This is a genomic window from Variovorax guangxiensis (assembly GCF_003952165.1).
Taxonomy (GTDB): Bacteria; Pseudomonadota; Gammaproteobacteria; order Burkholderiales; family Burkholderiaceae_C; genus Variovorax; species Variovorax guangxiensis.
The window spans coordinates 55,416-111,306 of sequence record NZ_RXFT01000013.1; the positions used below are offsets into that span (position 1 = coordinate 55,416).

Below are 55,891 nucleotides of genomic sequence, written 5' to 3' on the forward strand. Positions count from 1 at the left end.
GTTCCCGGGCATGAAGCTGGACCTGGTCGTCGACCTGAGCAAGTACCACGACGCGCGCATCGAGGAGCAACTGCTGCGCAAGGACCTGCAGGTGGACCTCGCCCATCTGCAGACGCTGCATGACTTCGACGATTGGGCGGCCCGCGGCCTGCTGCTTGCGTACAAGCCCATCGGCTGGGAGCAGATCCCCCCGGCCTACAAGGACCCCCAGGGCCGCTTCACCGGCCTGTTCATGCTGACCTTCGCCAACAGCTACAACAAGAACTACGTCTCGGCCGAGAACGCGCCTCGCGACTACGCGGATTTCCTCAAGCCGGAGTTCAAGAACCGCATCATCATCACGTACCCCAACGACGACGACGCGGTGCTGTATGTGTTCGACAAGATCATCCAGAAGTACGGCATCGGCTTCATCGATCAGCTGAAGGCCAACGGCGTGCAGTGGGTGCGCGGCACGCAGACGCCGCGCGACGCCGTCGAGGCCGGCAAGTACGCCGTCTCCACGGGAACCTCCGGCAGCTTCGTTCCGGTCGAGTCGTCGTCGCTGCGCTTCGTGCTGCCCAGGACCGATCCTTTCCTGACATGGGCTCAGACCGGCGCGATCTTCAAGGACGCCAGGCATCCTGCGGCGGCCAAGCTCTACATGAGCTGGACGCTGTCGCTGCCCGTGGCTTCCAACCCGCGGCAATTCCCGATCCGCAAGGACGTGCAGCCGCTGCCGGGCTTCAAGGGCATCGAGCAGTACAACACCAGCCCCGAGGACTTTCATGCCTTCATGAAAGACCGCGCACGCGTGGAGCGCCTCAAGAGCCTGTTCGAACGCCTGATCGGGCCGGTGCAGGGCATCTCGCCGCTGAAGGACTGACGCAAAGCGTCAGGGCTGGTACTGGAAGAGCGCCTGGCCGTCGCTCTCCAGCAGCTCCAGCGTCCTGCGTACGGCGGGTGAAAGGTAGCCTTCCCTTCGCAGCGCGACACCGAACTCGCGGGGCATGGCGAGCTCGGGCACCTGCAGCGCGACCAGTCCTTCGGGCAGCATGCTGTGCGAGGTGAACACGATCACGTCGTGGAGCCTGGCGATGCCCAGCAGCAATGCCGGCGAGTTGGACTGCATCTGGATGGCTGGCGCGGCCAACTGCAGGTCCTGCAGGCGGCGGTCCCACCACTGGCGGCTCGGGATCTCGCGCGTCGGCATGGCCCAGAGCCACGCCATCAATTCAACGGCGGTCACGGATCCGCGAGCTGCGAGCGGATGGCCTGCACGTACCGCCGGGCCGACCATGTCGTTCGCCAGCGGCACCGTGCGCAGATCGGGGTCCGGCGGCAGCAGGCCGATCAGCAGGTCGATGCGGCCCTCCCGCAGTTCGCGGCGCATGCCCACGTTGGTGCCGAGCAGCACCTGGAGCCGGACGCCGCTTTGCTGCAGCAGCCGCGCGCAGATCTGCGGCAGCACGTGCGCGGCCGTGCTGAGGCCGCTGCCGATGCGCACGTCGCCGATCGCACCGGTCGAGAAGTCGCGCAGTTCCTGCTGCACCTGGCTCGCATGCTGCAGCAGCGGCCGTGCACGCTCCAGCAGCAGCAAGCCGGAGGGCGTCAGCGTCACGCCCTGGCCGTCGCGCTCGATGAGCCGCTCGCCCACCGCGGCTTCGAGGCGGCGGATGCACTTGGTGATGGCTGGCTGGCTGCGCCCGAGGAGCTCGGCGGCGCGGCTCACGTGGCCCAGGGTCGCCACCGTCTCGAAGAATTTGAGGTCGCGGAGGTTGTAGTCCATGAAAAAAGGATATGGCGTCCGCACCATTAGCGATTGGACCTCGCCAGGGCGACGCCGGACGATATCGCCATTTTCAGGAAGGATGGCATTTCATGCTTGTGCAAGACGGAAGGGTTCGGATCGCCTCGATGCGCGACCGCTGTTCGGAAGCGGAATGGCAGGCGAGGGTGGACCTGGCAGCCTGCTATCGCTTGATCGACTTCTACGGCATGGCCGACATGATGGCCAACCACATCTCCATGCGCGTGCCGGGCGAGGAAGCGTTCCTCATCAACCCGTACGGCATGATGTACGAGGAGATCACCGCCTCGTGCCTGATCAAGGTGGACCACGCCGGCACCATCCTGGACAGCCCCGATTTCGGCGCGCTGGGCTATGGCGTCAACAAGGCCGGCTACGTGATCCACAGCGCCGTGCACGAAGCGCGGCCCGAGGTGGCCTGCGTGATCCACACGCACAGCTGGGCTTCGATGGCGGTGTCCGCGCTCGATTGCGGCCTGTTGCCCATCACCCAGACCGCCATGCGCTTCCTGAAGATCGGCTATCACGACTACCAGGGCGTCGTGCTCGATACGAAAGAGCAGGCCTCGCTCATCGAGGACCTCGGCCAGGGTGAGGCCCTGATCCTGCGCAACCACGGTGTGCTGACAGTAGGGCGCACCGTCGGCGAGGCGTTCAACTGGATGCACCGCCTGGAACTGGCCTGCCGGGCGCAGCTCGGCGCGATGGCCTGCAACGTGCCCTTGCGGCCGGTGCCCGCGCAGGTGCTGCAGGACACCTGGAACCAGTACCAGCCCGGCACTCGCCGACCCTACGGCGTGATGGAGTGGCCGGCCCTGCTTCGCAAGCTCGACCGGCTGGACCCCAGCTACGCGCTCTGACGATCCGACCGAACCAGACCGAACCAGAACATATGGAGACATCGATGAACATCCCCAATCCCTCGAGAAGGCGCGCACTGCTGCTGGCGGGCGCCGCGGCGTTCAGCTTCTGCACGGCGGCGACGGCCCAGACCTACCCGTCCAAACCCGTGCGGGTCATCGTGGCGTTCACTGCCGGCGGCACCACCGACATCCTGGCGCGCGCCGTGACGCAGAAGCTCTCGGAGAAGCTCGGCCAGCCCTTCGTCATCGACAACAAGCCGGGCGCCGGCGGCAACATCGGTACCGAGATGGCCGTGCGTGCCGCGCCCGACGGCTACACGCTGATCGTCAACTCGGTAGGTCCCATGGCCGTGAACCAGACGCTCTACAAGAGCTTGCCCTACGACCCGCTGAAGGACCTGGTGCCGATCGTGCAGATCGCCGACGTGCCCAACGTTCTGGTGGTGCACCCCAGCGTCCCGGCGAAGACGCTGGAGCAACTCATCGAGTATGCGAAGGCTCGCCCCGGCAAGCTGTCCTACGGCTCCACCGGCGTCGGCACTTCGTCGCACCTGTCGAGCTACATGCTGGGCCAGCGCAGCGGCATGGACACGGTGCATGTGCCCTACAAGGGCGCCAACGTGCTCAACGACCTGCTGGCGGGGCGGCTTCAGTTCATGTTCGCCACGGTGCCGTCGGTGATCCAGCACATCCGCGCGGGCAAGCTGCGGGCGCTGGCCGTCTCCAGCGAGGGGCCCTCGCGCTCCTTGCCCGGCGTTCCGACGGTCGCCGAGAAAGGCTTCCCGGGCTTTTCCGCCGGTTCATGGTTCGGCTTCTTCGCGCCCAAGGGCACGCCGGCGTCCGTCATCCAGCTGGTGAACAAGACCGTGAACGATGTGCTGCCATCGCTGCAGGAGCAGATGGTGCGGGAAGGTGCCGATCCGGTGGGAGGCACCCCCGAGCAGTTCGGGCAGTTCGCTCAGCGCGAGCACGAGAAGTGGAAGGCGATCGTGCGGGATTCCGGCGCCTCCATCGATTGAGCAGCGCCTTGCCCACGTTCCGCGGGCGCTGTGCTACCTGCCAATTCGATTGCCGGAGACGACTTCATGGGTGCTCGAGGCGCATCGCACCGAGTGCCTACGCGCTCCACACCACCTGTGTGGCCCGCGCGCATTCGTTCATGACCGTCAGTGCCCGCACGACGTTGGCCGTACCCATGACGAAGGGGTTGCGGCCGCTGCCGCCCTGTTGGCGGGCCTGCAGCTTCTTCACCGCCTCGTCGAAGAGGTCGTGATTGGAGATGAACACGTCCACGCCCTGCGCCTCGACCAGGCGGCGCACACGCTCTGTCTGGTCGATGTAGGCCTGCAGCCTCTGCATGCGGTCGGGGCTGCGCTGGAAGTTGAATGCGGTGCCTCCCCACAGCAGCGCACGGTGGCGTTTCGCGCCTTCGCGCACGTCGAAGAGCAGCGAGACCGTGCCCATCGTGTGGCCGGGAGTGAGCAGCACGTCGATGCGGGTATCGCCCCAGCGCAGGGTGTCGCCTTCCTTGAGCACCAGGTCGCGCCTGGGCGGACGGCCCCAGTCGGGGCGGTCGAATTCCAGCTTCGTTTCGGTCATCGTCCAGTCCGCCTCGCTCATGGCGGCCCGGGCCCCGGAAATCGACTTGAGATGACCGAAGCCGCCGTAGTGGTCGCCATGGCCGTGCGTGATCAGCACCGCCCGGATGGTGGCCGGGTCCTGTCCCAGTGTGCGCAGGCCGGCGGCCACCAGGGTGCGGGCTTCGTCGTCGTTGTCCATCGCATCGATCACGACCAGGCCTTCCGAGGTGGGCAGGCCCCACGCGCTCACCCACTTGTTGCCGACGAAGCACAGGTTGTCGAAGGCCCAGCCCGGGGCCGGCGCGGGCAGTGCCATCAGCGCTTCCGGCGACACCGGCGGCGCGCTGGGCGTGGGCGATATGCCGTCGCCCAGGCGCATGTACGCGAGCAGATCGTCGCCGGCGGCTCGCCGGGCCGCGTCCAGGTGGGCCTGGGCCTTGGCCGGAAGAGGTCCGGTGGTCTGCGCACCGGCCAGCGGGAACGCGCAGCACAGGCAGCCTGCGGCCAGCAGGCGCCGGCGGTTGAGCGCCACGCCCTCGGGTGCGGGGGAGGCCCCCGATGGGGTGCGCAGGAACGCGAACAGCGAAGAAGCCATGGTCGATCTCCTCAGGGTTGAACGTATGCAGTCTTGACGGTGGTGTAGAACTCGGCGGCGTAGCGGCCCTGCTCGCGCGGGCCGTGGCTCGAAGCCTTGCGACCGCCGAAGGGCACGTGCGGATCGACGCCGGCCGTCGGCGCATTGACCATCACCATGCCCGCCTGAAGGTGCCGCTTGAAGTGTGCGGCCCATTTCAGCGAGGTGGTGCACACGCCGGAGGAAAGACCGAACTCCGTGTCGTTGGCCACGGCGAGCGCCTCTTCGGCATCGCGCACACGGATCACCGTGGCCACCGGGCCGAAGATCTCCTCGCGGTTGATGCGCATCGTGTTCGTGGTGCCTGTGAGCAGGGCGGGCTGCAGGTAAAAGCCCGGCTTGCCGTCGATGTGCGCCAGGGGCTCGCCGCCGGCCGCAAGGCGGGCGCCTTCTTCGCGGCCGATGCGGATGTAGTCGAGGTCCTGCGCCAGCTGCTTCTCGTCGACCACCGGGCCGATGACAGTGCCGGCCGCGCGCGCATCGCCGACCGTCAGACCGCGCATGCGCTCGATCATGGCCTCCACGAAACGGTCGTGGATGCGCTCGGTGACCACCAGGCGAGAAGAAGCGGTGCAGCGCTGGCCCGTCGAGTAGAAGGCCCCGTTGATGGCGCAGGACACCGCGACGTCCAGGTCGGCGTCGTCGAGCACCACCAGCGGGTTCTTGCCGCCCATTTCGAGCTGGAACTTCGGCATGGCCCCGCGGCGCGAGACGCAAGCCTGCGCGATCTTGCGGCCCGTGGACTCCGAACCCGTGAAGGTGACCGCGTTCACGCGCGGGTCGCCCAGCAGGGTGTCGCCGATCTCCCGGCCACGGCCCATGATCAGGTTGAAGGCGCCCGCGGGCAGGCCGCAGCGGCTCAGGATCTCCGCCAGCGCCCATGCGCTGCCGGGCACCAGCTCCGCCGGCTTGAAGACCACCGCGTTGCCGTAGGCGAGGGCCGGCGCGATCTTCCAGGCCGGAATGGCCAGCGGGAAATTCCAGGGCGTGATGATGCTGACCACTCCCACCGGTTCGCGGGTGATCTCCACGCTCATGCCGGCGCGGGTCGACGGCAGCAGCTCTCCGCCCGAACGCAGCGCCTCGCCGGCGAAGAACTTGAAGATCTGCGCGGCGCGGACCACCTCGCCGAGCGCGTCGGGCAGCGCCTTGCCTTCCTCTCGCGCGAGCAGGTCGGCCAGCTCCGCGCGGCGGGCGTGGATCTCGCTGCCGGCCTGGTCGAGCGCGTCGGCGCGCTGCTGGGGCGACGTGGCGGCCCATGCCGGCTGGGCGGCGTGCGCCGCGGCGATGGCGGCTTCGGCATCGGCCCGGTTGGCGCGCGCGTACATGCCGACCACGTCGCGCGTGTCGGACGGGTTGATGTTGTCGGCGGCATCCTGGCCTTCGGTCCAGTCGCCGCCGATGTAGTTGCGGTAGGGGTTCATGGTCATGCGCTATGCGATTCAGGGTAGAGGCCGTGCACGCGGCCGAAGAGCCGGGCCAGCCCGAGGAGCGCGCCGATGGCCGGAGTGGGCAGGCCCAGGCGCTGGCCGATCTCGTGGGTGGCGCCCACGATGGCGTCGAGTTCGAGCGGCCTGCCCGCCTGGGCGTCCTGCAGCATGGACGTGCGGAAGGCGCCCAGGCGCGCAGTGACCGCGTGGCGCGCTTCGGGCGCTTCGTCGATGGGACAGCCGATCTGCCGGCCGATGAGCGCGGCCTCCTGCATGGCGGCGGAACAGAATCCGCGCACCAGGGGATCGGCGAGGATGCGGTCGACCGTGGCGCCCGTGATCGCGCTGACGGGGTTCATGGTGAGGTTGCCCCAGAGCTTGTACCAGATGGCCGCGCGCACGTTGTCGCTCGGCGTGGCGTCGAAGCCCGCGCGCGCCAGCAGCGCGGCGACGGCGCTGGCGCGTTCGCTGGAGCGGCCATCGGGCTCGCCCAGGATCAGGCCCTGGCCCATGTGGTGCTGGACGAATCCCGGCCGCGGCGTGGAGGCGCTCGCATGCACCACAGCCCCGAGCACGCGCTCGAAGCCGATGGATGCCGCGATGTGGCCGCCGGGATCGACGCTGGCCAGCCCCGTGCCGGCGAATGCGGGAACACCCTGGCAGAACCACCAGGGCACGCCGTTCATGGCCGGAAGCACGATGGTGCGTTCGCCGAGCAGAGGCCCCAGCGTCGGCGCGAGACCGGCAAGCGCCGGGCCCTTCACGGCGACGATGACCAAGTCCTGCGGGCCCAGGTCTTCAGGCCGATCGGACGCGCGGGCAGGGGCCTGCAGCAGCTGGCCGTCGCTGGCCTGCAACTGCCAGCCGTCGCTGCGCAGCGCCTGCAGCGTGGCTCCTCGTGCCAGCGCGCAGACGTCGGCTTGCCCGGAGGCGGCCAGGCGCGTGCCGATCAGCCCTCCGATGGCACCCGCCCCGACGATGCAGACCTTGTCGATCATGTGCCCTTGGCCGCGCGCAGGTTGGCCTTGAAGTGCTCCGGCACCCGTTCGTCGAAGCCGAGCGCCACGCGCCGAACCTCGGGGGTGTCGGTGGGCGCGTGGCCCACGCCGAGCGCCGCGGCCCGCGGTGCCTCGATGCCCACGACCGTGCCTTCGATGCGGCCGATGCCGGTGATCTCGCAGGCGACGACGTTGCCCGGATCCACGCTGCGCGAATGGCAGGGCGTGCCCATGAGGATGACGTCGCCGGGCACGAGCGTGATGTGGCGCGCGATGTCGGCGATCACGTAGTGAGGACCCCAGATGGTTTCGTCGCCGATGTGCGCTTCCTGCACCACGCGGCCGTTGACCAGGGTGCGCAGCGTCTGCTCGAAGAGGTTCACGCCCCGCACGATGCCCGGCCCGATGGGCAGCAGCGTGTCGGCGCCCTTCACGCGCAGCATGCTGCCCTGGTCGGTGTCGCGAAAGTCCTGCAGGCCCATGTCGAGCGCGGGGCAGAAGCCTTCGATGTAGTCCCAGGCCTCGTCCGGCGTCACGTTGCGGCAGGTGCGCCCGATCACCAGGGCGTACTCGCCCTCGTAGTTGAGGTACTTGCAGTCGGCCGGCTTGAGGATCTGGCCCTTGTGGCCGTTCAGCGACGTGGGCGGCTTGGTGAAGTAGGTCGGCGTTTCCGTGGGCTTGGGCTTGTTGCGCGTCTCCACGCTGCGCGAGCTGTAGCTGATGTGCACGGCGATGATCTTGCTGGGCGACACCGGCGGAAGATAGGTCTGCGCATCGGCGTCGAGCAGGCGGCCGTCGTCCAGCCGCAGGCGGCCCGCGTCGGCGCCGTCTTCCACCATCGTGCCCCAGAAGGCGCTGCCGCCCACGAGCACGCGGCGGCGCTCGACGCGGGGTCCCCGCATCACCGCGGGCAAGGTCTGAAAAGGAAATTCGAAGTTCATGTGGGGCCTCGTGTGTAGGGAAGGCAGAGAAGATTTGGAAAGTTCAGCGGCGCGGCGCCGGACTGGGCCGTACGCCCAGTACCACCAGCGCGCCGGCCAGCAGCAGGAAGCCGGCGATCACGTACATGCCGGCGGCGGTGGTTCCCGTGGTGTCCTTCACCCAGCCCACCAGATACGGACTGACGAAGCCCGCCAGGTTGCCGATGGCGTTGATGACCGCGATGCCGGCGGCCGCGGCCACGCCGCCGAGCAGGCCCGTGGGCAGCGTCCAGAACACCGGGGCCAGGCATTGCAGGCCCATGCTCGCGATGGTGAGCGCGACCATGGCGATGGCCGTGTTGTCGCTCCACACCACGGCACCGACCAGCCCGGCGGCGGACACCAGCGCCGACAGGCCGTAGTGCCAGCGGCGCTCGCCCGTGCGGTCGGAATGGCGCCCGACCAGGATCATCGCCACGATGCCGAAGGCATAGGGAATGGCCGACAGCAGCCCGATGTGCAGCGGGCTCGACACGCCGGTGGCCTTGATGATGGAGGGCAGCCAGAAGCCGAAGCCGTACTGCCCCATCGAGCTGCCGAAGTACACCAGCGCCAGCAGCCAGACCAGCGGATGCCGGAAGGCGGAGCCGACGGACACATGCGTCTTCGCCGAAGCTTCGGCCTCGATGCGCTGCTGCAGCAGCGCTTTCTGCGCGGGCGTGAGCCAGCGGGCGCCGGAGATGCCGTCGTCGAGATAGAACAGCACGCAGACGCCCACGATCAGCGAGGGAACGCCTTCCAGCACGAACAGCCACTGCCAGCCGGCCATGCCGTGCACGCCGTTCATGGCTTGCAGGATCCAGCCCGAACCCATGCCGCCGAGCACGCCGGCGATGGGAATGGCCGTCATGAACAGCGCCGTGATGCGGCTGCGGCGATGGGCCGGATACCAGTAGGTCAGGTACAGGATCATGCCCGGGAAGAAACCCGCCTCTGCCGCGCCCAGCAGGAAGCGCACGACGTAGAAGGCCGTCGCGCTCTGCACGAAGGCCATCGCTGCGGTCAGCAGCGCCCAGGTGATCATGATCCGCGCGATCCAGCGCCGCGCGCCCACGCGATGCATGATCAGGTTGCTCGGCACCTCGAACAGGAAGTAGGCGATGAAGAAGATGCCTGCGCCGAGGCCGTAGACGGTCTCGCTGAAGTGCAGGTCCTGCAGCATCTGCAGCTTGGCGAAGCTGACGTTCACGCGATCGAGAAAGGCGATCACGAAGCACAGGCACAGGAACGGGATGATGCGTCGCGTGACCTGGGCGTATGTCGCGTCCTCGAACGCGGGTGAGTCGGCGGCGATGGTGCCCGCGCGCGAAGGCGCGGCACCCGCCGCGGCGCTGGGGTGGCTCATGGCGATGTCTCTGTTGTCGTTGTTCTGCGGTGCGGACCTGGCGCTCAGGGGTTGAACCAGACGTGGATGTTGCCGGTGCCGCGAGCGTTCTCGTAGGCGGAAAGGGCCTCGCCGCGGGCGCGGCACTGCGCGCCGCCCATGGCGCCGAGCATCTGCAGGTAGTGCGCGCCGAAGGCCTCCCAGGGCTTGCGGCGGTACTCCCCGTCCCAGCGCTCGAGGATCAGGTCGTGCCGGCCTTCGGCCATCAGCGCGATCGCCTTCTTGTCGCTCTCGATGTTCTCGGGCGAGGAGACGTTGGTCTCGTGGAAGATGCGCGGGTGGTTGGGCTTCCAGTCGATGCCGTTGAACTTGTGGCTGAGCGCGCCCGAGGCGAGCAGCACCACGCGCAGGCCGCTGCGGCGGATCGCCTCGCCGATGGCTTCGCCCGATTTCAGGAACTGCGGCCATTCGCAGTTCTGGCATGAGCTTGCCGTGACCACGGGCGTGTCCGTCATGTCCAGCCGCAGGTGCTTGACCAGGTTCACCGTCGCATAGTGGCGGCCCAGGTCCGGATGGCGGATGGCGCGGTTGTAGCCGCCCTGTTCACGCGAAACCTCCTCGATGGCCTGGGCCAGGCCCGGGTGGCCGCGGTAGTCATAGGGAACGCCATGCAGGTACCAGGGCATCTCGTCGGAGATGTAGGTGCCGCTATAGCGTTCGCCGCCGTCCACCAGGTGGTAGCCGGTGGTGAACCAGTGTGTATCGAAGATCAGCACCACATCCGGCGTGGCCGCGGCGATGCGCTGGCGCAGCCGGGCGTAGCCGGGGATCAGGTCCGAGTCTTCGCCCGCGCCCTGCAGGCGACGGAATTCCTCGCACTGCATCAGGCCGGGGTGGTGCGACACGATGGCCGCGCCGACGATCTTTCCCATGTCCTACTCCTTTGTTATCTGTGGCTGAAGCTCGCCTTGAACGGCTTCTTGGGGACGACGACGTCCTTGACGTCGCAGAAGAATTCGAAGCTCCAGTCGCCGCCTTCGCGGCCCACGCCCGAGCGCTTGATGCCTCCGAAGGGCGCGGCCAGGTCGCGGATGCCGAAGCTGTTGACCCAGATGAATCCGGTGCGCACCTGCTTGGCCACCTCGGTCGCGTGATCGGTCTCGCCGTAGCACACGCCGCCCAGGCCGTAGTCGGTGCCGTTGGCCAGCGCGATCGCCTCCTCGTCGCTGGCGAAGGTCTGCAGCGTGAGCACCGGGCCGAACACCTCGTTCTGCACGATCTCGTCGTCCTGCTTCACGCCGGTGACCATGGTGGGCTGGAAGTACTGCGCGCCGAAGCCGTGGCGCTCGCCGCCCCACAGCAGCCGGGCGCCGGCCGCCACTGCGCGCTGCACGAAGCCTTCCACGCGTGCCAGCTGGCGCGGATGGATGATCGGGCCCACCTCGGTGGCCTCGTCGCGGGGATCGCCGACGGTCAGCTTCTCCACATGACTGCGCATGGTCGCCACGAAGCGCTCGGCGATCTTCTCGTGAACGAGGAAGCGCGTGCCCGCCAGGCACACCTGGCCGGCATTGCGGTACATGAGCGCACCCGTCGCCGCGGCGCCCTCGAGGTCGGCGTCCTCCAGCACGATGAACGGGCTCTTGCCGCCCAGTTCCAGGCTGCAGGGCACGAGGTTGGCGCCCGCGGCCTGCGCGATCGACTTGGCCGTGGGCACGCTGCCGGTGAAGGACACCCGCGAGACGCGCGCGTCTCCCACCAGCCGCGCACCCGTGGTGGCGCCGGTGCCCTGCACCACGTTGAACACACCCGGCGGCAGGCCGGCCGCATCGGCGCAGTCGGCCAGCAGCGAGCAGGTCAGGGGCGCCCACTCCGGCGGCTTCAGGATGCAGGTGTTGCCGGCCGCCAGGGCCGGGCCCAGCTTCCAGGTGGAGAGCATCAGCGGCGCGTTCCACGGGGTGATGATCACGACCACGCCCGCCGGGTCGTGGCGCACGATGTGGTGCGCCTGCTCGGTGTCGATGGGGCGGTTCTGCAGGTCCAGCGCGTGCTGCGCGAACCAGCGGATGTTGAGCATGGCGCGCGGCACCACGCCGTGACGCATGCGCGAGAGCAGCACGCCTGCGTCGGTGCTCTCCAGACGGCAGAAGTCGTCGGCTCGCTTGCCGATCTCGTCGGCGAAGCGCTCCAGATACGGCAGGCGCTCGGCCGCGCTCATGGCGCTCCAGGCCGGGAAAGCGCGCTGCGCGGCCTGCAGCGCGGCTTCGGTGTGGTCCTCCAGGCCCTCGGCGATGCGGCCCAGGGGCTGCTGGTCGATGGGGCTGAACAGCTCGAAGGTGGTGGCCGACGGCACGCGGCGGCCATCGATGTAGTGGTCGGGCGAGACCTTGACGCCCGCCACGTCCAGCGCGGATGTGGTCATTCGGAAAGCTCCTTGGTGGGTGGCAGCAACTTGCCAGGATTCATGATTCCCTGCGGGTCGAGCGCGGACTTGATGGCGTGCATCAGCCGCAGGTCGACGCTCGACTTGTGGCGGGCGGATTCGTCGCGCCGCAGCACGCCGAGCCCGTGCTCGGCGGAGATCGAACCGCCCAAGGCCGCGACGGTGTCGTGCACGCAGCGGTTGACCGGCTCTTCGAGCGCCTCGAAGGCGGCGCGATGCTCGGGCGCGAGCCGGTCGGCGGCGGGCGAAAGGTTGTAGTGCAGGTTGCCGTCGCCGAGGTGGCCGAAGACGACCAGGCGCTCGTTCGGCCAGCGGCGCGCGATTTCCGCGCCCATGAGCTCGATGAACTCCGCGATGCGCGAGATCGGCAGCGCGATGTCGTGCTTGATGGTGCGGCCTTCGGCGCCCTGCGATTCGGAAATGTCCTCGCGCAGCGCCCACATCGCCCGGAACTGCGCCAGGCTGGCCGAAAGGGCGGCATCGGTGGCGAGCTCCTGCTCCAGCGCGGCCTCGAGCAGGCCCTCGATGGCGGCACTGGCGTGGGCTTCGTCCACGTTGTCGCTGACCTCCAGCAGCACGTACCAGGGCGAGCGCTCGGCCAGGGGCAGCCGGGCGCTGTCGACATGCTTTTCCACCAGCGCGATGCAGACATCGCTCATGAGCTCGAAGGCCGTGAGGCCGGCGCCCAGGCGTGCCTGTGCGAGCTGCAGCAGGGCCAGCGCCGAGGCCGGATCGGGCACGGCGACGAAGGCGGCCACCTGCGCGGCGGGCAGGGGATGGAGCTTGAGCACGGCGGCGGTGATCACGCCCAGCGTGCCTTCGCTGCCGATGAAAAGGTCGCGCAAGTCGTAGCCGGTGTTGTCCTTGCGCAGGCCGCGCAGTCCGTCCCATACCTCGCCGCGCGCCGTGACGGCTTCGAGTCCGAGGCACAGCTCGCGCGCATTGCCGTAGCGCAGCACCTGCACGCCGCCGGCGTTGCTGGCCAGGTTGCCGCCGATGGTGCAGGTGCCTTCGGCCGCAAGGCTCAAGGGGAACAGCCGGCCCGCCTCGAGCGCGGCCTCCTGCACCTGCTGCAGCGTGACGCCGGCTTCGACCGTGATCGTGTTGTTGAGGGTGTCGAGCGCGCGCACCTTGTTCAGCCGCGCGAGCGAGAGCACCAGCGCGCGGCCGGACGCGTCGGGCGTGGCGCCACCCGACAGCCCCGTGTTGCCGCCCTGGGGCACCACGGCGATGCCGTGATCGGCACACCAGCGCACGACGGCGGCCACGTCGGCCGCGCTCTCGGGCTGCGCGACGGCCACGGCCTTGCCAGCCCACTTGCGGCGCCAGTCGGTAAGGAACGGCGCCTTCTCTTCGTCCTCGATCAGCAGCCGGCCCGAGAAGGCGCGGCGCAGTTCTTCGAGCTCCGACTTCATGCTCAGTAGCCCGATGCGTTCGTCGCGGAAGGCGCCGGCGCGTCCTTGAAGCGCCGGGCCAGCGCGCGGCTGGCCTGGGCCAGCAGTGTCGCTTCCACGCCCACGGCCACGAAGCGCGCACCCAGGCCGATGTAATGGCGTGCCAGGGTCTCGTCCACGGCGAGGATGCCCGGCGCCTTGCCCGCGGCGAGGATGCGCGTGAAGGCGTGCTCGATGGCCGCGCGCACTTCGGGGTGGCCGGGCTGCCCGAGCAGGCCCATCGAGGCGGACAGGTCGGAGGGGCCGATGAAGACGCCGTCCACGCCTTCCACCGCCGCGATCTCGTCGATGCGGCCCAGGGCTGCCGTGGTTTCCACCTGCACGAGCAGGCACATGCGGTCGTTGGCGGTGTGCAGGTACTGCGCGTCCGCGCCCCATCGCGAGGAACGGGCCAGGCCGCTTCCGACGCCGCGGATGCCCTGCGGCGGATAGCGCATGGCCTGCACCAGCGCCGTGGCCTGGGCGGCGTCTTCCACCATCGGCACCAGCAGCGTGGTGGCGCCGATCTCGAGCACCTGCTTGACCAGGGCCGCGTCGCCGTGCGGAATGCGCACCACGGGGTGGGCGGGGTAGGGCGCCACCGCCTGCAGCGTCGCCAGCATCGAGCGAAGATCGTTGGGCCCGTGCTCGCCGTCCACCAGCAGCCAGTCGAAGCCGCCGGTGGCGCACAGTTCCGCGGTGTAGGGCTCGGCCAGGCCGAGCCACAGGCCGATCTGCGCGCCGGGTGCCGCCAGGGCGGTCTTGAAATTGTTCACGGTCGAAGTCATTACACGAACCTCAGGGAAATGGAGCCGAGCGGACCGTAGTCCGCGTGGAAGGTGTCGCCGGCGGCGCAGTGCACCGGCCGGGTGAAGGAGCCGCCCAGCACGATCTGGCCTGCCTCCAGGCCGTCGCCATGAAGCGCCAGCTTGTTGGCCAGCCAGGCCACGCCGTTGCCCGGGTGGTTGAGCACCGCCGCACCCAGGCCCGACTCCTCGATGACGCCGTTCTTGAAGAGCAGCGCGCCGGCCCAGCGCCAGTCCACCTGGTCGGCCCGCATGGGACGGCCGCCCATCACGATGCCTGCGCTGGCGGCGTTGTCGGCGATGGTGTCCAGCACCTTGCGCGGCGCCTTCGTCACGCGGTCGAATTGCTCGATGCGCGCATCGATCAGCTCCAGCGCCGGGATCACGTAGTCGGTGGCGTTGAGAACGTCGAACAGCGTCACGCCGGGCCCGCGCAGCGGCCGGGCGAGGATGAAGGCGAACTCCACCTCCAGCCTCGGCACCAGGAAGCGCGCAGCCTCCACCTCGGTGCCGTTGTCGATCACCATGCTCTGCAGCAGCACGCCGTAGTCGGGCTCGGTGATCTGTGAGGAGATCTGCATCGCGCGGGATGTCAGGCCGATCTTGCGCCCGACGATGGTCTCGCCCGCTGCCAGCTTGAGCGCAGTCCATTCGCGCTGGATGGCGTAGCTGTCCGCGATGGTCATGCCTTGCAGGCGTTTGCTGAAATGCTCGACGGGCCGGCGGCTGCGTTCGGCCTCGATGAGTTCATGGGCCAGCGCGAGGTGGCGCTCTCTTGAATCGGTCATGGGTTGTCTCCTGGGGCCGGCCTCTCGTGAAGAAGAGCAGGCGACCGTGTTGATGGCGGGTGAGTTTGCGCAAGACATCCCCCACCAACAAGCAATCGATTCGGGGCAATGATCAAGCAGCGCTTGATAATCGCGGGATGGCCCTCACCCGCTACACCCTGCGCCAGCTCGAAGCCTTCGTTTCCGTCGCCGAGCAGCGCAGCTTCGCGGCTGCTGCGCAGCGCATGGGCCTGACGGCGCAGGCGGTCAGCCAGCTGGTGGCGGAGCTGGAGGCGGTGCTGGGCTTCCAGTTGTTCGAACGCACTACCCGGCGCGTTGGACTGTCCAGTGCGGGACAGTACTTTCTGGGCTCGGCCGAGACGGTGCTGCGCCATGTGCAGGCGGCCGACAGTGCGGCAGCGGACGTGCGCAATCGCGCCGCAGGCATCGTGCGCGTGGGTGCGCCGCAGGTGCTGGCGGGCACGGCCATGCCGGCCGCTATCCGCGCCTATCAAGCCGGGCGGCCGCGCGTGGTGGTGCGGGTGAAGGACCTGCCGGTCGACCTGCTGGTGGACGCCGTGGTGGCCGGCGACGTCGATCTGGCCGTGGGTCCCGATCGACCCACGGGCGAAGGCGTTCAGCGTGTGCCGATGTTCAACAGCCGCTGGGTGCTGTGGTGCGCGCCCACGCACCCGCTGGCGCGCCGCAAAAAGCTTCGCTGGACCGACCTGCGAGGCCACGCCCTCGTGGCGGCGGGACGCGACCACGAGCGAAGCGTCGCCCAGATGCACGTGGATGCGCCGCAGGATGCCCGCGTCGAGCCGGTCGACGTGGTGGACAACGTCTCCACGGCACTGGGCATCGCGGCCCAGGGGCTGGCTGCCACGCTCGCGCCCGCCTACGTGGCCGTGACGGCCCGGCCGCTCGGCCTGGTCATGCGCCGTGTCGTGGACCCGGAGACGGTTCGCGAGGTCTGCCTCTACAGGCCGACTGTGCGAACCCTCTCCCCGGCGGCGGAAGGCTTTGCGGAGCATCTCTCGCAATGGCTGCCGGGATGGCCGATGCAGGACGAGTGAAGCGTGCCCGGCCGCGCTGCGTTGTCGGCATTCGCTTGTTGGCCCTCGAGGAACGTCCGTCCGTGGATCCCGTCGGCCGTCAGGACAGTTCGTTTAGCAATTCCGGCACGGCCGTGAACAGGTCGGCCACCAGGCCGTAGTCGGCCACCGAGAAGATCGGCGCTTCCTCGTCCTTGTTGATCGCCACGATCACCTTCGAGTCCTTCATGCCGGCCAAGTGCTGGATCGCGCCCGAGATGCCCGCTGCGATGTACAGCTGCGGCGCGACGATCTTGCCCGTCTGGCCCACCTGCCAGTCGTTCGGCGCGTAGCCCGCGTCCACCGCCGCGCGGCTGGCGCCGAGGCCGGCGTTCAGCTTGTCGGCCAGGGGTGCCATCACCTCGGTGAACTTCTCGGCGCTGCCGAGGGCACGTCCGCCCGAGACGATGATCTTGGCGGCCGTCAGTTCTGGGCGCTCGCTCTTCGTGACTTCGCGGCCCACGAAGCTGCTCTTGCCGCTGTCTGCCACGCCTGCTGCCGATTCGACGGCGGCGCTGCCACCGGTGGCTGCTGCGGCGTCGAAGCCTGTCGTGCGAACCGTGATCACCTTGGTCGCGTCGCTGCTCTGCACGGTGGCGATGGCGTTGCCGGCGTAGATCGGACGCTCGAAGGTGTCTGCGCTCACCACGGCGGTGATGTCGCTGATCTGCGCCACGTCCAGCTTGGCGGCCACGCGCGGAGCGACGTTCTTGCCGTTGGCGGTCGAGGGGAACAGGATGTGGCTGTAGCTGCCGGCGATCGCGAGCACCTGGGCTGCGACGTTCTCGGCGAGGTTTTCAGCGAGGCTCGGGCTGTCGGCGGCGATGACCTTCGAAACGCCTGCGATCTGTGCCGCTGCCTTGGCGGCTTCGGCGGCATTGGCGCCAGCCACGAGCACGTGGACGTCGCCGCCGCAGGCCAGTGCTGCGGTCACGGTGTTGAGGGTGGCCGGCTTGATGCTGGCGTGGTCGTGTTCGGCAATAACAAGTGCGGTCATGTTCAGATCACCTTCGCTTCGTTCTTCAGTTTCTCGACCAGGGTGGCGACGTCCGGCACCTTGATGCCAGCGCCACGCTTCGGCGGCTCCGCGACCTTCAGGGTCTTCAGGCGCGGCTTCACGTCCACGCCCAGGTCTTCCGGCTTGACCGTGTCGAGCTGCTTCTTCTTGGCCTTCATGATGTTCGGCAGCGTCACGTAGCGCGGCTCGTTCAGGCGCAGGTCGGTGGTGATGACCGCGGGCAGCGTCAGCGCCACGGTCTCCAGGCCGCCGTCGACTTCGCGGGTCACGGTAGCCTTGTCGCCTGCGACCTCGACCTTCGAAGCAAAAGTGGCCTGGGGCAGGTCCGCCAGTGCAGCCAGCATCTGGCCGGTCTGGTTGGCGTCGTCGTCGATGGCCTGCTTGCCGAGGATGATGAGCTGGGGCTGTTCCTTGTCGACCAAGGCCTTCAGCAGCTTGGCGACGGCCAGGGGCTGCAGTTCTTCGGCGGTTTCCACCAGGATGCCGCGGTCGGCGCCGATGGCCATGGCGGTGCGCAGGGTTTCCTGGCTCTTGGCGTCGCCGCAGGAGACGGCGATGACTTCGGTGACCACGCCCTTTTCCTTCAGCCGAACCGCTTCTTCAACGGCGATCTCGTCGAAGGGGTTCATGCTCATCTTGACGTTGGCAATGTCCACTCCGGTGCCGTCGCTCTTCACGCGCACCTTCACGTTGTAATCGACGACCCGTTTGACTGCGACCAGAATCTTCACGTGACCTCTCCAATGAAAAAGAAAAATGGCGCGCACACACGCACGGTTGGCGCGGCATGCGCGGCGATCCATGCCATGCGTGGCTCAGGAATCGGCGGTGAAACCGATGGTGCGCACCACTTGTCCCCAGCGCTCGTGATCCTCGCGCAGGCGCGACGCCAGTTCTGCCGGCGTCGAGGACGCGGCCTCCAGGCCGAACCCGGCCAGCCCGCTGACCACGTCCTGGCTGGCCAGTGCGGGCTTCAGTGCGGCGTGGAGGCGGGTGACGACGGCGGCTTCCGCGCCGGGCGGCAGGAAGATGCCGAACCACTCGGAGAAGACCATGTCCTTCAGTCCCTGTTCCCTGAGCGTGGCCACGGTCGGCGTGAACTTCGTGCGCGTCGAGCCGCTGGTGGCGAGGATGCGGCACTTGCCTGTGGCCAGATGCGGCAGGAAGTCGCCCACGGGGCCGGAGACGGCGGGGATCTGGCCGCCGATCATGTCGAGGATCGCGGGCTGCGTACCGCGGTAGGCGATATGCCGCATGTCCACGTTCGCCGACCGGCCCAGCAGCACGCCGATGAAATGGGGCACCGATCCGGCTGCCGGCGAACCGAAGGCCGCACGAGTCTGGTCCTGCTTCGCCCAGGCCAGGAATTGCGGCACCGTCTTGACGCTGTCCGGCACGCTCGGGCCGACGGCGAAGCCGAAGTCGAAGGTGCAGGCCAGGGACACTGGCGTGACGTCCTTGAGACCGTCGTACCTGAGTTGCTTGTAGATGTGCGGGTAGATGCCGAGCATCGACATGGGGGTCTGCAGGATCCAGCTGCCGTCGGCCGCCAGGCCTTTCAGGGCCTGGATCGCGATCTGCCCGCCGGCACCCGTGCGGTTCTCGACCACCACCGATTTCGCATAGTCACCGGTCAGGCGGACGGCCAGCCGCCGGCACACGGCGTCGGAAGTGCCGCCTGCGGCGAAGCCCGTGATGATGCGGGCCAAGTCCATCGAGGAACCTTGCGCCGAGGCTGGCATGGCGATGCCGAGGCCGGCGCCCAGGCCGAGAAGCCCGGCACCGGAGCCGGCGACCGTGCGGATGAAATTGCGTCGTTTCATGGTTTGTCTCCAGAGTGATGTGTCGAAGTCCGGCGCGGCTGCGCCGATGAGGGAAGAATCGATGTCGCGCGCAGGTCCCTCCGCCTTGCTGGCTGCGTGCTGGAAGCGCCTGCGGGCTAGTCTTCGGCCGGTGTGCTCGATTCGAAGATGCGGCCCGCGTTGAGAATGCCCTTCGGGTCGAGCAGGCCCTTGAGCTGGCGCATCAGCTGCAACTCCGCGCTGCTGCGGCTGTGGTGCAAAAAGGGCCGCTTCACCACGCCGATGCCGTGCTCGGCCGAGATGCTTCCGTGGAAGCGGCCCACCGCGGCATACACCGCGGCTTCGGCATCGACGAGCGCCTGCTCCGATTCGAAGGGCCCGCTGATCAGGTGCAGGTTTCCGTCGCCGAGGTGGCCGAAGAAGAGGTGCGACTGCGTCGGGAACGACGCCTCCAGCCGGGTGCGCAGGTCCTGCACCAGCGCGTCCATGCGCTCGATGGGCACACTGACGTCGAAGGCTGCGCAAGGCTTGCACTGCGAGAGCAGTTCGCTGACGCCTTCGCGGATCGCCCAGAGCTGCTCGGCCTGGGCCTGCGACTGCGCGATGACCGCGTCCTGCACCAGTCCCTCGGAGAGGGCGTGCTCGAGCATGTGCTCGAAGGCAGCCTCGCCCTGTTCCCTGGAGCCTGCAAACGATTCGATCAGGACGTAGAGCGGTGCCGGCTCGGCGAAAGGCGGCGCGGCGTGGATGGCCGCGGTGCCGGCATCGAAGAAATCGCGCCACATCAGTTCGAAGGCGGCCAGCCCGGGCAACCTGGCCTTGGCCGCACGAAGCAGGGCCAGCGCGGCCTGGAAGTCGTCGACGGCGCACAGCGCCGTGCCGGTCCAGCCGGGACGGGGCGCCAGGGCCAGCGACAGCCGCGTGACCACGCCCAGCGTGCCTTCGGAGCCGATGAAGAGTTGCTTGAGGTCGTAGCCCGCGTTGTTCTTGATGACGCGGTCCAGCATCGTCAGCAGCGTGCCGTCGGGCAGGGCCACTTCCAGGCCGAGGATCAGGTTCCTCATCATGCCGAACCGGAGAACCCGATTGCCGCCGGCGTTGGTGGCCGCATTGCCGCCCAGTTGGCAGCTGCCGCGCGCACCCAGGTCCAGAGGGAAATCGAGCGCATGCGCTTCGGCGGCTTCCTTCAGGGCCTGCAAGGTCACGCCGGCCTGGACGATGGCGGTGCCGCCCGCGGCATCGAGCAGCTCGATGCGGTCGAGGCGCGCCATCGACATCACCAGTTCGCCCTTCTGCACATTGGCACCGCCGGCCAGGCCGGTGAGTCCGCCCTGGACGACGACGGGAGCCCCGTGGAGATGGCAGATGCGCAGCACCGTTGCCACATCTTCGGGCGTGCGTGGCAGCACCATGCCGACAGGCTCGTGGCTCGGCGTGCCGCTCCAGTCCTCGCGATGGCGGTCGAGCAACTGCTCGCCGGCCAGGACGGTGTTCGCGCCGAGCGCGTCTGCGAGTGCCTGGAGCACGGGGCTGAAAGTGCCGGGCGGAAGGGAGGAAAGCTGGTTCATGGACTGTGCGGGCGAAGGCAGGCTGCAAGATGACTGCGCCGCGCGTGTACCCGTTGTGTTGTCTCCGGTGGGTTACCCGCAGTGCGGCGCGGCGCGAATTCTGGGCGTTCGGGGCCGGTCCCGGAACGACGTTTTCTTCTCGATTCGTTAGATCGACTGGATAATCGGAACAGCACCCTCGCACCCGCTCCATGCATTTCACGCTTCGCCAGATGCAGGCCTTCGTGGCAGTCGCCAGCACCGGCAGCTTCAGCCGCGCATCGGAGTACCTGTGCCTGTCTTCATCGGCCGTCAGCCAGCTCGTGATCGAACTCGAGGCCGTGCTGGGCTACAAGCTCTTCGAGCGGAGCACGCGCAAGGTGACCCTGTCGCCTGCGGGCAGCACGCTGATCCCGTCGGCGCAGGCGCTGCTGCGGCAGCTCGAGTCGACCAAGCTGGTGGCATCGGACATCCGCGACCAGGCGGCCGGCCTCGTGCGCATCGCGGCGCCATTGGTGATCGCCAGCACGCTGCTGCCGAGAATGCTCGTTCCGTTCCGCCAGCTTCGGCCGAAGACCACCGTCCGGGTGATCGACTGCCCGGTGGAAGAACTGGTCGGCAAGGTCGCCACGCGGCAGGTCGACCTTGCGATAGGGCCCGACCGCCCGACCGGTCCCGATGTGCAGCGCATCCCGCTGTATCCGAGCCCTTGGGTGATCTGGTGTGCGCCGACGCATCGGCTGGCGAAGTTCCGCACCATTCGCTGGAAGGACCTGCCGCGATTCGAGTTGGTCACTGCCGGCCGCGACCATGAGATTCATCTGGCGACCATGACGCGCCACATGTCCGAGAACGAGAAGCTGCCGGCGCCGCAGGTGGTCGACAACATCACCACCGCACTGGGACTGGCCGCGAGCGGCCTTTACTACACGCTGTCGCCGGACTACGTCGAGCCGCTGGCGCTTTCGCTCGGGCTGGTGATGCGCAGGATCGAAGACCCCGTGCTCACTCGCGAGGTGTCGCTGTTCTGCCCTGCGGACCGGGCGCTCTCGCCGGCGGCCAATGCCTTTGCGGAGCACCTGGAAGCCGCTCTTCGGCCAGCGGGATGAAGTAGCGGCCTTCGATGGCGGGCGTGCATCGAAGGCCCCTGGCGCAGCGCTTCGGGCCTGCTCGCGACGCGCTCAGGGCTTCAGAACGATCTTGCCCAGCGTAGCGCCCACGTCCAGGAGCTCATGCACCTTGCGGGCCTCGCCGAGGCGATAGATGCTCGTGGGCGGCGCCTTCACCGCACCCTGGCGCATCAGCTCGATGGCCTTGACCATGAGGCCGCGGCGCTGCTCTCGATCCGCATCGAAGGTGTGGATCGAGAAGGTTCGAACGGCCAGGCTCTTGGTCAGCAGGGCCCGCAGTTCCTGGAACACATCGTTGGAGGGAGGACCCCCGGCGATGTTGTAGGAGACTGCGGTTCCCATCGGCGCAAGCGAGCGAATGCAGGCCACCAGAAGGCGGTCGCCGACGTGGTCGAAGGCCAGGTCGACGCCCCGGCCATCGGTCGCCTCCATCACGCGCTGGGGAAGGCCTTCGGGATCGGGGTCGACCAGGATGCTGACGCCATGCTTGAGCGCATGCGCCTGCTTGGCGGGCGTCGAGGCCGTGCCGATGACAGTGATTCCGTGGAAGGCCGCGAGCTGGGTGAGAGCCGTGGCCACGCCGCCGGCAGCGCCGGGCACGAGAATGGCGCGCAGAGGCTGAACGGCCGGCACGCCGAGCAGCAGGGCCTGTGCCAACTGCACGTTGCCCAGGCTGCAGGCGTCGGCGTCCGGGATCTCGTCGGGCAGCAGGAACGGCGCTTCGGCGGGAACGCTGATGTATTCCGCGTAGCAACCCCCGCGTTCGGGCAGCTCGCGCGAGCTCACGAGCACGCGGCGGCCGAGCAGGCTCGATGCCACGCCTTCCCCCACGGCCTCGATCACGCCGACCATCTCGTTGCCCGGAATGGCGGGAAGCGGAGGCATCCACTTGTAGATGCCCTTGCGAATGAGGACATCGGGTCCGCCCGCGCCGATCGCCGATGCCTTGACGCGCACCTGCCCCGGCCCGCAGGCCGGAATCGCGAGTTCCACCGCCTCCAGCGCATCGGGGCCGCCGGGTGTGCGGACCTGGATCGCTCTCATCGTTTCAGCCATTGCTCGTTCGCTCCTGTCCGTCCAAGGGTTCAGCGTTGCCCGTCATGGACGGAAACCTGCTCGGTCGTCAGTCCGCCGAGGCGCGAATGCACGCGCCCGCCGGTGCCCATGACCAGCGCGAACAGGATCTCGTTGGGCCGCGGCGCGTCCTGGATGCCGATCTCCATGCTGTTGAAGTGGCTGCGCACGTAGCAGGCATGGATGTAGTGCAGCGGCACCATCAGGCGATAGCCCGTGGCGGCCACGGCCTTGGCGGCCGGCACGATCGCCTTGGGCTCGTTGAGCACGGCGCGCATGGCCCAGCCGCCTGCTTCGTGCCAGACCGCGCCATGCTCCATCTCGCCATTCACGCCGACGATGGCGGCCTTGCTGTAGACCTCGACCTTGTCCCTGCCCAGCGTGTCCACCAGTTCCGTCGCCAGCAGGGTGCCGAGCGAGCGCAACTCGGCCATGAAGGGCATCAGGTCGGGCTCGTATCGACCGGCGTAGGGGTTCTGGATGACGGCGCAGCTGGCCGCGAGTCTGAGCGGCGTGTCGACCACCGGGCCGCCTTCATGGAAGACGGTCTCGACGGTCAGGCTGCGCTTGCGGATCTGGATCAGGGACATGGGGACCTCACTGTTTGGGGATATGGGCTTCGTTCACCACCGTCGTCCACTTGCGCAGCTCGTTCTGGACCAGCTGCCGCATTTCTTCGGGAGTGCTGCCGCGCGCTTCGCCGCCGATGTCTTCGAGGCGAGCGCGCACTTGAGCGGATTCCAGCGACTTCTGCACGGCGGCGTTGAGTTGTTCGATGATGGGGCGGGGTGTGCCGGCAGGCGCCATCAGGCCCGCCCAGGACGTGACTTCATAGCCGGCGACGCCTTGCTCCTGCACCGTGGGCAGTTGCGGCATCTGGGACCAGCGGCGCGGGCCGGTGGTGGCCAGTGCGCGCAGCTTGCCCGCCTTGAGGTTGCCCATGACGGCCGTCGGCGGCGAAATGATGAAGGGTACCTCTCCCGAGAGGATCGCGGTGATCGACGCCGCATCGCCGCGGTACGGCACATGGAGCATGGGCACGCCCGCGGTCTTGACCAGCAGCTCGCCCGCCAGGTGGTGCGTGCTGCCGATGCCTGCCGTGCCGTAGGAGATGTTGCCGCCGGGCGCGCGCGCCGCTTTCAGCAGATCCTGCAGCGAGGCATAGGGCGAGTCGGCACGCACCACGATCAGGAAGGGGAAGAAGGTGATCGTGGAGATCATCTCGAAGTCCGAGACGGTCTGGTAGCTCAGCTTGCTGTAGAGCGCGCCGGCCACTGCATGGCCGCCGGTGGCCAGCAGCAGGGTGTAGCCGTCGGGCTTGGCGCGGGCCACCGCGGCCGAGGCGATCGTGCCGCCGGCGCCCGTCTGCGCCTCCACCACCATGGGCTGGCCCAGGGTCTTCGTCATTTCGTTGCCCACCACACGAGCGATGGTGTCCGCGTTGCCGCCTGCGGCGAAGCCCTGCAGGATGCGTACGGGCCGGTCGGGATAGCCCTGGGCCCGCGCGATCGAAGGGATGGTGCAGGCCAGGCTCAGGCCTGCGGCGAGAAAGTCTCTGCGCTGCATGATGTTGTCTCCGTCGTTTTGAATGAGGGTCCGCCTGCAAGGCGGAGGGCAGGCGCCGGCCCTGGAGGCGTGCCGGTGCCAACGCCGGCGGGATCAGCTCCGCAGGCGGCAGGGGAGGCGCCGACCGCGTCGGCGCGCAGCAGGGGTACTCAGGCCTGCTGGACGATCGGGTTGCGCAGCACGCCGATGCCCTCGATCTCGACTTCGCACACGTCGCCCGGCTTCATGTACTGCGGCGGCTTCTTGCTCCAGCCCACGCCGGCGGGCGTGCCGGTGATGATCACGTCGCCCGGGCTGAGCGTGAAGATGGTGGAGGCATAGTTGATGAGCCTGGGCACGCTGAAGATCATGTGCCCCGTGTGGCTGGACTGCACCACCTGGCCGTTCAGCCGCGTCTCGAGCTTGAGCTCGCGGCCCGGCGCGATCTCGTCGGCCGTCACCATCCAGGGACCGAAGCCGCCGGTCGACTCGAAGTTCTTGCCCGAGGCGATCTGCTTGGCGTGGAACTGCCATTCGCGCACGCTGCCGTCGTTGTAGCAGGAGTAGCCGGCGATGTGGTCGTATGCATCGGCTTCCGCGATGTTGCGGCCGCCCTTGCCGATGATGACGGCGAGTTCGCCTTCCCAGTCGAGCGAGTCGGACACGTTCGGCCGCACGATGGGCTGGTTGTGGGCCGTCTGGGAGCGCCACACGCGCAGGAAGATGGGCGGCTCTGCCGACAACTCGCGCTGCATGCCCGCGGCCAGGACCTCCTGGTGGTGATCCATGTAGTTGCGCACCGCGCAGACGATCTTCTCGGGGCGCGTGATCACCGGCAGGTAGGTGATGTCCGCCAGCTTGGCGACCGCCGGCAGGCCTTCCACATGTTGCGCGGCGTGCAGGTAGTCGCCGGATGCGATGTAGTCGAGCAGCGTGGGCTGGTGCGGGCGGGACTGGGCGAGTTCGACGACGCCGTCGCCGACGACGGCGCCCCAGGTTTCGCGACCTTGGTGCAGGAAAGAAAGCAGCTTCATGGAATCTCCGTGGAATGGGAAGGGTGGATGCGGTTATTGAACGGCGCCGGCGCTCATGGCGCGGCAGGTGAACGGGCCTGGAACTGGGCCTGCCACTGCTCCAGCGGCATGAAGGTCGGGTCGCTGCGGCAGATGGCCTCGGTCTCGCGCATCAGGGTCTCGTCGTCCTTGCTCAGGTCCAGCGGATCGCCGTGCGGCTGCGACACGTAGAACGGCATGTCCACGTAGATCTCGACCGTGTTGCCTTCGGGGTCCTTCAGGTAGATCGATAGCGCGTTGCCGTGGTTGAGGCCGCGCAGGTCCGTGGCCCCGCGTTCCAGGGCCCGCTGCGAGACGTCGCGCAGGTGCTGGATGCTGGGCACCACGAAGGAGATCTGCATCACCGTGCTGAAGGTCGCATCCGCCGGGCGGCCGGAGGCGAGCACCAGCTGATGGTGTTGATCGGGGCTCGCGCTGGTGAAGACCAGCTGGTTCTTGAAAGTCCTTCCCACGCCACGGTCGGTGACGGTCAGCTCGAAGGTCTCTGTGTAGAAGGCGACCATCTTCTCCAGGTCGGTCACGAAGATGCCGAAATGGGAAGGCGTGGGTCTGAGGACCTTGAGCATGCTGTCTTGTCTCCGACGAAAGCGGTGTTGTTATGGAAAACGGGGCGATCCGGGGAAGGGTCAGGGGACCGGCGGCACCCCGTCCTTGAGGATGGCCTCGACGTTGCGCAGCGTGCCGAGCATGTGCTCCTCCAGCAATGCGCACGCGGTATCGGCATCGCGCTTGAGCGCTGCATCGAGGATGCGGCGGTGCTCGTTGGTCTTGCGCTTGAGCGTCTTGCGAAAGCGTCCGCTGAATCGGCGGTACCTTTCGGCCTGGTCGAACAGGCTCTCGCTCCAGCGAAGCTGGCGCTGCGATGCGCAGGCCGCCAGCAAGGAAAGGTGAAAGCCGCGGTGCAGATCGGCCCAGGTGTCGTCCAGGATCACGGGACCGTCGGACAGACGCGACTCCACCAGTTCCAGCCGGTGAAAGGCCGCGACCACATTGCCTTCCCATGCGTCGTCGCCGCGCTGGATCGAATCGCGCAGCGCCTGCACGTCGAGCATCAACCGCATGTGCGTGATGTCGGCCATGTCGGCCGCCGACAGGAGCGCCACGCGGAACCCGCGCCGCTCGTCGGCGGTGACCAGCCCTTCCTGCGACAGCCGGCTGAGGGCCTCGCGCAGCGGGCTGCTGGAGAACCCATAGGCGTTCTGCAGATCGTCGACCTTGAGCTTGGTGCCGGCCGCGAAGGTGCCGCTGAGCACGTCATGCCGCAGCCGCGCCAAGGCCTGGTCGACCAAGGTGGGTTCTCGCTGGGCTGTCTGCATTTTCTGCATGGATTGTATTTTGTGCATAAAATTGGTTTTGTCAATATTTTGTTGGGATCCTGATGATGACTGCTTCCCGTTTGGATGTCGTTCCTTCCGCTGTTCGCCTTCTCGGCATTTCCGGCAGCCTGCGCCGGGGCTCGTACAGCACCATGCTGTTGCGCCACCTCGCGGCGCGGCTGCCCGCCGAAGTGACGCTGCAGGTGGTCACCCTTGAGGAAGTGCCTCTGTACGACGCCGATCTGGACGGCGCAAACCCGCCGGCAGGCGTGGCCGCACTGAAGGCCGCCATCGCAGAGGCCGACGGCCTGGTGCTGTGCTCGCCCGAATACAACTACGGCATCCCGGGCGTGCTCAAGAACGCCATCGACTGGGCTTCGCGTCCGGCTTTTGCTTCGCCGTTGAAGGGCAAGCCGGCACTGGTCGTCACGTCGTCGCCCGGGGCGCTCGGCGGCGTGCGGGCGCAGGCGCAGGTCAGGGACGCGCTGGCCGCCACCCTGGCCCGGCCCCTGTCGCGACCGCACGTGGCCATTCCCGTCATCGGCTCGCGCTTTCGCGACGGCGAACTCGTGGATGCCACCGCCTTGGAGATGCTGGACGGCGCCGTGGCCGACCTTCTTCAGGAAGTGCGGTTGATACGCGCCGCGACGGAAGCGGCGTGACGAGCCCCTCGCGACAAAGCTCGCCTGGAACTGCCTTCACTCGATCGTTCATCTTCATGAAGAAGACCTGCTGGACGCCACTGTTGATCGCCGCGCTGCTGATGCTGCTCCTCCAGGGCTGTGCGTCGTTGCCGCCACCTTCGCAGAGTCGGCAGGCCGATACATCCATCGCGGCCAGTACCGGCACCGCGCTTGGCCGCATCGCAGCGCAGAGCGTTCCTGCAGGAGAGTCGTCGGCCTTTCGACCGCTGCCCTTGAGCGCCTACTCGATGGATGCACGGCTGGCCTTGGCACGCCACGCCCAAAGCTCGCTGGACCTGCAGTACTACCTCCTGCAGAACGACGTCACGGGGCACGCGCTGCTGCAGGCCGTCAAGGATGCGGCGCTTCGCGGCGTGAGGGTGCGCCTGCTGGTGGACGACATGTACACGGCCGACAGCGACGGCATGTTGCTCGCGCTGGCGGCATATCCCAATGTGCAGGTTCGCCTGTTCAACCCGTTCCCGGCAGGGAGGTCCTTCGCATTGACGCGCTGGGGGTTCTCATTGCTCGACTTCTCGCGCGTGAACCATCGGATGCACAACAAGATGTTCATCGCCGACGGTGCCTTCGCGGTCGCGGGCGGGCGCAACATCGCGAACGAATATTTCTTTCACGACAAGGAAGGAAATTTCCTCGACTTCGATCTGCTGCTCGCGGGAGCCGCGGTGCCGAAAATGCAGGCCGTCTTCGACACCTACTGGAACAGCCCGCACGTCTATCCGCTCCATGAGATCGAAGTCAGCCAGGAGACGCCGCAAGCCCTGCGGGATTCCTTCGACAAGCTGGTGGCCGACGGCGAAGCGGCTTACCCAACGCCGCCGCCGGACTCGCCCGACCTGCTCGGCTACAGGCCACTGTCGGGCGACCTCTCGAGGCCCATGCCGCTCAAGATGCTGTATGGGCATGTCGACGTGTTTGCCGACAACCCCGAGAAGGTGGGCGGCCGTGCCGAGCAGGGCGACGACGTGAGCACCGTCACTTCGCAGGTGATCGAGGCGATGCGTGCCGCCCGGTCGGAGATCGCGCTGTCCACTCCCTATTTCATTCCTGGGCAACGAGGTCTCGCGCTGTTTGGAGAACTGCGCCGGGCAGGGCGGCGCATTTCGCTTCTGACCAATTCGCTCTCGTCGAACGACGAACCGTTCGCGAGCGCAGCCTACGCCAGATACCGTGTCCCGATGCTCAAGCTGGGGGTGGAGATCGACGAAGTCGACGCGAGCCAGCTCAAGCAGCTTGCGATGCGCACCACAGGCGTGCCTAACGATGAGGACGGCTCGGGCGATGCCAAGGCGGCATCCGGAATCACGGCCTCGTCGCTGAAGAATGCGGTGGGACGTTCGCATGCCAAGCTGCTGGTGATCGACCGTCGCAGGAGCTTTGTCGGTTCCATGAACATGGATCTGCGCTCCTCGCGCCTGAACACCGAGCTCGGCCTGATCATCGATTCGCCAGCACTTGCCAAGGACATATTCGGGCTGATCGACGGGGCGCGCGCATCGGGTACCTATCACCTGCGCCTGCTGGAACCAGGCGATCGGCTGCAGTGGATCAGCACCGGGAGCGGCACCGAAGAAATCCACGACCATGAGCCTGAAGTGGGACTGGGAACGCGCCTGCAGCTGCTGTTTTTCTTTCCATTCGTCAGCGAAGGTCTGCTCTAGTCTCCTGCGGGGGGCTCGTGCCCGCGCCTGCGGCGTTCGGCCCGCGTCTGCTCGAGCGCGGCATGACCTTTCCTGGCCGCTGCTTCGCATCTTTCATGCAGAGCCGTCAGTTCCTGGTCGGTGAGCTTCTCGATCCCCATGAATTCGTTCTGCGCGTCGGAGGAGCGAATGAGTTCGTCGAGCTTGGTCTGCAGCGCCACGCCGTCGCGGTTCTGGGTGTTCTGGATCAGGAACACCATGAGGAAGGTCACGATGGTCGTGCCGGTATTGATGAGGAGTTGCCACGTTTCCGAGTACCCGAAGAACGGTCCGGCGATGGCCCATGCAATCACCACAGCCACACAGGCCAGGAAGGTGAGGGGGCTGCCCGCGATATGGGCGATCCGGTTGGCGAAGCGGGCGAAGATGTGGTCCATGGGGTGAAACTCTCCTGCGGCGGAGAGCGAGATTGGCCGGTGCCGCGGTGCCCGAACGTCGGCCATTGCCGCAAGAAGCCTGCAGGAAAGATCCGGAAATGCGTCAGCGCCGGCCGGACGAGTCGATGTCGATCTCGCCGCTGCACGCGACGCTCGCTCATGCGCTCTCCGGTGTGCGGAGAGCTTCTCTGTCATGGGGAGGTAGAGCGTCGCCATTCACCCAGTGGCGCCGTGGGCTGAACTTGAGCGTCGTTGTGGCGGAACCTATTCTTTTGCGCCAATCACCGAGCTGAAAGCTATCGATCTGCCGGAAGGATGGACACGCTTGCTGGAGCTGCAGCAGGCACCCGACGGCCCGTTTCCGGAAAGGCCGAATTGCGCCAGGGGCGCCGTACTCGGTGCGTGCTCGTCCTGACGCAGTGCCCCACACGGGAAGCCGCGCTGGATCTCTTCCAGTTGCGCGCGCAGAGCTATATCGGCGGATTGATCGCGACGCGAGCCGAGACCAGTGAAGAACACCCGGCGCAGCCTTGACAGTCCTTGCACGCGTGCGGGCACGCGCTTGGTGTCGGAACTGTCCGACAGCGGCGAGTCGCAGTCGTGTCGTAAATTTCGGCTTCCTGCGGTCTCCCTCGCAGGCTTGCTGTAAACCTCAGCCCGGCCCTGCGGCCGGGCTTTTTTTCTTCGGCTTCATGAAGGCCCTGCGATGCCTTTCATGTGCACGCCGCGCGGGTTCGGGGTGCCGAAGATTTCCCTCTTGAAATTCGCGGCACGTCGCCTATCTTCACCTCCGTCGGAAATTGGTCGACCGAAAAGGAGGTATCGAAATGACCATGAACTTGCTCAAGCAAATCGCCGGCTCTCGCCTGCCTGTCACGTTCTACCGCACGGAGGACATCGATCAGGTCAGGGTGTTGCGCGCCGCCGGGCTCGTCGTCGCCCTGGTGCCATCGCCTTCGGATCCGCTGTCCCTGTCCGGTTCCGCCCTGGCCGCGCAAGTGCTGGCCGTCACCCAGAAGGGGCGCGAGGAACTGGCGAAATTCAACTATCCGGAATCACGACCTCCGCGCTGGCGAAACCGTTTGCCGCGCATCACCGCACGGCTTCGCCCCTATGCGAACGGCTCCTCGCAGCCGACCCGTGCGCATCACCTGCCCCAGTAAGGGCTGCGGCCCATTCCAGGTTTTGTCCGTTCCAGTTTTTTGGAGGTTCAGCCATGTACCGGTCTTTCTTTCCCCGCGACATGCTCGCGGAAATGGATCGCCTGCAGCGGGACATGCAGCAGGCGTTCGATCTGGCCCCCACCATCCGGGGCTTCGGCAGCAACGGTTTTCCGGCGCTGAACGTCGGCACGACCGCGCAGGCGGTGGAAATCTATGCCTTTGCGCCCGGCGTCGACCCGGCCACGCTGGAGGTCCACCTCGAGCGCGGCCTGCTGACGATCGCCGGGGAGCGCAGGAGCGTTCTGCCTGAGGCGGGCGCGAAGGCTGCGGTGCACATCAACGAGCGCTTCGAGGGAGCGTTCCGCCGCATGCTCACGCTGCCCGACGATGCGGATCCCGAAGCGGTCGACGCCAAGCTGCGCGACGGCGTGCTGCGCATCACCGTTCGCCGCCGCGCGTCGGCCCAGCCGCGCCGCATCGCCGTCCAGTGAACCCAAGGAGATGAACACCATGAGCAACGACATCCAGACCCGTTCTTCCGGTGCTCCGGACAGCACCGATTCCAGGCAGAAGGCGTCGCGCTATGGCAGCGCGGCACTCACGCCCCCGGTCGACGTGATCGAGGATGCGGCCGGTATCACCCTCTACGCCGACCTTCCGGGGGTCTCGCGCGAGAACCTGAACCTGCATGTGGAAGCGGAGACCCTGACCATCGAGGCGCAGTCGAGCCTCAGCGTGCCCGATGGTCTGAAGACCAGCCACACGGAGGTCGGGCTCGGGCGCTTCCAGCGCGTCTTCACGCTCAGCAAGGAACTGGACACCGAGAAGGTTTCCGCCGAGCTCGCGCAGGGCGTGCTGAAGCTGCGCATACCCAAGGCCGAGCACGCGAAGCCGAGGCGCATCGACGTCGAAGTGAGCTGAGCGGCGAGCCGGCACGCGGGACGGCTGCGCCGGCGGCTGTCCTGCGCCGGCTTGCACGCGGCGGGAAATGACTGACAGTGCCCCTGCGGGGTGGACGACACCGTCCCCGCGGCGCGTGCGCACCATGGACTGCAGCGGGCCATTCCGGTCCGTCGGTCGAATGCAGGCGCAAGCCGCCTGTTTCGGCCTTTGCCTCAACTTGAAGGAGCTTTCCATGCCTGACTACACAACCGCCGGCAACCCCGGCGCCACTGGATCCGATGAAGTGGTCGACGTACTCGACGACCTCCTGGAGAACGCGCGCGACGGCGAATACGGCTTCAAGGCCTGCGCCGACGAAGTCAACTCCACTCAGCTCAAGCAGGTCTTCCAGGACCGGGCTTCGCAGTGCGCCGCGGCTGCCTCGGAACTGGCGCAGCTGATCCGCCGGCTGGGCGGAAAGGTCGACGACGGCGGGACTGTGAGCGGCGCAATGCACCGCGGCTGGGTGCACGTGAAGGGGTCCCTCGGCGCCGACAGCGCACTGTCGATGCTGGAGGAGTGCGAGCGCGGCGAGGATGCCGCGGTGGCCCGCTACCGCAAGGCGCTGAAGGCGCCGATCCCGGCGGATGTGCGCTCCGTGGTGGAGCGTCAGGCCCAGGGGGCCCAGCGCAACCACGACCAGATCAAGGCCTTGCGCGACCAGTTGCGCGCCAAAGCGTGAAGGGGCCGCGAAGCCCGACGCATCTGAAAATACGTCCCGGCGACCGCCGCAGCGGTCGCCGGGCGCACATCAAGAGGAAGTCTTTTCCACCCGGCCAGCCTTGAAGCTCGCCCAGTATTCCCGTATTACCGCCTTCAGCGTGCGCATGCCCTCGGGGTCGCCCTGCCACAGCGCGGAGAAGTACGCCCGGGTCTGCGCCAGCGAGACGTCCGGCGGCAATGGCGGAACCGCCGCATCGGTCACCATCTCGAGCAGCACGGGCCTGTCGGCCGCGAAGGCCGCGTCCCATGCGTCGCCGATGGCTTCGGGCGTGTCCACGCGGATGCCTTCCAGTCCCAGCATCCGGGCGAAGCTCGCATAGGGAAAGTCGGGCAGCTCCTGCGATGCCTCGAACTTCGGATCGCCGCCCAGCACGCGCTGCTCCCAGCTCACGAGATTCAGGTCGCGATTGTTCAGCACCATCACCACGAGCCGCGGATCGATCCAGTCGCGCCACAGCCGCGCGATGGTGACGAGGCCGTTGATCCCGTTCATCTGCATTGCGCCGTCGCCCAGCAGGGCGACCACCGGCCGTTCGGGGTGAACGTGCTTCGACGCGATCGCGTACGGAATGGCAGGCCCCATGGTCGCCAGCCCGCCGGAGAGGCTGGCCTTCATGCCGCGGCGCAGCTTCACGTCGCGCGCATACCAGTTGGCGGCCGAGCCGCTGTCGCAGGTGATCACCGCGAAGTCGGGCAGGCGTGGCGAGAGTTCCCAGAACACCCGCTGCGGATTGACCGAAGACGCCGGCACATGGGCGCGCGCCTCGAGCACACGCCACCAGTGCGCGACCTGACTCTCAAGGGCTTCGCGCCACGAGGTGTCCTCCTTCTGAGCAAGCAGCGGCAGCAGGGCCGCCAGCGTGGCGCGACTGTCGCCCGCGAGGCCCAGCTCGACTGGATAGCGCAGGCCCAGCGCGCGTGCGTCGGTGTCGATCTGCACGCAGAGCGCCTGTCCCTCTTCAGGCAGGAACTCTGCATACGGAAAGGAAGAGCCCACGATCAGCAGCGTGTCGCACTCTTCCATCATCCACGAGCTGGGCCGCGTGCCGAGCACGCCGATGGCGCCCGTCACGAAGGAAAGATCGTCGGGCACCGCGGCCTTGCCGAGCAGTGCCTTGGCAATGCCCGCGCCCAGCCGTTCGGCCACAGCGATGAGTTCGTCGCCCGCATGCAGCGCACCCGCGCCGGCGAGGATCGCCACCTTGCGCCCGGCGTTCAGGATGTCCGCCGCGTACTGCAGCGCATCGGGCGGCGGCACCACCGACTGCGCCGTGGTGCCGATGCCGCTGTGCACCGTGCCGTGCTCGCGCGGCGGCACCGGCACGGCGGGAAGCTCCTGCACGTCGTTCGGGAAGATCACGCAGGTCACGGTGCGGCGGTCGCGCGCGATGCGCATCGCGCGGTCGATCAGGTGGCGCACCTGCTCGGCGCTGGTGGCCATCTGCACGAACTCGTGGGCCACGTCCTTGAAGAGCGAGACGAGGTCCACCTCCTGCTGGTAGTCGCCGCCCAGCGCGCTGCGCTTCTGCTGGCCGACCAGCGCCACCACCGGCTGGTGGTCGAGCTTCGCGTCGTAGAGGCCGTTGAGCAGGTGGATGGCGCCGGGCCCCGATGTCGCGAGACACACGCCCACCTCGCCCGAGAACTTGGCGTGCGCGCAGGCCATGAACGCGGCCAGCTCCTCGTGGCGGGCCTGCACGAACTCGATGGCGTCGCCCGCGCGGTCGAGCGCGCCCACGATGCCGTTGATGCCATCGCCCGGATAGCCGTAGATGCGGCGAACGCCCCATTCGTGCATGCGCTCGACGACGAAGTCGCCGACTGTCTTTGATGCCATGGCGTGCCGCTCCTCAGCCCATGTCGGGCTGGCCGTTGGAGGCCATCAGCCCGCCGTCCACCGGCATCGCGATGCCCGAGACGAAGCTCGCGTCGTCGCTCGCCAGGAAGGCGACCACGGCCGCGATCTCCGAAGGATCGGCGCCGCGCCCCAGCGGAATGCGTTCGGCGAACTTCGCCATCAGCGCGCTGTCGTCCTTCATGTCCTGCGTCATGGGCGTGAAGGTGAGGCTGGGGCACACCGCGTTCACGCGCACGCCGTCCTTGCCGTGGTCGAGCGCAAGGGCCTTGGTGAAGTTGACGATGGCGCCCTTAGACGCGTTGTAGAAGCCCATCGCCCAGTCGCCGCCCAAGCCCGAAACCGAGGCCGTGTTGACGATGCAGCCCTTGCTGCGCACCAGGTGCGGCATGGCCGCCCGGCAGCCGTGGAACACGCCGCCGGCGTTGACGGCCATGATCCTGTTCCAGTCTTCCAGCGGCGGCTGCGTGACCGTGCCTTCGACCGCGATGCCAGCATTGTTGAAAAGCACGTGCAGCGCGCCGAAGCGTTCGACCGTTGCGTCCACCAGCGCCTGCACCTGGCCGAAGCTGGAAACGTCGGCCACCTTCACCAGCGTGCGTTCTTCCGGCAGATCGCGCGCCACGCGCTGCAGCTTGGCGAGCGTGTCGCCCGCGAGCACCACGCTCGCGCCCTCCTGCGAAAAGCGGCGCGCCGTGGCTTCGCCGATGCCGCTGCCTGCGCCGGTCACGATGACGACGCGATCCTTGAAACGTTGCATATCGTCCTCTCGATCATCAGGGTCGGGTGGGTGAAGGAAACGCGCTTCCTGAATCTCCGAATCCTTCGGGAACGTTGACGATCACGCTGTGCGCGCCGCGTAGGAGATCGACGTGCGTGATTGGCAGTCCCGGTCTTCCGCGGCAACGGGGCGCAACAACCCTGTGCGTGTGGATGCGCGCGCAGCTAGGAGCCGTCCGTATGCACGAAGCAGAGCTTGTTTCCCTCTGGGTCGCGGCAGTAGGCTGCGTAGAAGTCCGGCGCGTAGCGCGCCCGCAGGCTGGGGGCGCCTTCATCGTGCCCGCCGTGGGCGAGGGCGGCTGCCCACATCGCGTCCACCGTGCCGCGTCGATCGGCCAGGAAGCTGACCTGCGTGCCGTTGCCGACGCCGGCTTCCAGGCCATCGAACGGGCGATTGATCACGAACTGCGGCCAGCGCCGCCCCGGCCGTCGCCAGTAGAGGCCGGCAGGTCCGATGTTCTCCAGTGCCACCACCCGCTCGAGCCCGAGGTGCGCAAGCACCTGGTCATAGAAGGCGCACATGAGGGGCAGGTTCCGGGCGCCGAGCTGGATGTGCGCGTACATGGGCTTTCAAGGACCTGCCGAGGGGGGCACCCGGACTCAGAGGCCGTAGTACTTGTTGATGCTCGCGGTGTAGCTTTCGTCGTAGTCGGGAATGCTGTTGTCCGCGTAGCGGGGCGCGCCTTCGAGCGTCTCCTTCTGAAGGGGAACCACGTAGCCTTCCTGTGCGGTGTCGTACTTCAGCATGCTCCAGGGGATGGGATAGCGATCCTTGCCCATGCCGAGGAAGCCGCCGAACTCGAGCACGGCGTAACGCACCTACCCCGAGAGCTTGTCGATCATGAGGTCGTCGATGCTGCCGAGCTTTTCGCCCGCGGCGTTGTAGACGGTGGTTCCTTCCACCCGGTCGGACGAGATGACGTTTGTGACCATGGCCATGACTTTCTCCTTGCCGACGCATCTGGGAGACGCCGACGCTCGCTTCAAAGCCCAGGCCACTGGTCTCCCTCCGATCGGCGGCGCGTCTCATCGGGAATGCTCGGGTCGGGGTGTAGGACTACTTGCCCACGATGGCCCACGATGCTCCGGCAGCCCGGCCCTCGCGGTTCCTCCTACAGGTGCGAGCGCAGCCCACCGACGAACCGCGAGGCGCGGCCTGCCTAATTTCGCACCAACGAAGTCCTTTCTGATCTTTCCCTTCCTTCGCTTCATTTCATATTTCCATGTACGACCAGCCCTCCGACGACGACTTGCGGCACCTGCAGCTTCGGCACGGCAGCCGCCTGGCGCTCAGGCACCTTGTCGAGGCAGGGCTCGACGTGCTGCCCATGCCGGGCGCCGGCCAGACACTCGCGCGCTGGCGCGTGCTGGCGGAAGTGGCGGCCCACGATCTCTCGCTGGTCAAGCTCTTCGAAGGCCATACGGATGCGCTCGCGATCCAGGCCGAACTCGGTGGTGGGCTGTCCGCATCCGAAGGAGCGCGATGGGCGACCTGGTGTGCCGAGCCGCCGGATGCCCGGGTGATCGCCGAGGAGGAAAGAGGCACGGCCATCCGGTTGAGCGGCATCAAGGCCTGGTGCTCCGGCGCCGCCAGCGTCACGCACGCGGTCGTGAGCTGCTGGAACCGCGACGGCGAGCCCTGCCTTGCCGCCGTCGCCATGGACCAGCCCGGGGTTCGCGTCACGGACGAGGGATGGCACGCGGTCGGCATGGCGGACAGCGCCAGCGTGGACGTCCGCTTCGACCAGGCGGCGGCCACTGCGATCGGCCGCCCCGGCGACTACACGCGGCGCCCCGGCTTCTGGCAGGGCGGTGCGGGCATCGCCGCGTGCTGGTTCGGCGGCGCCCTGGGCATCGCCCGGGCGGCTCGCGGGCTCATGGGCAAGGCGCCGGACCCGCACCGGCTCGCGCATCTAGGCGCCATCGACGCGGCATTGACGCCCGCGGCCGCGCTGCTGCGCGAGGCGGCCGCGTGGATCGACCGGCATCCGCGCGACGACGCCAGGCAGGTCGCCCTGCGCGCCCGCCTTGCCGTGGAGCAGGCCGCCAACGAGGTCATGCGCCATGCGGGCAGGGCGCTGGGCGCGGGCCCGCTGTGCCGCGACCGGGCCTTCGCCCGGGCGATGGCCGACCTGCCGGTGTTTCTTCGCCAGAGCCACGCCGAACGCGATCTCGCCGCCCTGGGCATGCTCGCCGCGCAAGACGTCGGAAAGGAGCCTTCTTCATGGATGCTGTAGCCCGTCCCGCCATCCGCGGAGAAGGCACGGCCGAGGCCGAATGGAACGGCTGGCCGGTTCTGGCCGCGTTGCCCCGCATCGATGCGCGCACGCTGGTTCCGCGAAACGCGCGCGCGGTGGTGGTGGCTCCGCATCCCGACGACGAAGTGCTCTCGGTGGGCGGGCTGCTTGCACAACTGGCGGATGCCGGCGCGCGGATCGAAGTCATCGCGGTGACCGACGGCGCGGCAAGCCACGGCGGCTCGACGGAGTGGCCTGTCGAGCGGCTGGCGAAGGAGCGCCCGCTCGAATCCCGGCTCGCGCTCGAGCGCCTTGGGCTGCCTGTCGAACCCGTGCGGCTGGGCCTGCCCGATGGCGGCCTGGCGGCCGTACGCGGCACGCTGGCTGCACGGCTCGTATCGCTGCTGCGGCCGCGCGACGTGGTGTTCACGACCTGGCGCCGCGACGGCCATCCCGATCACGAAGCCACGGGCCAGGCCTGCGCGCTCGCCTGCGCTGCTGCCGGTGCGAGGCTGGCGGAGGTGCCCGTCTGGGGTTGGCACTGGTCGCACCCCGGCGACACGCGCATGCCCTGGCGGCACGCGGTCCGCATCGACCTGGACGAAGAAGCCATGAGGCGCAAGCGCGCCGCGGTGCAGGCATTCACGAGCCAGCTGCGGCGCGATGCATCCACCGGCGCCGGCCCCGTGCTGCGCGCCACCACCGTCGCGCGGGCGCGGCGTCCCTACGAGGTGGTGTTCCTGTGAGCGGCGGGCGCAGGTCTTACTTCGACGCGCTCTATGCAGGCAGCGAGGACCCCTACGCAGTGCGCCATCGCTGGTACGAGATCCGCAAGCGCGCGGTGCTGCTGGCCGCGTTGCCCCGGCCCCGGTATGGGCGTGCCTACGAGCCCGGCTGCGGCACCGGTGAACTCACGCAGGCGCTGTCGCAGCGCTGCGACCACGTGCTGGCGAGCGACTTCTCGCCGCATGCGCTGGAGATTGCCCGCAGGCGCACCGGTTCGCTCGCCAACGTACGCCTGGAGCGGCACGCCTTGCCCGCGGAGTGGCCGCGCGATGCAGGCGGCTTCGACCTGATCGTCCTGAGCGAGCTGGGCTACTTCCTCGAGCGCGACGAAATGCGGCGCGTGGCCGGATGCTGCGGCGAATCGCTCGACGCGGACGGCACGCTGGTCGCCTGCGACTGGCGCGCGGATTTCGCGCAGCGCAGTCTGTCCACGCACGAAGTGCATGCGGCGCTTTCTGCGCTCGGCCTGCCGCGCCTCGTGTTCCATGAGGAAGACGACTTCGTGCTGCAGGTGTGGGCACGCGATGGCCGCTCGGTGGCCGAACGGGAGGGCATCCGGTGATCGGCGTCGTCATTCCCGCGCACAACGAAGGCGAACGCATCGGCGCGTCGCTGGCATCGGTCCTGCGCGCGGCGGCCCATCCTGGGTTGGCTGGCGAGCCGGTGGAGGTTCTCGTCGTGCTCGACAGTTGCAGCGACGCGACCGCAGCCGTGGCCGAGCGTCACGGCGTTGCGCGCATCGCCATCGAGGCCCGCAACGTGGGCCTCGCCCGCGCTACCGGCGCCGGGCTCTTCGTCGATGCCGGAGCCCGCTGGCTCGCGTTCACCGACGCCGATACCGAGGTCTCGCCGGACTGGCTGGTCAGGCAGCTGGCCGAGAACGCCGACGCGGTCTGCGGCTCGGTCGGCGTCGACGACTGGAGCGCGCACGGAACAGACGGCCACCTGCTGCAGGAGCACTTCTCGCGCGCTTACGTCGATGCCGACGGACACAGGCACGTGCACGGCGCCAACCTCGGCGTTTCGGCCGATGCCTATCGCCGTGCGGGCGGCTTCGAGCCACTGGCTTGCGGCGAGGACGTGATGCTGGTGCGGGCCCTGCAGGCCAGCGGTGCCCGCATCGCCTGGAGCGCGCAGCCGCGGGTGACGACCAGCGCCAGGACCGATGCGCGGGCACGCGGCGGCTTCGGCGACGCGTTGCTTGCGATGGTCGGGAATCTCGCCGGCGCGGTGAATGCGCGGGAGGGTTCTCGAAGTCCTCCCGCGATGCAGGAGGCCCCGGGTCAGGCTTGACGCCGGTGATCCGCGCCCGGCTGGCGCGTGCGCAAGTTTCAGACGCTCAGGTGCGCCGCCGGCCGCAGCAGGTGCATGAGGATGTCGGCCAGCCGATCGACGTCCACCGGCTTGGTCAGGTGGCTGTGGAAGCCGGCCTCGTAGCTGGTCTCGCGGTCGCTGGCCTGTCCATAGCCCGTCACGGCGATCGCCGTGGGCGGATCGACCAGCTCGGCGCGCAGCCGCCGAACCACGGCGTGGCCGTCGAGGTCGGGCATGCCGATGTCGATCAGCATCACGTCGGGCCGCAGTTCCTTCGCCGCCTCGACGGCGGCGAGTCCGCCGTGGACCACCTTGGTCGCGTAGCCGAGGGCCTCCACCAGCAGGGAGAGCGTTTCGGCCGCGTCCTTGTTGTCGTCGACCACCAGCACCAGCCTGTCTCCGGCCGACCGGGGCGTACCGCTGCCCGGCTCGGGCGGCGGCGATGCGGGCAGCTGCACCAGGAACTCGCTGCCTTCGCCAGGCCGTCCGCTGGAGAACACGCTCACGCGGCCGCCATGCAGCGACACCAGCTGCTGCACCAGGCTCAGGCCAAGGCCGAGCCCGCCGCTGCTGTGCGAGGCGTCCTGCTCGCCCTGCACGAAGAGATCGAAGATCCTCTGCAGGTCCTGCGGATGCACGCCCACGCCGCTGTCGCGAACGGCGATCTCCGCCTCGGGCAGGCCGGTGGCGGCATCGACCGCGCCGAGGCCCACCGCGACGCTCACCTGTCCGCCCACGGGCGTGAACTTGCAGGCGTTGTGCAGCAGGTTGCTCACCACCTGCACGATGCGCGCCCGGTCTCCGGTGATCCAGGGGTCCGCGGCGTCGACCCGCACGTCGAACTGCTGGTCCTTCTGCGCGGCCAGCACCCGCACCGCGTCGGCCGCGTCCTGCACCGCTTCGCGCAGCCGCACGGGCTTGGCCTCGAGCTGGATCTTTCCGCTGGTGATGCGGCCGACATCGAGCAGGTCGTCGATCAGCCGCGTCATCTGCTTGAGCTGGCGATCGATGATGTCGCGGGTGCTGCGCAGCACCCGCGACTCGCTCTGTTCGCGCTTGAGCAACTCCACCGCGTTGGAGATCGGCGCGAGCGGGTTGCGCAGCTCGTGCCCGAGCATGGCCAGGAACGTGGTCATGCGCCGGCCCTCGTCCTCCAGCGCCGTGATGCGGCGCCGCTCGGTGAGGTCGCGCGTGACCTTGGCGAAGCCCTTGTGGCGGCCCGCCCGGTCGTAGACCGCGGTGATGACCACGCTGGCCCAGAAGCGGCTGCCGTCCTTGCGCACCCGCCAGCCTTCGTCCTCGAAGCGCCCGTCGCGCAGCGCGTTGCGGAGCTCTTCCGCCGGCCAGCCGCGCGCCGCGACTTCCGGCGGGTAGAACTTCGAGAAATGCTGGCCGATGATCTCCTCGGCGGCGTAGCCTTTCGTCTGTTGCGCGCCGAGGTTCCAGCTCGCCACGTGGCCGTCGGGGTCGAGCATGAAGATCGCGTAGTCCTTCACGCCCTCGACCATGAGGCGGAAGCGTTCCTCGCTCGCGCGCAGAAGCTCCTCCTGCTGGCGCCGCTCGGTGAAGTCGCGCGTGATCTGTGCGAAGCCGCGCAGCGCGCCGTTCGCATCGTCGAGCCGCGTGAGGGTGGTTTCCGCCCAGAAGCGGGTGGCGTCATGGCGCACGAGCCAGCCTTCGCCGTGCGCCCGGCCGTTCTCGCGCGCCAGCTGCAGATCCCTGGCGGGCAAGCCCGTCTCGAGCGCCTCGGGCGGATGGAAGCGCGAGAAGTGCTGCCCCACGGCGCCACCGCGTTCGCAGCCGCACAGCACCTGGGCCGCCGGATTGCAGTCGACGATCACGCCGTCCGGATCGAGCAGGAAGACTGCGTGGTCCCGGAGCGCTTCCACCATCAGGCGGAAATCGGCGTCGGCCAGCGTCAGGGGCGAGAGCGCCGCGGGCGAGCGAGGTGGCGGATCAGCGGCCATGGGGTCTGGCCTCTGCGGCGGTTCTGCCGGGTGTCACGGGAGTCTTGTGGGGCATGACGGAAAAATGTAGCAAAGCGGGCGTGGCGCGCTTGTCGGGGTTTTTCCCGCGCTGCTGTGGCACATGCAAGAAGAGGCGAATCGGCAACGGTCGGGTTGACTCGCCGCAAGTCGCGGTGTGCGAAGCCGCCGCCGCCGGCCCCGCCCGTACGCTTCAGCGCGGCAGCCCCTGCTCGTACCAGCGCCGTGACCGCGTCACGACCGACACGACGGCCAGCATGAGCGGCACCTCGATGAGCACGCCGACGACCGTGGCCAGTGCCGCTCCCGACTGGAAGCCGAAGAGGCTGATGGCAGTCGCCACCGCGAGCTCGAAGAAGTTGCTCGCGCCGATCAGCGCCGAAGGTCCCGCGACGCAATGCGCCACGCCGAGCTTGCGGTTCAGCAGGTAGGCCAGCCCCGAGTTCAGCACCACCTGGCAGAGGATCGGAACGGCCAGCAGCGCGATCACCATCGGCTGCGCGATGATCGCCTCGCCCTGGAATGCGAAGAGCAGCACCAGCGTGAGCAGCAGCGCGCCGATGGACCAGCGGCCCAGCCGCGTGCCCACGGCCTGCAGGTGCGACGGGCCCTTCTTCAGGAGATGCCCGCGCAGCAGCTGCGCGATGGCGACCGGCACCACGATGTACAGGCCCACCGAGATCAGCAGCGTGGCCCACGGCACCGTGATCGACGACAGCCCCAGCAGCAGCGCCACCAGCGGCGCGAAGCCCACCACCATCAGCGCGTCGTTGAGCGCGACCTGCGACAGCGTGAAGTACGGGTCGCCCCGGCACAGCTGGCTCCACACGAAGACCATCGCGGTGCAGGGCGCCGCCGCGAGCAGGATCAGGCCGGCCACGTAGCTGTCGAGCTGGTCCGCCGGCAGCAGCGTCGCGAACGCATGGCGCACGAAGAGCCAGCCCAGCAGCGCCATCGAGAAGGGCTTGACGATCCAGTTGACCACCAGCGTCACGCCGATGCCGCGCCAGTGCGCCCTGACCTGCCCGAGCGCTGCGAAGTCGATCTTCAGGAGCATCGGCACGATCATCACCCAGATGAGCAGGCCCACCGGAAGGTTGACCTTGGCGAGTTCGAGGCGCGCCACCGCCTGGAACGCGGTGGGGAACCATTGGCCCAGGGCCACCCCGGCGACGATGCACAGCGCCACCCACACGGTGAGGTAGCGTTCGAAGCCGCCGATGGAAGGCTGCGCGGCGGCCTGGTCCGCGCCAGGCGGTGCAATGGAGGACGACATCGCGCGTCAGGACCCGGCCAGTTCGCGGGCGGTGGCCTGCAGCGCCATCCTGTCGAGGCTGGCCGCCGGCAGGTTCACCAGCAGCTCGAGGCGACGGCGGATGGCGTGCAGCGTCTGGCGGAAGGCTTCGCGCTTGCGGTCGTCGTCGCCTTCGACCGCCGAGGGATCGGCATAGCCCCAGTGAGCGGTCGCCGGCTGGCCGGGCCAGTAGGGACAGGACTCGCCCGCGGCGTTGTCGCACACGGTGACGACGAGGTCCATGCGGGGCGCATCCGGCTTCCCGAACTCGTCCCAGCTCTTGCTGCGCAGGCCCGATGTGTCGATGCCGGCCTTGTGCAGCACTTCGATGGCCATCGGATTGGGCTGCTGGTTCGCGCGCGGGCTGCTGCCGGCCGAATAGGCCCTGAAGCGGCCGGCGCCGATGTCGTTGAGCAGCGCTTCGGCAAGGATGCTGCGCGCGGAGTTGTGCGTGCACAGAAAGAGCACGTTGAGCGGGGCGGTGTTGGTGTCGGTCATGAAACGAGGAGGGGCTTGGTGGCTCAGCAGCAGGCGCTGGCCTTGCCAGGGGTGACGCAGCAGGCGGATGACCGCTCGCGCGCGATGCCGTGCACGGGCACCGTGTCGAGCGTGCGGTAGTGCTCCCAGGCGATGCCCTGCGGGTCGGTCACCCAGTGCTTGTCGCTGCGGGCGTAGCAGCAGCTGGTTTCGCCTTCGTCGAGCAGCGACCGGTCAGCCAGTTCGGCGCGCGAGCGCAGCTCCCGCAGCTCGCCTTCGTCCTCTGCCTGGATGCCCAGGTGGTCGATGCCCTTGCCGCTGCCGAAGGTCGAGATGGCGAAGTTCACGCGCGGGTCTTCGAGCATCCACTTGGCATAGTCGGCCTCGACGCGCGCGGGCTCGGCGGCGAACAGGCTGGAATAGAAGGCAATGCTCTTGCGCAGGTCGTCGACGTGAAGGTGAACGTGGAATCGCTTCATGGGGTGCTTCCTTGGCTGTGGCAGGACTTTGTTCTGTCTTCCACCGCGCAGGGGGCGCCCGCACAGCAGTTCTCGGTGAGGAAGCCCAGCAGCGCATCCATCTGCTCGAAGGCGGCGCGGTAGACCAGGTTGCGGCCGCTGCGCTCCTGCGTGATGAGCCCGGAGTTGGTCAGCTCCTTCAGGTGGAACGACAGGCTGGTGGCCGGCACTTCCATCGCTTCGACCAGCGCCCCGGGCGTCAGGCCCTCGGGGCCGGCCACGACGAGGGCGCGAAAGACGCGAAGGCGCAGCGGCTGGGCGAGCGCGGCAAGAGACTGAACGACTTTTGATTCTTCCATGATTCGAGAATATTTGAATTATTGAATGAATGCAAGCGCCATGTCGTGGGCGCCTGCGTTGCTCCTGCCCGTTTATTCCGGCTGCTTCAGCTCTTGCGGCAGCAGATCCTTGGAGGAGGGCGGCGCCAGCATGCCGTGTTTCAGGCTCCATACGCACGCGCCGAGCCGCAGCAGCCTCTCCACGTTGGCGTCGTGCAGTGGATTCTGCTTGTCTTCCCGCTCGATCAGCTCGCTGATGCAGGCGAGCGCGTCCGTGGGCGTGAAGCCCAGGCCGGCGCGCGCCATGCCGATCAACGTCACGAGAACATCCGTCTTCTTCATTTCAGCGCACGCCGGCGGCAAGCCGCATCTCGCTGCACAGCCGAGGGCCGTAGTCCTCGCTGCGCGCCGCGAAACCGTAAGCGGCGGCCCGGCGCAGCGCGAAGGCGGTCACGTCGCGCAGGTAGGTGCTGCCCGGCTCGCGGCCGGCGGCGGCGCGGGCCTCGAAGTCGGCCTGGAAGTCGCGGGCCCATTCCTCGCAGAGCCTGTAGCGCTCTCCTCGGGCGTCGAGGAAGCCCGCGCGCGCCAGCGTCTGCGCGATGTCGATCAGCGGCACGTTGAAGGGCATCTCCTTGGGTTCGCTCATGGCCGGCCTCTTCAGAACTTGCCCAGCACGTTCAGGAACCAGCCCTTGCTGCGGTAGCTCATGTCCGTGAGGTTGTCGGAGTAGTCGGTGAAGTTGTAGCCGACGCCGACCTTCAGGTTCTCGTTGACGTGGTAGTACGCCGCCGTGACCCAGCCGCTCTTGCGGTCCTTGAGTTCCTTCGCGCGCAGGGTGCGCCATTCGAGCATCCAGTCCCAGTTGCGCACCAGCTTCCAGTCGACGCGAAGCACCGCGAGCTCGGCCGAGCTCTTGAACCACGGCGCGGAGCTGTCGCGGCTCGCGCGCAGCTCGCCGCGGCGCCAGGCGTACTTGCCGCCCAGCGTCCAGCGCTCGTTGAGGTCCCAGGTGGCGTCGATGGCGAAGACGTGGCTTCGCTGCTGGTAGTCGATGCCGGTGGTCGAGACGGTGCCCAGCGTGGAATCGACACCGCCCGATACCACCTGGCCCGGCGAGGAGAGGTCGTACAGGTAGGTGTACTTGAACAGCAGGTTCAGCCGGTCGTTCAGCGCCGGGCGCAGCGCGTAGCCGAGCATGGCTTCGGTGTACTTGGCGGCGGCCAGCGTGCCGGTGGTGCTGTCGCTGTCGGCCCAGTTGAACTTGCCGATCCAGCGCGAGTCGTCGTCCACCTTCCAGCTGAAGGAGTTCTTCACCAGCCAGCTGGTGCGCGTCTCGGCGGTGGTGCGGTCCTTGCGGTATTCGAGGCCGCCGCTGTACTTCAGGCGCTCGCTCGAATAGCCGCTGGTGAAGGCCACGGCCTGGCGGCGCGTGGCGCCTAGCGTCTCGGCACCGATCCAGCCGTTCTCGAAGTTGACGCCGAAGGTCCAGTGCGTGTCGGGTGCGTACTGCACGCCGTAGGCATGCGTGAGGCCCGGCTGCGCGCCGGTGGCCTGGCGGTGCTCGGTGAAGAGCGTGAGGCCGTCGCCCACGCGCGAGCGCACGCCGGTCACCAGGCTGCCGCCGCGGCCGATGAGGTTCTCGTCGGTGCGGCCGGTGTCCGACACGTAGGTCATGTAGACGCTGGAGCGGTCGTCGTACTGGTAGTCGACGCCGGCCTTGCCCGCGAAGCCGCCGTCGCCGGTGGAGAGCTCGCCGCGCAGCGCGAGCTTGTCGTTGACGCGGTAGCGCCCGCCCAGGCCGATGCGGTCGTTCTCCAGCCGCGTGCCGGTGCGCCGCAGCGTCTTCTGCGCGAAGCCGTAGGCGCTCCAGTGGTCGGCGCCGGTGTATTCGAGCTGCACGGCCGCGTCGGCGCGCTCGCCAGACACAGCCTGCGTGGTCGGCAAGGAAGGGCTGGTGATGAGCGCGTCGCCGGTCTTGTCGTCGTAGCGCAGGCCCAGGCCCAGCTTCCACTCGGGCGACAGGGCGAGCGAGTACTGCGCGTCGAGCACGCTGCTGTTGTAGCCGTTCTGTTCGTCGCGGCGGTCGGCCTTCAGGCGCAGCTCGCCGTTCTCCGCTTTCTCGCCGAAGGGCACGCTGGCCTGTACGCCGACCTGCCGCGTGGCGTTGCTCGCGTACTGTCCCGGCGCCGAGAAGCCGGCGCCGCGCGACTGCGCGTAGGCGCTCACGCGGCCGCCGCCGCGGATGTCGAAGTCGCCGAGGTCTGCCTGGCCTTCGAGGCGCCATGCGCTGGCGCTGCCGGTGGGGCCGTTGCCCAATCCGTTGGTCAGGGAACCGTTGCGGCCTGTGAAGCTGAAGCCGCCGTCCGTCGAGTCGAGCTGGCTGGTGCCCGGGCCCCGGCTGCGCGCGAACTCGCCCTTGAGGTAGGTGTTTTCGGTCTTGCGGACGGTGAGGTCGACGCCGGCCAGGCGCTGGTCGCCGCCGATCTGGTCCTGCCGCGAGGCGGTGACACCCACGCCGATGTTGTCGTTGGCCCACCACGAGACGCGGCCGCCCACGGCCAGCGTGTCGAGCGATGTGGCCAGCGGCGTGTATTCGTAGTCCACCACCAGGTAGGTCGGCATGCCGGTGAAGCCGCCGGCGCGCACCAGCGAGCCGTCGTCCGACAGGCTGGGCAGCGGCGCGGACAGCAGCACGCGGCCCTGCAGGTAGTCGATCTCGTAGTCGGTGGTGGGCACGAGCTGCGTGCGCTTGAGCACCAGGCCGGAGTCGCGGTCGCGGATCTCCAGCGTCACGCGCTCGGCGCCGCGCGTGATGTCCTGGTTGCGCAGGTAATAGAGCGAGCCGCCGGTGCCGCGGAACTCCTCGCGCGCGGCCAGCGTGCCGGGCTCGGCCGCATAGGCGTCGACCTTCAGGCGCGCCTCGCCGAAGGAGGTCGACTCCTCGCCGAGGTAGCGGCCGTGGAAGCCGTAGAGGCCGCGGCTCACGCGGGTGAGCTCGGTGTCGCCGAAGTTGAGCTTGAAGTTGCCCCACATCGCCTGCGAGCGGCCGTCGTCCACGCGCAGGTAGAAGCGGCCCTGGGTGGGCGCGTCCTCTACGGTGGTGGAGTCGTCGCCGAAGGTGCTCCAGGAATCCTCGGGGTCGAAGCGGCGGAAGAGGGAGGTCGGGTCCTTGCGGTCGAGGTTGCGGAACAGCTCCTTCAGCGGACGCTCTTCGGTGTCGACGCTGGCCGTGAGGGTCCAGCGGTCGTTGAGCTGGCCCTTGGCGTAGCCGGCGATGCGGCCTTCGCTCCAGCCGCCGCCGCCGTAGCGGTTCTTGTCGTTGGTCATGATCGCGGCCGGGCCGCTCACGCTGTTGCTGCCCACGGTGAGGTCGGCCTGGCCCACGAAGAACCAGTCGCTGGTGGGCAGGTCGAAGTCGCGGCGGTAGACGCGCGTGGCGCCCTGCACGTCGGTGACGGCGATCTCGCCGGTCTGCATGCGGCGCGGCACCAGCTGCTGGAACACGAAGCGCCCGCTCTCGTCCACCGGCACCGCGAAGCCCAGCGCGCGCACGCTCTCGCCGGGGCGGATGGCCGCGCCGCTGGCGGTGACGGTGCCCGCGCTCAGCGGAATGTTGGCGATGGCGATGTTGTTCTGGCCATAGCCGCGCAGCAGCTCGCGTGCCGGGTCGGGCGGCATGCCGGTCTCGGGCTTGTGGCGCTTCACGAGCGTGAGCGAGAGGTCGTCGGTCTCGTCGAAGCGGCCCTGGCGGTCGTAGACCCGCACGCGGTAGTAGAGCTTGCCGCTCGCGCTTTCGGGCAGGCGGTCGAGCAGGCCCTCGGGCACCTGCCACTCGCCGCGCAGGCCGGCGTCCAGCGGCACGGTGGTGACCTGGCGGCGCTGCATCGCCTCGTTGGCGGTGTACACGCGCAGTTCGGCCTTCGAGGTGAAGAGCAGGTAGTTGCTGTAGCCCGCGAAGCGCACCGTGTCACCCGCCACCACGGTGGTGGGCCAGGCGCTGGCGCTCAGGCGGCGCGGCTGCGAAAGGTTGTCGTACTGCAGGCGCAGCTGGTTGCGCTCGAGCTGAACGTCCACGCAGCGCTGGCGGTCGGCGCTGGTGGCGCCGTCGGCCGCGGGCTGCTTGCCGTCGGGCGACAGCAGCTGGCCGTCCACGCTCAGGCGCAGCGGCGCGTCGTCGGTGCCGAAGGCGGTGAGGGTGCGGCACACGCTGGGGCCGGCGGGCGCGGCGACCGCCGGCGCGGTGGCGGGCAGCTCGCGTTCGCTGCTGCGCGGCAGGCGGCGTGCGCCGTCGATCTCCACCGCGCGCGGGTCGGCCGCGGCGTGGTCGAGCATGCGGCCGCGCACCGCGGTCTCCTGCGCGGCGGCCAGTCCCATGCCGAGGCAGGCGGTGGCCACGGCGCTCGCAAGGGCCATGCGCTTCGGAAGCGCCTTCTTCTTTCTTCTCATGTCGGCTCGCTCGATCGGGTTCGGTGTCTGTTGTCGGGTCATGGCGGCGGTGTCTTTTCCTCGCGTCATGGCTTGGCCTCCTCGGAAGAGGCGGCGGCAGGCACCAGCTCGATCTCGACGTCCAGGTTGAAGAGCGGCGGCTCGTTGCGCGAGGCGCGCTGCTCGCCGAGCTGCTTCCAGCGCGAGAGCACAGCGGCCTTCACCGCGTCGGTGCGGTCGCGGCCCAGCGAGGCGGGCTCGCCAGGCGCGGCCTTGTAGGCCAGCCGCAGCATCGACGTCTTCTCGGCCAGCACGGCGACCGTGCGGTCGAGTTCGCCCGCGAAGGCGGCGCGCAGCGTGGCGGCCCCGTCGTCGAAGGCCGCGCCCTGCAGCGCGAGGCGCACCACGCGGTGCACGGTGGCGCCGAAGTTGATCTTCAGCACCTTGCCGCGCGTGGCGCGCTCGGCCGCCGGGTTCTCGCTGGTGGTGCGATAGCCCGAGGGCAGGGTGCGCTCGTCGAGCTTGAGCACCAGGTTGCTGCCGGTGCCTTCCTTCGGAATGGCCGCGCAGGCGATGTGGTAGCGGCCCTCGGCGTCGGTGGTGGCCAGCACGCCGTTGACGGTGGCGATGCGCACGTTGGCCAGGCCCGGTTCGCCGTCGTCCTGGTAGCCGTTGGCGTTCCTGTCGTCGTAGACCTTGCCGATCACGTCGGTGCAGTCGAAGAGGGCGTCGGGCACCACGCGCACGCTGGCGGTGGCCAGGTTCGACAGCGTCCTGCCCCCCACGCCCTGCGTGGCGACGACCTGGTTGACGAACTCGCCTTCGCCCACGCCCACGCCGACGCCCGCGACCATCAGGTATTCCTTGGTCTCGTTGGGCGCGAAGTTCTGGCCGGGCACGATCACCTGGCGGCCGCTGACCTGCGGCACCACCGGCAGCGCCACGCCGCCGGGCAGCGTGCGCACGCTGAGCGAGCCCTGGATGTACCGGAAGCCCGGCGGCAGCGTGTCGACCACGGCCACGCCCGGCACCGTGGTGCCGCGCGTGTTGCGCGCCGTGATGCGGTAGGGCAGCAGCTCGCCCTTCTTCACGGTGAGCTTCGAGGTGGTCTTGCGCAGCTCGATGAGCGTGGCGTCCGACGGATCGAGCGGGATGTTGTTGGCCACCACGTGCTGGCCGCCGCCGCCCGGCATGTTGAACAGCATGTAGTAGCCCGCGCCCGGCACCAGTGCCGCGCCGGGGCTCACCACGCAGGGCTTGGTCTGTGCGGGTGCCGGGCCGTTGGCGGGCGCGGCGCACGACTGCGTGCCCAGCGCGCCGGCCGCGGGCGGGTACATCGAGGAGGGCAGGTAGGCCCCCGGCGGCGTGATGACGAGGCGGTACTCGCCGGCCGGCGCGCCCGGCAGCACGAAGAAGTCGTAGTAGCCGCTGGTGCCGGTGGTGTAGCTGTCGCGTCCGTCGAGCAGGTGCTGCGAGGGGTCGAAGCCCGCCGGGCCGACCAGCTTCACCAGCGCGCCGGGCACGGGCGTGCCGCTCACGCTGTCATACACCACACCGCCCGGGTCGTAGGGCAGGTCCTGCTTCTGGATGTTGGCGCCCGCGCTCACGCGCACCTTGATGCTGAAGCGCGGGTCGCTCGCGGCAGGCGTCGGGTAGGGGCCGTTGGCGCCGTTCTGCGCGGCATCGGTCGGCCACACGCCGCCCACGACGCGGCCGTCGGGCGAGCGGAAGCGCACGCGGTATTCGCCGGGCACGAGGTCGCCGAAGCGGTAGCTGCCGTCGGCGCCGGTGGTCACGGTGTAGAGCACGGTGGCCGCGTTCTCCGCGCAGGCGTTGCCGCCGTCGGCGCAGCGCATCAGCTCGACCGTCCAGCCTTCGCCCTGGCCCTCGCCCGATTCGCGGGTGCGGTTGTGGTTCAGGTCGAACCACACGGTGCCGGTGAGCGACGCGGGCTGGTTGCTGTGCTCGGTGAAGTCGTAGCCGGTACCGTTGGCTTCCAGGCCGGTGAAGTTCACGCGGATCTGGTTCGTGCCCTGCGCGGTGCCGCCCAGCGTGCCGGGGATGGCGATGCCTTCGTCGTAGCCGCTCGGCTGCGTCTCGGTGACGGTGTAGCCGCCGCTGCCCGGAAGGGGCAGGCCGGGCAGCTCGTAGCGGCCGTTGGCGTCGGTGACGGCGGTGCGCGTCACCGGCTGGCCGGCCGCGTCGGTGCCGGTGAGCGCGAGGGTCACGCCCGCGATCGGCAGGTCCTGCGGCTCGCGCTTGCCGTTGCGGTTGGCGTCGTTGTAGACGGTGCCCGCCAGCGATGCGCCGCGTTCGCCGAAGTTGTAGTTGTCGCCGTTGCCGCCGCGGTAGGCGATGGCGCCGATGACGTCGTTGCCCAGCGTGCCGGTGGCCGCACCCTCGACGGTGCCCACGGCGTCCAGGCCGTCGGCGTAGGTCACGGGCTGCGTCTCGCGGATGGTGTAGCCCGCCGCGTCGGCCGGCAGCAGGCCGGTGAAGACGTAGCGGCCGCTGGCGTCGGTGACCACCGTGGCATTCACCGCGAGCCCGCTGGCCGAGCGGCCGGTGAGCGTGAGCGTCACGCCCGGGATGCCGGCCTCGGTGGGCTGCCGCACGCCGTCGTTGTTGGTGTCGACGTACACCCAGCCCGCGATCTGGCCGCCGCGTTCGCCGAAGTTGTAGTCGATGCCCGCGTCTTCCGACACCAGCGCCAGGCCGCCGAAGCGGTCGTTGGTGCCGCCGGGGTTGGCGGTGCCGCGCGGAGCGCCGCCCACGGTGCCCAGCGACTCGGGGCCGTCGGCCACGCCGGCGGGTTGGGTCTCGTCGATCTGGTAGGTGCCGGGCGTGAGCGCGTCCACCAGGTAGTGGCCGTCGGCCGCGGTCTGCACCGTGCGGTCGACCGGGTTGCCCTGGAAGTCGGTGCCGGTCACGCGGATGGTGGTGCCGGCGATGCCGGGCTCGCCGGTGTCGCGGGTGCCGTTGGAGGGGGCCACGTCGGCGTACACGTAGCCCGAGAGGCTGGCCGGCTTCACGGCCGAGAAGTTGTTGCCGGTGGAGCCCGCGCCCGCCGCGCCCAGCACGATGTTCTGGATGACGTTCGCGGTCGAGCCGTTGGGGCCGTTGCTCACGCCGCTGCCGCTGGTGGGCACCGAGCCGGGCGTGCTGCCCGCGCCGCTGACGTTGCCGGCGCGCGTGATGCCGGGCAGGTAGCCCGCGGGGCGCGCCTCGGTCACGGCGTAGCTGCCCGGTGCGAGGTTCGGGAAGCTGTAGTCGCCGCTGGCGTCGGTGGTGGTTGTGCGCGACACCGCCTGGCCGTTGACGTCGGTGCCGGTGAGCGTGATGGTCACGCCCGCCAGGCCCGGCTCGGTGGCCGGCGCGCCTTGCGCGCCGTTGCCGTCGCGGTCGTAGTAGACGCGGCCGGAGATGCCGCCGGGCAGCAGTTCGCCGAACCAGTATTCGCCCTGCGTCAGCGGCACGTTGGTGCCCGGGACGGTCACGCCGCCGATGACGTTGCCGCCGCCCTGTGGCGCCCCGGGCTGGCCGTTGTTGTTGGCCTTGCCGGGCGCGTAGTTGGCCGGCTGCGTCTCGGTGATGGTGTAGCCGCCCGCGCCCGAGGGAGGCACGTTGCGGAACTCGTAGCCGCCCGGCGTGCCGGTGGCCACCGCGAGGAGGTTCACCGGGTTGCCCGCGGCGTCCGTGCCCGTCAGGCGCAGTTCGACGTTCGGGATGCCGGTGTCGCCGGCCTGCGGCACGCCGTCGTTGTTGCCGTCGACGAACACGCGCGTGGTGATGCGGGTGAGCAGCTCGCCGAAGTTGTAGCCGGTGCCGTTCACGTTGGAAGCCAGTGCGATGGCGTTCACCACGTCGTTGCCCGCGGTGCCGCCGGCGCTGCCGGCCGTGTCGCTGCCGTCGGCGAAGCCCGCGGGCTGCGTCTCGGTCAGCACGTAGGTGCCGGGCGTGAGGTTGTTGAAGGCGTAGTTGCCGGTACTGGCCGCCGTGGTGGTGGTCAGCGATACCGGGTTGCCGAACATGTCGGTGCCGGTGAGCGTGACGGCCACGCCGGCGATGCCGGGGTCGCCCGCGCTGGAGGCTCCGCTGTAGTCGGCGTCCTGGTAGACGCGGCCGGCCAGGCTGGAAGAACGTACTTCGCCGAAGTTGTTGGCGCTGGAGGTGCCGCCCGTGCCGAGCACGATGTTGTCGATGCGGTTGGCGTTGGAGCCGTTCGGGCCGTTGCCGGTGCCCGGCGGCACGGTGCCGGGCGTGCTGCCCGCACCGCTGACGGTGCCGGCACGCGTGATGCCGGGCAGGTATGCGGCGGGCTGGTCCTCCGTCACGCTGTAGGTGCCTGCGGGCACGGTGAAGGCCCAGTTGCCGCCCGCGTCGGTGGTGGTGGTCATCGAGACCGCATTGCCCGAGCTGTCGGTGCCGGTCAGGCGGATGGTCACGCCGGCGATGGCGGGCTCGCCGCCGTCGATCAGGCCGTTGCCGTTCAGGTCTTCATACACGCGGCCCGAGAGCGCGCTGTTCTGCACGGTCACGGAGCCGTCGTTGAAGTTGTTGCCGCCGTCCGGATCGGTGCCGCCGTTGGTGTCGCCCGAACCGGTGGTGACGATGTGGGCGCGGTTGGTGAGCACGGTGCCGTTGGCCGGCGCCGCGCCGCTGAAGCGCACCGGAATGCGCACGGTGGCCGTGCCGTTGGCCGGCATCGAAGCGATGGCGCAGCTCACGGCGCTGTTGCCGGCCATGCCTGTGCAGGTGGGCGCGGCGGGCGTGAAGCTGCCCCCGGTCACGGTGAACACCGGCGTGCCGGCCAGCACCAGCGGTGCGGGCAGGTTGTCGGTGAAGGCGGTGGTCTCGGCGCTGTCGGGGCCGTTGTTGCGCAGCTGCACGATCCAGTCGAAGGGCACCGCCGAGGAGACGGTGCCCAGCGGCGTGTTGGTGCCGGCCACGACGGCGGCCTTGGAGACCACCTGCACGTCGGCCTTGAAGCGGAAGGTGGTGTTCTCGGCCACCGCGTTGTTGCCCTGCACGGTGTCGAAGGCGTTGCGCGCGGCTTCGAAGAAGTCGACCCTGGCGTTGTTCTGGAAGGTGCCGCGCGAAACGCCGCGCAGCACCACGCGGAACTGCAGCGTGTCGGGCTCTCCGGTCGCCCCTGACGAACCTTGCTTGCCGCCCAGCGTCGGGATGGTGAAGACAATCTGCCCGCCGGCCGAGCCGATCGCGGCGCCGTTGGCCAGCGCGAAGGTGGTGCCGCCCGGCGCGGTCACCGACACCAGCGTGGGCGGCGCCTCGCCGCTCGGCCCTGGCAGCGGCAGCGTGTCGACCATGCGCACGTCTTCCGCCGTCGAGGCGCTGTTGTTCGACACCGTGATGGTGTAGCCCACGTCGTCGCCCACGTTCACCGGGTCGACGTCGTCGCGCTTGGTGACGACCAGGTCGTACACCGGCGCACCGATGGTGGCCGGCACGGTGGCGTCGTTGTTGGTGGTGCTGATCTCCGGCGTGGCCGTGGAGACGTGCACGCTGTTGGTCACCGTGGAGCCGTTGAGCACGTACAGCGGCCGCACGCGCACGGTGACGGTCTGCTGCACGTTGCGGTCGAGCGAGGTCCACGCGCACTCGAGCTGGTTGTTGGTGGTGCCGGTGCCCGTGGGCTGGGTGGTGTTCGGCTGCGTGCTGCAGCTGCCGCCGCCCGAGGCTGTGGCCGAGATGAACATCAGGTTGGCCGGCAGCGTGTCGACCACGTGCACGTCGTAGGCGCGGCTCATGTTGCCCTGCGCGAGGCTCTGGTTGCGTGCCGTGAGCGTGTAGGTGAGCAGCTGGCCGACCGGCACCGTGGCGGGGCTTGCCGACTTGGTGACCGTGACATCGGCGCGCGCCAGCAGGTAGGCGGTGGCGCTGCCGTCGTTGTTGGCCAGGTTCGGATCGGCCGGCGTGGTTGCCAGCGCGTTGGCGGTGTTGTTGATCTGGAAGCCGTGATCGGTTGCCGATGCGCCGTCGCCGTAGTGCTTCGCGACCACCTGGATGACGGGGCACAGCGGCAGGGCGCTGGCGGGGTCGGTGCTCGCGCGGCAGACCGGCAGGGTCGACAGCGTGCAGTTCGACAGCGACGCCTGCCCGAAGCCGCTGCCGTTGGCCGGCAGCGCGCAGGTGCCCGCGAAGGTGCCGCCGTTGGGCGTCTGGGTGACGGCGCCCGCGCCGATCACCTGGGCGAAGGCGTCGGTGACGACCACGTTCTGCGCCTCGGAGGGGCCGGCGTTGACCACCTCGATCTGCCAGGTGACGTCCTGGCCCGCGACCTGCCGGTTGCCCGCGCTGTCGCCGATGCCCACCACGCGCTTGAGCACCTTCACGTCGGCCGCGGTGGCGCCGTCGTTCGCGCCGGTGCCCAGGCTCACGCAGTCGTTGCCGGTGTTGGCGTCGGGGTCGGCGCCGAGCGTGGGCGCTGCCGCGGGCAGCGCCACGTTCACGCACATGCTGTTGACGATCTGGCCGCCCGCCGGCAGCGACGGGATGGTGGCGTTCACGATGATGTAGCCGCCGTTGCGCGCGCTGCTGCCGTTGGAGGTGTCCACGCCGATGTCGGCCGCGAGCGTGCGCGTGCAGGTCACGGTGGCGGGGCCGGGCACCGGGGTCGCGGGCGTCGGCACGACGGTGGCGCCGCCCTTGGTCACCGTGCAGGTGTAGCCGTCGCGCTGGGTGACGCTGTTGATCTGCACGCCGGCGGGCAGGTCGTCCACCAGCTGGATGGTGCTGCCCGCGAGCAGGCGGGTGCCGCCGAGGTTGGTGCTGCCGACCTGGTAGTCGAAGGCCTGGCCTAGCGGCACGTTGTTCTGCGGCCAGCCGCGGCGCTTGTCGGCGCGGAAGTCGGTGGCCGAGACCGCCACGTCGGCCGGCACGCTGCCGGTGGCCGAGTTGGCGATGGGGCCGGTCGCGCTCACGGTGGCTTCGTTGACGATGCCGGTGCCGGCGGTCATCGCGATGACCGGCACCACGATGTCGCCGAGCGCCACGTTCGCGCCGCCGCTGCCGCCGATGTTGCTGCGCGTGCAGCTCACCGTCTGGCCGCTGGCGGAGCAGCTCCAGCCGGCCGGCTGGCTGGGCAGCGTCTGGATCGCGAAGTTGGCGGGAATGGTGTCGGTCAGCGTCACGCCCGTGGGCGAGGTGCCGCTGAAGCTCGGGCTCAGCCTGAAGTTGAAGCGCTGGCCCACCAGCAGTTGGCCGCCGTCGTGGCTCTTCGCGAGCGCGAGCACGTAGCCCGCCGTCACGGTGGTGTTGGCGGTGGCGCCGTTGTTGGTGGAAACGCCGTCCTCCACCGAACCCGCGGCCGCCACGGCCGGCTGGTGCGTGATGGTGGAGCCCGCGCCCGCGGTGACCACGGCGTTGATGCTGTAGGTGCGGCTGTTGCTGCCGGCGGTGGCCGGCGTGGCCGGCACGTTGCAGCGCAGTTCGCTGCCCGTGATCGAACAGCCCGAAGGCAGGCCGCTGCCCGACACCGACAGGCCCGTGGGAATCGGGTAGGTCAGCGTCGAGCCGGTGCTGGTGTCGGGGCCGTTGTTGGTGAGCGTGAAGACGATCGGCACCGTCGAGCCGCTCGGCGCGGTGGCCGGCGCGCTGATGGCCACCGCCACGTCGGCGCCCTGGTTCACGGTGATGATCTTCGTCTCGCTGGAGCCGCCGCCGCTGG

50 protein-coding genes and 1 pseudogene (2 of these 51 only partly in view) are annotated in these 55,891 nt (G+C 68.8%); 16 read left to right on the top strand and 35 right to left on the bottom strand.

From position 1 onward, the window contains the following. A protein-coding gene (locus EJP67_RS25510) for an ABC transporter substrate-binding protein (protein ID WP_126024540.1) crosses the window boundary here: on the top strand, positions 1–865 show its 3' portion. 284 nt of this gene lie to the left of the window's left edge; only the last 865 of its 1,149 coding nucleotides appear in the window; its start codon lies off the left edge, out of view; it ends in the stop codon at positions 863–865. A 9-nt stretch (positions 866–874) separates the two neighbouring features. On the opposite strand, the gene EJP67_RS25515 is transcribed toward EJP67_RS25510, so the two are convergent. Beyond that, positions 875–1,768 (bottom strand): LysR family transcriptional regulator, encoded by an 894-nt coding sequence (locus tag EJP67_RS25515; protein WP_165909702.1) that lies wholly within the window; start codon positions 1,766–1,768, stop codon positions 875–877. Positions 1,769–1,860: 92 nt separating this feature from the next. Between EJP67_RS25515 and EJP67_RS25520 the strand changes: the two genes are divergently transcribed. Then, the gene (locus tag EJP67_RS25520) at positions 1,861–2,649 is read left to right on the top strand and encodes a class II aldolase/adducin family protein (protein ID WP_126024542.1); all 789 of its coding nucleotides are present in this window, start codon (positions 1,861–1,863) and stop codon (positions 2,647–2,649) included. A gap of 44 nt (positions 2,650–2,693) precedes the next feature. Continuing rightward, positions 2,694–3,671 (top strand): Bug family tripartite tricarboxylate transporter substrate binding protein, encoded by a 978-nt coding sequence (locus EJP67_RS25525; protein WP_126024543.1) that lies wholly within the window; start codon positions 2,694–2,696, stop codon positions 3,669–3,671. A 97-nt stretch (positions 3,672–3,768) separates the two neighbouring features. Here the strand turns inward: EJP67_RS25525 and EJP67_RS25530 are convergent, their stop codons facing one another. Genes EJP67_RS25530 through hpaH form a run of 10 tightly spaced genes read right to left on the bottom strand, consistent with a single transcriptional unit; the run spans position 3,769 to position 15,068 of the window. Then, positions 3,769–4,827 (bottom strand): MBL fold metallo-hydrolase, encoded by a 1,059-nt coding sequence (locus EJP67_RS25530; RefSeq protein ID WP_126024544.1) that lies wholly within the window; start codon positions 4,825–4,827, stop codon positions 3,769–3,771. Positions 4,828–4,838: 11 nt separating this feature from the next. Continuing rightward, positions 4,839–6,290, bottom strand: a complete 1,452-nt coding sequence (locus EJP67_RS25535; protein WP_206169561.1) for an aldehyde dehydrogenase family protein — start codon at positions 6,288–6,290, stop codon at positions 4,839–4,841. A gap of 2 nt (positions 6,291–6,292) precedes the next feature. Beyond that, positions 6,293–7,294, bottom strand: a complete 1,002-nt coding sequence (locus EJP67_RS25540; protein ID WP_126024546.1) for a 2-dehydropantoate 2-reductase — start codon at positions 7,292–7,294, stop codon at positions 6,293–6,295. Then, the gene (locus EJP67_RS25545) at positions 7,291–8,235 is read right to left on the bottom strand and encodes a fumarylacetoacetate hydrolase family protein (protein WP_126024547.1); all 945 of its coding nucleotides are present in this window, start codon (positions 8,233–8,235) and stop codon (positions 7,291–7,293) included. The genes EJP67_RS25540 and EJP67_RS25545 overlap by 4 nt, the downstream gene beginning before the upstream one ends. A gap of 43 nt (positions 8,236–8,278) precedes the next feature. After that, a complete protein-coding gene (locus tag EJP67_RS25550; protein ID WP_126024548.1) occupies positions 8,279–9,619 on the bottom strand; it encodes an MFS transporter in 1,341 nt (446 codons plus the stop codon). A gap of 44 nt (positions 9,620–9,663) precedes the next feature. Next, positions 9,664–10,530, bottom strand: coding sequence for a DODA-type extradiol aromatic ring-opening family dioxygenase (locus EJP67_RS25555; RefSeq protein ID WP_126024549.1), 867 nt, complete (start codon positions 10,528–10,530; stop codon positions 9,664–9,666). Between the two features lie 14 nt (positions 10,531–10,544). After that, complete coding sequence (locus EJP67_RS25560; protein WP_126024550.1) at positions 10,545–12,020, bottom strand: aldehyde dehydrogenase; 1,476 nt, start codon at positions 12,018–12,020, stop codon at positions 10,545–10,547. Then, a complete protein-coding gene (locus EJP67_RS25565) occupies positions 12,017–13,456 on the bottom strand; it encodes an FAD-binding oxidoreductase (protein ID WP_126024551.1) in 1,440 nt (479 codons plus the stop codon). The genes EJP67_RS25560 and EJP67_RS25565 overlap by 4 nt, the downstream gene beginning before the upstream one ends. Positions 13,457–13,458: 2 nt before the next feature. Then, positions 13,459–14,262, bottom strand: coding sequence for a 4-hydroxy-2-oxoheptanedioate aldolase (hpaI, locus tag EJP67_RS25570; RefSeq protein ID WP_126024552.1), 804 nt, complete (start codon positions 14,260–14,262; stop codon positions 13,459–13,461). After that, positions 14,262–15,068 (bottom strand): 2-oxo-hept-4-ene-1,7-dioate hydratase, encoded by an 807-nt coding sequence (hpaH, locus tag EJP67_RS25575; protein ID WP_126024553.1) that lies wholly within the window; start codon positions 15,066–15,068, stop codon positions 14,262–14,264. The genes hpaI and hpaH overlap by 1 nt, the downstream gene beginning before the upstream one ends. Before the next feature lie 137 nt (positions 15,069–15,205). On the opposite strand from hpaH, the gene EJP67_RS25580 reads away from it, so the two are divergent. After that, complete coding sequence (locus tag EJP67_RS25580; RefSeq protein WP_126024554.1) at positions 15,206–16,123, top strand: LysR family transcriptional regulator; 918 nt, start codon at positions 15,206–15,208, stop codon at positions 16,121–16,123. Between the two features lie 79 nt (positions 16,124–16,202). On the opposite strand, the gene EJP67_RS25585 is transcribed toward EJP67_RS25580, so the two are convergent. From EJP67_RS25585 to EJP67_RS25600, 4 genes are all read right to left on the bottom strand, one after another. Further along, positions 16,203–17,138 (bottom strand): electron transfer flavoprotein subunit alpha/FixB family protein, encoded by a 936-nt coding sequence (locus EJP67_RS25585; protein ID WP_126024555.1) that lies wholly within the window; start codon positions 17,136–17,138, stop codon positions 16,203–16,205. 2 nt (positions 17,139–17,140) lie between these two features. After that, a complete protein-coding gene (locus EJP67_RS25590) occupies positions 17,141–17,890 on the bottom strand; it encodes an electron transfer flavoprotein subunit beta/FixA family protein (RefSeq protein WP_126024556.1) in 750 nt (249 codons plus the stop codon). A gap of 84 nt (positions 17,891–17,974) precedes the next feature. After that, a complete protein-coding gene (locus tag EJP67_RS25595) occupies positions 17,975–18,982 on the bottom strand; it encodes a Bug family tripartite tricarboxylate transporter substrate binding protein (protein WP_126024557.1) in 1,008 nt (335 codons plus the stop codon). Between the two features lie 116 nt (positions 18,983–19,098). Further along, positions 19,099–20,529, bottom strand: a complete 1,431-nt coding sequence (locus tag EJP67_RS25600) for an FAD-binding oxidoreductase (RefSeq protein ID WP_126024558.1) — start codon at positions 20,527–20,529, stop codon at positions 19,099–19,101. Between the two features lie 191 nt (positions 20,530–20,720). Between EJP67_RS25600 and EJP67_RS25605 the strand changes: the two genes are divergently transcribed. After that, positions 20,721–21,617: a LysR family transcriptional regulator gene (locus EJP67_RS25605; RefSeq protein ID WP_126024559.1), complete on the top strand. Its 897-nt coding sequence runs from the start codon at positions 20,721–20,723 to the stop codon at positions 21,615–21,617. Between the two features lie 72 nt (positions 21,618–21,689). Here EJP67_RS25605 and EJP67_RS25610 read toward each other — a convergent pair whose 3' ends face one another. The 6 genes from EJP67_RS25610 to EJP67_RS25635 form a co-directional block, all read right to left on the bottom strand. Then, a complete protein-coding gene (locus EJP67_RS25610) occupies positions 21,690–22,682 on the bottom strand; it encodes a zinc-binding dehydrogenase (protein WP_126024560.1) in 993 nt (330 codons plus the stop codon). A 41-nt stretch (positions 22,683–22,723) separates the two neighbouring features. Continuing rightward, entirely contained in the window at positions 22,724–23,302 is a 579-nt protein-coding gene (locus EJP67_RS25615) for an amino acid synthesis family protein (RefSeq protein WP_126024561.1), read from the bottom strand. Positions 23,303–23,309: 7 nt separating this feature from the next. Continuing rightward, the gene (locus EJP67_RS25620; protein ID WP_126024562.1) at positions 23,310–24,278 is read right to left on the bottom strand and encodes a Bug family tripartite tricarboxylate transporter substrate binding protein; all 969 of its coding nucleotides are present in this window, start codon (positions 24,276–24,278) and stop codon (positions 23,310–23,312) included. A 149-nt stretch (positions 24,279–24,427) separates the two neighbouring features. Further along, positions 24,428–25,291: a fumarylacetoacetate hydrolase family protein gene (locus EJP67_RS25625; protein ID WP_126024563.1), complete on the bottom strand. Its 864-nt coding sequence runs from the start codon at positions 25,289–25,291 to the stop codon at positions 24,428–24,430. Positions 25,292–25,344: 53 nt separating this feature from the next. Further along, a complete protein-coding gene (locus EJP67_RS25630; RefSeq protein WP_126024564.1) occupies positions 25,345–25,896 on the bottom strand; it encodes a VOC family protein in 552 nt (183 codons plus the stop codon). A gap of 60 nt (positions 25,897–25,956) precedes the next feature. Then, on the bottom strand, positions 25,957–26,673 hold the full coding sequence (locus EJP67_RS25635; RefSeq protein ID WP_126024565.1) for a GntR family transcriptional regulator: 717 nt from the start codon (positions 26,671–26,673) through the stop codon (positions 25,957–25,959). 38 nt (positions 26,674–26,711) lie between these two features. Here EJP67_RS25635 and EJP67_RS25640 point away from each other — a divergent pair, with 38 nt between their 5' ends. Together EJP67_RS25640 and EJP67_RS25645 are read left to right on the top strand one after the other, a co-directional pair. Beyond that, positions 26,712–27,308: an NADPH-dependent FMN reductase gene (locus EJP67_RS25640; protein WP_126024566.1), complete on the top strand. Its 597-nt coding sequence runs from the start codon at positions 26,712–26,714 to the stop codon at positions 27,306–27,308. A 56-nt stretch (positions 27,309–27,364) separates the two neighbouring features. Then, positions 27,365–29,011: a phospholipase D family protein gene (locus EJP67_RS25645; protein ID WP_126024567.1), complete on the top strand. Its 1,647-nt coding sequence runs from the start codon at positions 27,365–27,367 to the stop codon at positions 29,009–29,011. On the opposite strand, the gene EJP67_RS25650 is transcribed toward EJP67_RS25645, so the two are convergent. Then, the gene (locus tag EJP67_RS25650; RefSeq protein ID WP_126024568.1) at positions 29,008–29,427 is read right to left on the bottom strand and encodes a low affinity iron permease family protein; all 420 of its coding nucleotides are present in this window, start codon (positions 29,425–29,427) and stop codon (positions 29,008–29,010) included. The two genes, EJP67_RS25645 and EJP67_RS25650, sit on opposite strands and share 4 nt — an antisense overlap. A 315-nt stretch (positions 29,428–29,742) precedes the next feature. On the opposite strand from EJP67_RS25650, the gene EJP67_RS33835 reads away from it, so the two are divergent. The 5 genes from EJP67_RS33835 to EJP67_RS25670 all read left to right on the top strand — a co-directional run bounded on the left by EJP67_RS33835 (position 29,743) and on the right by EJP67_RS25670 (position 32,214). Continuing rightward, the gene (locus EJP67_RS33835) at positions 29,743–29,961 is read left to right on the top strand and encodes a hypothetical protein (protein WP_206169559.1); all 219 of its coding nucleotides are present in this window, start codon (positions 29,743–29,745) and stop codon (positions 29,959–29,961) included. A 293-nt stretch (positions 29,962–30,254) separates the two neighbouring features. After that, positions 30,255–30,590, top strand: coding sequence for a hypothetical protein (locus tag EJP67_RS25655; RefSeq protein ID WP_126024569.1), 336 nt, complete (start codon positions 30,255–30,257; stop codon positions 30,588–30,590). Positions 30,591–30,643: 53 nt separating this feature from the next. Beyond that, entirely contained in the window at positions 30,644–31,081 is a 438-nt protein-coding gene (locus EJP67_RS25660) for an Hsp20/alpha crystallin family protein (protein ID WP_126024570.1), read from the top strand. 19 nt (positions 31,082–31,100) lie between these two features. Continuing rightward, on the top strand, positions 31,101–31,511 hold the full coding sequence (locus EJP67_RS25665; protein ID WP_206169560.1) for an Hsp20/alpha crystallin family protein: 411 nt from the start codon (positions 31,101–31,103) through the stop codon (positions 31,509–31,511). Positions 31,512–31,725: 214 nt separating this feature from the next. Then, a complete protein-coding gene (locus tag EJP67_RS25670) occupies positions 31,726–32,214 on the top strand; it encodes a ferritin-like domain-containing protein (protein WP_126024572.1) in 489 nt (162 codons plus the stop codon). Between the two features lie 69 nt (positions 32,215–32,283). On the opposite strand, the gene EJP67_RS25675 is transcribed toward EJP67_RS25670, so the two are convergent. The 4 genes and pseudogenes from EJP67_RS25675 to EJP67_RS25690 form a co-directional block, all read right to left on the bottom strand. Then, positions 32,284–34,092: a thiamine pyrophosphate-requiring protein gene (locus EJP67_RS25675; protein WP_126024573.1), complete on the bottom strand. Its 1,809-nt coding sequence runs from the start codon at positions 34,090–34,092 to the stop codon at positions 32,284–32,286. A gap of 13 nt (positions 34,093–34,105) precedes the next feature. Beyond that, positions 34,106–34,870: a meso-2,3-butanediol dehydrogenase gene (gene budC, locus EJP67_RS25680; RefSeq protein ID WP_126024574.1), complete on the bottom strand. Its 765-nt coding sequence runs from the start codon at positions 34,868–34,870 to the stop codon at positions 34,106–34,108. A gap of 185 nt (positions 34,871–35,055) precedes the next feature. After that, the gene (locus EJP67_RS25685; protein WP_126024575.1) at positions 35,056–35,454 is read right to left on the bottom strand and encodes a VOC family protein; all 399 of its coding nucleotides are present in this window, start codon (positions 35,452–35,454) and stop codon (positions 35,056–35,058) included. Between the two features lie 36 nt (positions 35,455–35,490). Next, positions 35,491–35,829: pseudogene (locus EJP67_RS25690) on the bottom strand (PRC-barrel domain-containing protein). A gap of 284 nt (positions 35,830–36,113) precedes the next feature. Between EJP67_RS25690 and EJP67_RS25695 the strand changes: the two are divergent. From EJP67_RS25695 to EJP67_RS25710, 4 genes are read left to right on the top strand one after another with little or no spacing between them, the layout of a single operon-like run. Beyond that, the gene (locus EJP67_RS25695) at positions 36,114–37,127 is read left to right on the top strand and encodes an acyl-CoA dehydrogenase family protein (protein ID WP_126024576.1); all 1,014 of its coding nucleotides are present in this window, start codon (positions 36,114–36,116) and stop codon (positions 37,125–37,127) included. Beyond that, positions 37,115–37,873: a PIG-L deacetylase family protein gene (locus EJP67_RS25700; RefSeq protein ID WP_126024577.1), complete on the top strand. Its 759-nt coding sequence runs from the start codon at positions 37,115–37,117 to the stop codon at positions 37,871–37,873. The genes EJP67_RS25695 and EJP67_RS25700 overlap by 13 nt, the downstream gene beginning before the upstream one ends. Beyond that, positions 37,870–38,475: a class I SAM-dependent DNA methyltransferase gene (locus EJP67_RS25705; RefSeq protein WP_126024578.1), complete on the top strand. Its 606-nt coding sequence runs from the start codon at positions 37,870–37,872 to the stop codon at positions 38,473–38,475. Before EJP67_RS25700 ends, EJP67_RS25705 begins: the two co-directional genes overlap by 4 nt. After that, positions 38,472–39,206, top strand: a complete 735-nt coding sequence (locus EJP67_RS25710; protein WP_126024579.1) for a glycosyltransferase family 2 protein — start codon at positions 38,472–38,474, stop codon at positions 39,204–39,206. Before EJP67_RS25705 ends, EJP67_RS25710 begins: the two co-directional genes overlap by 4 nt. Before the next feature lie 38 nt (positions 39,207–39,244). Here the strand turns inward: EJP67_RS25710 and EJP67_RS25715 are convergent, their stop codons facing one another. The 9 genes from EJP67_RS25715 to EJP67_RS25755 all read right to left on the bottom strand — a co-directional run. Further along, positions 39,245–41,194 carry a PAS domain-containing hybrid sensor histidine kinase/response regulator gene (locus EJP67_RS25715; RefSeq protein WP_126024580.1) on the bottom strand — a complete coding sequence of 650 codons (1,950 nt, stop codon included), beginning with the start codon at positions 41,192–41,194 and terminating at the stop codon, positions 39,245–39,247. A 211-nt stretch (positions 41,195–41,405) separates the two neighbouring features. Beyond that, on the bottom strand, positions 41,406–42,488 hold the full coding sequence (arsB, locus tag EJP67_RS25720) for an ACR3 family arsenite efflux transporter (protein ID WP_126024581.1): 1,083 nt from the start codon (positions 42,486–42,488) through the stop codon (positions 41,406–41,408). Positions 42,489–42,494: 6 nt separating this feature from the next. Next, complete coding sequence (locus EJP67_RS25725; RefSeq protein ID WP_126024582.1) at positions 42,495–43,004, bottom strand: arsenate reductase ArsC; 510 nt, start codon at positions 43,002–43,004, stop codon at positions 42,495–42,497. Positions 43,005–43,027: 23 nt separating this feature from the next. Continuing rightward, positions 43,028–43,462 carry an ArsI/CadI family heavy metal resistance metalloenzyme gene (locus EJP67_RS25730; RefSeq protein ID WP_126024583.1) on the bottom strand — a complete coding sequence of 145 codons (435 nt, stop codon included), beginning with the start codon at positions 43,460–43,462 and terminating at the stop codon, positions 43,028–43,030. After that, positions 43,459–43,800 carry an ArsR/SmtB family transcription factor gene (locus tag EJP67_RS25735; RefSeq protein ID WP_126024584.1) on the bottom strand — a complete coding sequence of 114 codons (342 nt, stop codon included), beginning with the start codon at positions 43,798–43,800 and terminating at the stop codon, positions 43,459–43,461. Before EJP67_RS25735 ends, EJP67_RS25730 begins: the two co-directional genes overlap by 4 nt. Before the next feature lie 72 nt (positions 43,801–43,872). Continuing rightward, positions 43,873–44,121, bottom strand: coding sequence for a hypothetical protein (locus EJP67_RS25740; protein WP_126024585.1), 249 nt, complete (start codon positions 44,119–44,121; stop codon positions 43,873–43,875). A gap of 1 nt (position 44,122) precedes the next feature. Next, complete coding sequence (locus EJP67_RS25745; protein WP_126024586.1) at positions 44,123–44,425, bottom strand: hypothetical protein; 303 nt, start codon at positions 44,423–44,425, stop codon at positions 44,123–44,125. Between the two features lie 11 nt (positions 44,426–44,436). Then, positions 44,437–48,294 (bottom strand): TonB-dependent receptor, encoded by a 3,858-nt coding sequence (locus EJP67_RS25750; protein WP_126024587.1) that lies wholly within the window; start codon positions 48,292–48,294, stop codon positions 44,437–44,439. Then, a protein-coding gene (locus EJP67_RS25755; RefSeq protein ID WP_126024588.1) for an SdrD B-like domain-containing protein crosses the window boundary here: on the bottom strand, positions 48,291–55,891 show its 3' portion. The gene runs 463 nt beyond the window's last position; 7,601 of the gene's 8,064 nt are visible here — the last part of the coding sequence; its start codon lies beyond the right edge, outside the window; the stop codon is at positions 48,291–48,293. Before EJP67_RS25755 ends, EJP67_RS25750 begins: the two co-directional genes overlap by 4 nt.

Coding starts and splice junctions, on each gene's coding strand:
- EJP67_RS25515 (WP_165909702.1), bottom strand. CDS start 1,768: ATGGACTACAACCTCCGCGACCTCAAATTCTTCGAGACGGTGGCGACC.
- EJP67_RS25520 (WP_126024542.1), top strand. CDS start 1,861: ATGCTTGTGCAAGACGGAAGGGTTCGGATCGCCTCGATGCGCGACCGC.
- EJP67_RS25525 (WP_126024543.1), top strand. CDS start 2,694: ATGAACATCCCCAATCCCTCGAGAAGGCGCGCACTGCTGCTGGCGGGC.
- EJP67_RS25530 (WP_126024544.1), bottom strand. CDS start 4,827: ATGGCTTCTTCGCTGTTCGCGTTCCTGCGCACCCCATCGGGGGCCTCC.
- EJP67_RS25535 (WP_206169561.1), bottom strand. CDS start 6,290: ATGAACCCCTACCGCAACTACATCGGCGGCGACTGGACCGAAGGCCAG.
- EJP67_RS25540 (WP_126024546.1), bottom strand. CDS start 7,294: ATGATCGACAAGGTCTGCATCGTCGGGGCGGGTGCCATCGGAGGGCTG.
- EJP67_RS25545 (WP_126024547.1), bottom strand. CDS start 8,235: ATGAACTTCGAATTTCCTTTTCAGACCTTGCCCGCGGTGATGCGGGGA.
- EJP67_RS25550 (WP_126024548.1), bottom strand. CDS start 9,619: ATGAGCCACCCCAGCGCCGCGGCGGGTGCCGCGCCTTCGCGCGCGGGC.
- EJP67_RS25555 (WP_126024549.1), bottom strand. CDS start 10,530: ATGGGAAAGATCGTCGGCGCGGCCATCGTGTCGCACCACCCCGGCCTG.
- EJP67_RS25560 (WP_126024550.1), bottom strand. CDS start 12,020: ATGACCACATCCGCGCTGGACGTGGCGGGCGTCAAGGTCTCGCCCGAC.
- EJP67_RS25565 (WP_126024551.1), bottom strand. CDS start 13,456: ATGAAGTCGGAGCTCGAAGAACTGCGCCGCGCCTTCTCGGGCCGGCTG.
- hpaI (WP_126024552.1), bottom strand. CDS start 14,262: ATGACTTCGACCGTGAACAATTTCAAGACCGCCCTGGCGGCACCCGGC.
- hpaH (WP_126024553.1), bottom strand. CDS start 15,068: ATGACCGATTCAAGAGAGCGCCACCTCGCGCTGGCCCATGAACTCATC.
- EJP67_RS25580 (WP_126024554.1), top strand. CDS start 15,206: ATGGCCCTCACCCGCTACACCCTGCGCCAGCTCGAAGCCTTCGTTTCC.
- EJP67_RS25585 (WP_126024555.1), bottom strand. CDS start 17,138: ATGACCGCACTTGTTATTGCCGAACACGACCACGCCAGCATCAAGCCG.
- EJP67_RS25595 (WP_126024557.1), bottom strand. CDS start 18,982: ATGAAACGACGCAATTTCATCCGCACGGTCGCCGGCTCCGGTGCCGGG.
- EJP67_RS25600 (WP_126024558.1), bottom strand. CDS start 20,529: ATGAACCAGCTTTCCTCCCTTCCGCCCGGCACTTTCAGCCCCGTGCTC.
- EJP67_RS25605 (WP_126024559.1), top strand. CDS start 20,721: ATGCATTTCACGCTTCGCCAGATGCAGGCCTTCGTGGCAGTCGCCAGC.
- EJP67_RS25610 (WP_126024560.1), bottom strand. CDS start 22,682: ATGAGAGCGATCCAGGTCCGCACACCCGGCGGCCCCGATGCGCTGGAG.
- EJP67_RS25615 (WP_126024561.1), bottom strand. CDS start 23,302: ATGTCCCTGATCCAGATCCGCAAGCGCAGCCTGACCGTCGAGACCGTC.
- EJP67_RS25620 (WP_126024562.1), bottom strand. CDS start 24,278: ATGCAGCGCAGAGACTTTCTCGCCGCAGGCCTGAGCCTGGCCTGCACC.
- EJP67_RS25625 (WP_126024563.1), bottom strand. CDS start 25,291: ATGAAGCTGCTTTCTTTCCTGCACCAAGGTCGCGAAACCTGGGGCGCC.
- EJP67_RS25630 (WP_126024564.1), bottom strand. CDS start 25,896: ATGCTCAAGGTCCTCAGACCCACGCCTTCCCATTTCGGCATCTTCGTG.
- EJP67_RS25635 (WP_126024565.1), bottom strand. CDS start 26,673: ATGCACAAAATACAATCCATGCAGAAAATGCAGACAGCCCAGCGAGAA.
- EJP67_RS25640 (WP_126024566.1), top strand. CDS start 26,712: ATGACTGCTTCCCGTTTGGATGTCGTTCCTTCCGCTGTTCGCCTTCTC.
- EJP67_RS25645 (WP_126024567.1), top strand. CDS start 27,365: ATGAAGAAGACCTGCTGGACGCCACTGTTGATCGCCGCGCTGCTGATG.
- EJP67_RS25650 (WP_126024568.1), bottom strand. CDS start 29,427: ATGGACCACATCTTCGCCCGCTTCGCCAACCGGATCGCCCATATCGCG.
- EJP67_RS33835 (WP_206169559.1), top strand. CDS start 29,743: ATGGACACGCTTGCTGGAGCTGCAGCAGGCACCCGACGGCCCGTTTCC.
- EJP67_RS25655 (WP_126024569.1), top strand. CDS start 30,255: ATGACCATGAACTTGCTCAAGCAAATCGCCGGCTCTCGCCTGCCTGTC.
- EJP67_RS25660 (WP_126024570.1), top strand. CDS start 30,644: ATGTACCGGTCTTTCTTTCCCCGCGACATGCTCGCGGAAATGGATCGC.
- EJP67_RS25665 (WP_206169560.1), top strand. CDS start 31,101: ATGAGCAACGACATCCAGACCCGTTCTTCCGGTGCTCCGGACAGCACC.
- EJP67_RS25670 (WP_126024572.1), top strand. CDS start 31,726: ATGCCTGACTACACAACCGCCGGCAACCCCGGCGCCACTGGATCCGAT.
- EJP67_RS25675 (WP_126024573.1), bottom strand. CDS start 34,092: ATGGCATCAAAGACAGTCGGCGACTTCGTCGTCGAGCGCATGCACGAA.
- budC (WP_126024574.1), bottom strand. CDS start 34,870: ATGCAACGTTTCAAGGATCGCGTCGTCATCGTGACCGGCGCAGGCAGC.
- EJP67_RS25685 (WP_126024575.1), bottom strand. CDS start 35,454: ATGTACGCGCACATCCAGCTCGGCGCCCGGAACCTGCCCCTCATGTGC.
- EJP67_RS25695 (WP_126024576.1), top strand. CDS start 36,114: ATGTACGACCAGCCCTCCGACGACGACTTGCGGCACCTGCAGCTTCGG.
- EJP67_RS25700 (WP_126024577.1), top strand. CDS start 37,115: ATGGATGCTGTAGCCCGTCCCGCCATCCGCGGAGAAGGCACGGCCGAG.
- EJP67_RS25715 (WP_126024580.1), bottom strand. CDS start 41,194: ATGGCCGCTGATCCGCCACCTCGCTCGCCCGCGGCGCTCTCGCCCCTG.
- arsB (WP_126024581.1), bottom strand. CDS start 42,488: ATGTCGTCCTCCATTGCACCGCCTGGCGCGGACCAGGCCGCCGCGCAG.
- EJP67_RS25725 (WP_126024582.1), bottom strand. CDS start 43,004: ATGACCGACACCAACACCGCCCCGCTCAACGTGCTCTTTCTGTGCACG.
- EJP67_RS25730 (WP_126024583.1), bottom strand. CDS start 43,462: ATGAAGCGATTCCACGTTCACCTTCACGTCGACGACCTGCGCAAGAGC.
- EJP67_RS25735 (WP_126024584.1), bottom strand. CDS start 43,800: ATGGAAGAATCAAAAGTCGTTCAGTCTCTTGCCGCGCTCGCCCAGCCG.
- EJP67_RS25740 (WP_126024585.1), bottom strand. CDS start 44,121: ATGAAGAAGACGGATGTTCTCGTGACGTTGATCGGCATGGCGCGCGCC.
- EJP67_RS25745 (WP_126024586.1), bottom strand. CDS start 44,425: ATGAGCGAACCCAAGGAGATGCCCTTCAACGTGCCGCTGATCGACATC.
- EJP67_RS25750 (WP_126024587.1), bottom strand. CDS start 48,294: ATGACGCGAGGAAAAGACACCGCCGCCATGACCCGACAACAGACACCG.